Annotated in this window: 56 protein-coding genes and 1 tRNA gene (1 of these 57 running past the window's edge); 28 read left to right on the forward strand and 29 right to left on the reverse strand. The window is 32.9% G+C overall.

Annotated elements, in window-relative coordinates; translation table 11 throughout:
• Positions 1-255: 255 nt before the first annotated feature.
• From Q0876_RS12285 to Q0876_RS12300, 4 genes are all read right to left on the reverse strand, one after another.
• Entirely contained in the window at positions 256-564 is a 309-nt protein-coding gene (locus tag Q0876_RS12285) for a hypothetical protein (protein ID WP_299228298.1), read from the reverse strand.
• A 1-nt stretch (position 565) separates the two neighbouring features.
• The gene (locus Q0876_RS12290; protein ID WP_299228300.1) at positions 566-916 is read right to left on the reverse strand and encodes a hypothetical protein; all 351 of its coding nucleotides are present in this window, start codon (positions 914-916) and stop codon (positions 566-568) included.
• A 215-nt stretch (positions 917-1,131) separates the two neighbouring features.
• Positions 1,132-2,142, reverse strand: coding sequence for a hypothetical protein (locus tag Q0876_RS12295; protein WP_299228302.1), 1,011 nt, complete (start codon positions 2,140-2,142; stop codon positions 1,132-1,134).
• Positions 2,143-2,646: 504 nt separating this feature from the next.
• Entirely contained in the window at positions 2,647-3,411 is a 765-nt protein-coding gene (locus tag Q0876_RS12300) for a hypothetical protein (RefSeq protein ID WP_299228304.1), read from the reverse strand.
• Between the two features lie 527 nt (positions 3,412-3,938).
• On the opposite strand from Q0876_RS12300, the gene Q0876_RS12305 reads away from it, so the two are divergent.
• The 3 genes from Q0876_RS12305 to Q0876_RS12315 all read left to right on the forward strand — a co-directional run bounded on the left by Q0876_RS12305 (position 3,939) and on the right by Q0876_RS12315 (position 7,976).
• Complete coding sequence (locus tag Q0876_RS12305) at positions 3,939-4,466, forward strand: inorganic diphosphatase (protein ID WP_299228306.1); 528 nt, start codon at positions 3,939-3,941, stop codon at positions 4,464-4,466.
• Positions 4,467-4,584: 118 nt separating this feature from the next.
• Positions 4,585-6,888, forward strand: a complete 2,304-nt coding sequence (locus Q0876_RS12310; RefSeq protein WP_299228308.1) for a sodium-translocating pyrophosphatase — start codon at positions 4,585-4,587, stop codon at positions 6,886-6,888.
• A gap of 86 nt (positions 6,889-6,974) precedes the next feature.
• A complete protein-coding gene (locus Q0876_RS12315; protein WP_299228309.1) occupies positions 6,975-7,976 on the forward strand; it encodes an App1 family protein in 1,002 nt (333 codons plus the stop codon).
• Positions 7,977-7,981: 5 nt separating this feature from the next.
• Here Q0876_RS12315 and Q0876_RS12320 read toward each other — a convergent pair whose 3' ends face one another.
• From Q0876_RS12320 to Q0876_RS12345, 6 genes are all read right to left on the reverse strand, one after another.
• A complete protein-coding gene (locus Q0876_RS12320; RefSeq protein ID WP_299228311.1) occupies positions 7,982-8,722 on the reverse strand; it encodes a hypothetical protein in 741 nt (246 codons plus the stop codon).
• A gap of 3 nt (positions 8,723-8,725) precedes the next feature.
• Positions 8,726-10,342 carry a glutamate synthase-related protein gene (locus Q0876_RS12325; RefSeq protein ID WP_299228313.1) on the reverse strand — a complete coding sequence of 539 codons (1,617 nt, stop codon included), beginning with the start codon at positions 10,340-10,342 and terminating at the stop codon, positions 8,726-8,728.
• A 153-nt stretch (positions 10,343-10,495) separates the two neighbouring features.
• Positions 10,496-11,110 (reverse strand): deoxynucleoside kinase, encoded by a 615-nt coding sequence (locus Q0876_RS12330; RefSeq protein ID WP_299228315.1) that lies wholly within the window; start codon positions 11,108-11,110, stop codon positions 10,496-10,498.
• 2 nt (positions 11,111-11,112) lie between these two features.
• Complete coding sequence (locus Q0876_RS12335; RefSeq protein ID WP_299228317.1) at positions 11,113-11,895, reverse strand: hypothetical protein; 783 nt, start codon at positions 11,893-11,895, stop codon at positions 11,113-11,115.
• A 34-nt stretch (positions 11,896-11,929) separates the two neighbouring features.
• Entirely contained in the window at positions 11,930-12,607 is a 678-nt protein-coding gene (locus tag Q0876_RS12340) for a response regulator transcription factor (protein WP_299228319.1), read from the reverse strand.
• Positions 12,600-14,147 carry a sensor histidine kinase KdpD gene (locus tag Q0876_RS12345; RefSeq protein WP_299228321.1) on the reverse strand — a complete coding sequence of 516 codons (1,548 nt, stop codon included), beginning with the start codon at positions 14,145-14,147 and terminating at the stop codon, positions 12,600-12,602. Before Q0876_RS12345 ends, Q0876_RS12340 begins: the two co-directional genes overlap by 8 nt.
• 125 nt (positions 14,148-14,272) lie before the next feature.
• Between Q0876_RS12345 and Q0876_RS12350 the strand changes: the two genes are divergently transcribed.
• From Q0876_RS12350 to Q0876_RS12370, 5 genes are all read left to right on the forward strand, one after another.
• Positions 14,273-14,644: a hypothetical protein gene (locus Q0876_RS12350; protein WP_299228323.1), complete on the forward strand. Its 372-nt coding sequence runs from the start codon at positions 14,273-14,275 to the stop codon at positions 14,642-14,644.
• Positions 14,645-14,646: 2 nt separating this feature from the next.
• On the forward strand, positions 14,647-15,489 hold the full coding sequence (locus Q0876_RS12355) for a GLPGLI family protein (protein ID WP_299228325.1): 843 nt from the start codon (positions 14,647-14,649) through the stop codon (positions 15,487-15,489).
• A gap of 171 nt (positions 15,490-15,660) precedes the next feature.
• On the forward strand, positions 15,661-16,527 hold the full coding sequence (locus Q0876_RS12360) for a GLPGLI family protein (protein WP_299228327.1): 867 nt from the start codon (positions 15,661-15,663) through the stop codon (positions 16,525-16,527).
• Between the two features lie 50 nt (positions 16,528-16,577).
• Positions 16,578-17,459 carry a GLPGLI family protein gene (locus tag Q0876_RS12365; protein WP_299228329.1) on the forward strand — a complete coding sequence of 294 codons (882 nt, stop codon included), beginning with the start codon at positions 16,578-16,580 and terminating at the stop codon, positions 17,457-17,459.
• A gap of 48 nt (positions 17,460-17,507) precedes the next feature.
• Complete coding sequence (locus Q0876_RS12370) at positions 17,508-20,243, forward strand: TonB-dependent receptor (RefSeq protein ID WP_299228331.1); 2,736 nt, start codon at positions 17,508-17,510, stop codon at positions 20,241-20,243.
• A gap of 39 nt (positions 20,244-20,282) precedes the next feature.
• Here the strand turns inward: Q0876_RS12370 and Q0876_RS12375 are convergent, their stop codons facing one another.
• Positions 20,283-22,079 carry a hypothetical protein gene (locus tag Q0876_RS12375; protein ID WP_299228333.1) on the reverse strand — a complete coding sequence of 599 codons (1,797 nt, stop codon included), beginning with the start codon at positions 22,077-22,079 and terminating at the stop codon, positions 20,283-20,285.
• Positions 22,080-22,536: 457 nt separating this feature from the next.
• Here Q0876_RS12375 and Q0876_RS12380 point away from each other — a divergent pair, with 457 nt between their 5' ends.
• From Q0876_RS12380 to Q0876_RS12400, 5 genes are read left to right on the forward strand one after another with little or no spacing between them, the layout of a single operon-like run.
• Positions 22,537-23,982, forward strand: a complete 1,446-nt coding sequence (locus Q0876_RS12380; protein WP_299228335.1) for an arginine decarboxylase — start codon at positions 22,537-22,539, stop codon at positions 23,980-23,982.
• A 4-nt stretch (positions 23,983-23,986) separates the two neighbouring features.
• Positions 23,987-24,928: an agmatinase gene (gene speB, locus Q0876_RS12385; protein ID WP_299228337.1), complete on the forward strand. Its 942-nt coding sequence runs from the start codon at positions 23,987-23,989 to the stop codon at positions 24,926-24,928.
• Entirely contained in the window at positions 24,918-25,892 is a 975-nt protein-coding gene (locus tag Q0876_RS12390; RefSeq protein ID WP_299228339.1) for a deoxyhypusine synthase family protein, read from the forward strand. Before speB ends, Q0876_RS12390 begins: the two co-directional genes overlap by 11 nt.
• A gap of 2 nt (positions 25,893-25,894) precedes the next feature.
• Positions 25,895-26,218: a hypothetical protein gene (locus Q0876_RS12395; protein WP_299228341.1), complete on the forward strand. Its 324-nt coding sequence runs from the start codon at positions 25,895-25,897 to the stop codon at positions 26,216-26,218.
• Positions 26,218-26,991 carry an RMD1 family protein gene (locus Q0876_RS12400; protein WP_299228343.1) on the forward strand — a complete coding sequence of 258 codons (774 nt, stop codon included), beginning with the start codon at positions 26,218-26,220 and terminating at the stop codon, positions 26,989-26,991. Before Q0876_RS12395 ends, Q0876_RS12400 begins: the two co-directional genes overlap by 1 nt.
• 53 nt (positions 26,992-27,044) lie before the next feature.
• Here Q0876_RS12400 and Q0876_RS12405 read toward each other — a convergent pair whose 3' ends face one another.
• From Q0876_RS12405 to Q0876_RS12430, 6 genes are read right to left on the reverse strand one after another with little or no spacing between them, the layout of a single operon-like run.
• Complete coding sequence (locus Q0876_RS12405; RefSeq protein WP_299228345.1) at positions 27,045-28,415, reverse strand: mannosyltransferase; 1,371 nt, start codon at positions 28,413-28,415, stop codon at positions 27,045-27,047.
• On the reverse strand, positions 28,415-29,905 hold the full coding sequence (locus tag Q0876_RS12410; RefSeq protein WP_299228347.1) for a cellulose synthase family protein: 1,491 nt from the start codon (positions 29,903-29,905) through the stop codon (positions 28,415-28,417). The genes Q0876_RS12405 and Q0876_RS12410 overlap by 1 nt, the downstream gene beginning before the upstream one ends.
• On the reverse strand, positions 29,902-30,594 hold the full coding sequence (locus tag Q0876_RS12415) for a glycosyltransferase family 2 protein (RefSeq protein WP_299228349.1): 693 nt from the start codon (positions 30,592-30,594) through the stop codon (positions 29,902-29,904). The genes Q0876_RS12410 and Q0876_RS12415 overlap by 4 nt, the downstream gene beginning before the upstream one ends.
• Positions 30,591-31,067, reverse strand: coding sequence for a hypothetical protein (locus tag Q0876_RS12420; protein WP_299228351.1), 477 nt, complete (start codon positions 31,065-31,067; stop codon positions 30,591-30,593). Before Q0876_RS12420 ends, Q0876_RS12415 begins: the two co-directional genes overlap by 4 nt.
• An 8-nt stretch (positions 31,068-31,075) precedes the next feature.
• Positions 31,076-32,665 carry a 4Fe-4S dicluster domain-containing protein gene (locus Q0876_RS12425; protein WP_299228353.1) on the reverse strand — a complete coding sequence of 530 codons (1,590 nt, stop codon included), beginning with the start codon at positions 32,663-32,665 and terminating at the stop codon, positions 31,076-31,078.
• A gap of 2 nt (positions 32,666-32,667) precedes the next feature.
• Positions 32,668-33,972, reverse strand: a complete 1,305-nt coding sequence (locus Q0876_RS12430) for an FAD/NAD(P)-binding oxidoreductase (RefSeq protein WP_299228355.1) — start codon at positions 33,970-33,972, stop codon at positions 32,668-32,670.
• Positions 33,973-34,176: 204 nt separating this feature from the next.
• On the opposite strand from Q0876_RS12430, the gene Q0876_RS12435 reads away from it, so the two are divergent.
• From Q0876_RS12435 to Q0876_RS12455, 5 genes are all read left to right on the forward strand, one after another.
• Positions 34,177-34,884: a DUF547 domain-containing protein gene (locus tag Q0876_RS12435; protein WP_299228357.1), complete on the forward strand. Its 708-nt coding sequence runs from the start codon at positions 34,177-34,179 to the stop codon at positions 34,882-34,884.
• 18 nt (positions 34,885-34,902) lie between these two features.
• Positions 34,903-35,802, forward strand: a complete 900-nt coding sequence (locus tag Q0876_RS12440; RefSeq protein WP_299228359.1) for a hypothetical protein — start codon at positions 34,903-34,905, stop codon at positions 35,800-35,802.
• A gap of 36 nt (positions 35,803-35,838) precedes the next feature.
• Positions 35,839-36,837: a glycoside hydrolase TIM-barrel-like domain-containing protein gene (locus tag Q0876_RS12445; protein WP_299228360.1), complete on the forward strand. Its 999-nt coding sequence runs from the start codon at positions 35,839-35,841 to the stop codon at positions 36,835-36,837.
• Positions 36,838-36,900: 63 nt separating this feature from the next.
• Positions 36,901-38,160 (forward strand): POTRA domain-containing protein, encoded by a 1,260-nt coding sequence (locus Q0876_RS12450; RefSeq protein ID WP_299228362.1) that lies wholly within the window; start codon positions 36,901-36,903, stop codon positions 38,158-38,160.
• Positions 38,161-38,230: 70 nt separating this feature from the next.
• Positions 38,231-38,962 carry a metallophosphoesterase gene (locus Q0876_RS12455; protein WP_299228364.1) on the forward strand — a complete coding sequence of 244 codons (732 nt, stop codon included), beginning with the start codon at positions 38,231-38,233 and terminating at the stop codon, positions 38,960-38,962.
• Here Q0876_RS12455 and Q0876_RS12460 read toward each other — a convergent pair whose 3' ends face one another.
• The 11 genes from Q0876_RS12460 to Q0876_RS12510 all read right to left on the reverse strand — a co-directional run bounded on the left by Q0876_RS12460 (position 38,963) and on the right by Q0876_RS12510 (position 47,396).
• Positions 38,963-39,676, reverse strand: a complete 714-nt coding sequence (locus Q0876_RS12460) for a TIGR04283 family arsenosugar biosynthesis glycosyltransferase (protein WP_299228366.1) — start codon at positions 39,674-39,676, stop codon at positions 38,963-38,965.
• A gap of 27 nt (positions 39,677-39,703) precedes the next feature.
• A complete protein-coding gene (locus tag Q0876_RS12465) occupies positions 39,704-40,597 on the reverse strand; it encodes a DUF547 domain-containing protein (RefSeq protein WP_299228368.1) in 894 nt (297 codons plus the stop codon).
• A complete protein-coding gene (locus Q0876_RS12470) occupies positions 40,598-41,482 on the reverse strand; it encodes a sterol desaturase family protein (RefSeq protein ID WP_299228370.1) in 885 nt (294 codons plus the stop codon). It lies immediately after the preceding gene.
• 2 nt (positions 41,483-41,484) lie between these two features.
• Positions 41,485-42,297 (reverse strand): purine-nucleoside phosphorylase, encoded by an 813-nt coding sequence (locus Q0876_RS12475; protein WP_299228372.1) that lies wholly within the window; start codon positions 42,295-42,297, stop codon positions 41,485-41,487.
• A 72-nt stretch (positions 42,298-42,369) separates the two neighbouring features.
• Positions 42,370-42,978: a TIGR04282 family arsenosugar biosynthesis glycosyltransferase gene (locus Q0876_RS12480; RefSeq protein WP_299228374.1), complete on the reverse strand. Its 609-nt coding sequence runs from the start codon at positions 42,976-42,978 to the stop codon at positions 42,370-42,372.
• Positions 42,971-43,486, reverse strand: a complete 516-nt coding sequence (locus Q0876_RS12485; RefSeq protein WP_299228376.1) for a rhodanese-like domain-containing protein — start codon at positions 43,484-43,486, stop codon at positions 42,971-42,973. The genes Q0876_RS12480 and Q0876_RS12485 overlap by 8 nt, the downstream gene beginning before the upstream one ends.
• Positions 43,487-43,663: 177 nt before the next feature.
• Positions 43,664-44,632: an arsenosugar biosynthesis arsenite methyltransferase ArsM gene (gene arsM, locus Q0876_RS12490; RefSeq protein ID WP_299228378.1), complete on the reverse strand. Its 969-nt coding sequence runs from the start codon at positions 44,630-44,632 to the stop codon at positions 43,664-43,666.
• 95 nt (positions 44,633-44,727) lie between these two features.
• The gene (locus Q0876_RS12495; protein WP_299228380.1) at positions 44,728-45,408 is read right to left on the reverse strand and encodes a DUF2064 domain-containing protein; all 681 of its coding nucleotides are present in this window, start codon (positions 45,406-45,408) and stop codon (positions 44,728-44,730) included.
• Between the two features lie 3 nt (positions 45,409-45,411).
• Positions 45,412-46,476 carry an arsenosugar biosynthesis radical SAM (seleno)protein ArsS gene (gene arsS / locus Q0876_RS12500; protein ID WP_299228382.1) on the reverse strand — a complete coding sequence of 355 codons (1,065 nt, stop codon included), beginning with the start codon at positions 46,474-46,476 and terminating at the stop codon, positions 45,412-45,414.
• Positions 46,477-46,482: 6 nt separating this feature from the next.
• The gene (locus Q0876_RS12505) at positions 46,483-46,818 is read right to left on the reverse strand and encodes an arsenosugar biosynthesis-associated peroxidase-like protein (protein WP_299228384.1); all 336 of its coding nucleotides are present in this window, start codon (positions 46,816-46,818) and stop codon (positions 46,483-46,485) included.
• Positions 46,819-46,925: 107 nt separating this feature from the next.
• Positions 46,926-47,396 carry a nucleoside deaminase gene (locus Q0876_RS12510; RefSeq protein WP_299228386.1) on the reverse strand — a complete coding sequence of 157 codons (471 nt, stop codon included), beginning with the start codon at positions 47,394-47,396 and terminating at the stop codon, positions 46,926-46,928.
• Between the two features lie 171 nt (positions 47,397-47,567).
• Between Q0876_RS12510 and Q0876_RS12515 the strand changes: the two genes are divergently transcribed.
• The 3 genes from Q0876_RS12515 to Q0876_RS12525 all read left to right on the forward strand — a co-directional run bounded on the left by Q0876_RS12515 (position 47,568) and on the right by Q0876_RS12525 (position 49,927).
• Positions 47,568-48,326 (forward strand): DUF481 domain-containing protein, encoded by a 759-nt coding sequence (locus tag Q0876_RS12515; RefSeq protein ID WP_299228388.1) that lies wholly within the window; start codon positions 47,568-47,570, stop codon positions 48,324-48,326.
• Between the two features lie 371 nt (positions 48,327-48,697).
• A complete protein-coding gene (locus Q0876_RS12520; protein WP_299228389.1) occupies positions 48,698-49,654 on the forward strand; it encodes an acyl-CoA desaturase in 957 nt (318 codons plus the stop codon).
• Positions 49,655-49,735: 81 nt separating this feature from the next.
• Positions 49,736-49,927 carry a cold-shock protein gene (locus Q0876_RS12525; RefSeq protein WP_299228687.1) on the forward strand — a complete coding sequence of 64 codons (192 nt, stop codon included), beginning with the start codon at positions 49,736-49,738 and terminating at the stop codon, positions 49,925-49,927.
• A 226-nt stretch (positions 49,928-50,153) separates the two neighbouring features.
• On the opposite strand, the gene Q0876_RS12530 is transcribed toward Q0876_RS12525, so the two are convergent.
• Positions 50,154-50,229, reverse strand: a tRNA-Phe gene (locus tag Q0876_RS12530).
• A gap of 189 nt (positions 50,230-50,418) precedes the next feature.
• On the opposite strand from Q0876_RS12530, the gene Q0876_RS12535 reads away from it, so the two are divergent.
• The 7 genes from Q0876_RS12535 to Q0876_RS12565 form a co-directional block, all read left to right on the forward strand.
• Positions 50,419-51,147, forward strand: a complete 729-nt coding sequence (locus Q0876_RS12535) for a type III pantothenate kinase (RefSeq protein ID WP_299228390.1) — start codon at positions 50,419-50,421, stop codon at positions 51,145-51,147.
• On the forward strand, positions 51,147-52,451 hold the full coding sequence (locus Q0876_RS12540; protein WP_299228392.1) for a hypothetical protein: 1,305 nt from the start codon (positions 51,147-51,149) through the stop codon (positions 52,449-52,451). Before Q0876_RS12535 ends, Q0876_RS12540 begins: the two co-directional genes overlap by 1 nt.
• A gap of 16 nt (positions 52,452-52,467) precedes the next feature.
• Positions 52,468-53,850 carry a M48 family metallopeptidase gene (locus tag Q0876_RS12545; protein WP_299228394.1) on the forward strand — a complete coding sequence of 461 codons (1,383 nt, stop codon included), beginning with the start codon at positions 52,468-52,470 and terminating at the stop codon, positions 53,848-53,850.
• Positions 53,851-54,408: an LPS export ABC transporter periplasmic protein LptC gene (lptC, locus tag Q0876_RS12550; protein WP_299228396.1), complete on the forward strand. Its 558-nt coding sequence runs from the start codon at positions 53,851-53,853 to the stop codon at positions 54,406-54,408. It begins immediately after the preceding gene.
• A 59-nt stretch (positions 54,409-54,467) separates the two neighbouring features.
• Positions 54,468-54,656, forward strand: a complete 189-nt coding sequence (locus Q0876_RS12555; RefSeq protein WP_299228398.1) for a hypothetical protein — start codon at positions 54,468-54,470, stop codon at positions 54,654-54,656.
• A gap of 6 nt (positions 54,657-54,662) precedes the next feature.
• The gene (locus Q0876_RS12560; RefSeq protein WP_299228400.1) at positions 54,663-55,952 is read left to right on the forward strand and encodes a hemolysin family protein; all 1,290 of its coding nucleotides are present in this window, start codon (positions 54,663-54,665) and stop codon (positions 55,950-55,952) included.
• A 203-nt stretch (positions 55,953-56,155) separates the two neighbouring features.
• Positions 56,156-57,671 carry the 5' portion of a SurA N-terminal domain-containing protein gene (locus Q0876_RS12565; RefSeq protein ID WP_299228402.1) on the forward strand. The gene runs 632 nt beyond the window's last position, so 1,516 of the gene's 2,148 nt are visible here — the first part of the coding sequence; it begins with the start codon at positions 56,156-56,158; the stop codon falls past the right edge of the window.

The following is a 57,671-nucleotide window of genomic DNA, read 5'->3' on the forward strand; positions in this document are numbered from 1 at the left end:
ACTTTAGTTTGAGTTTCGGTAACTGAATTATTATTTTCTTGTTTGCAACTAAGAAGAAAACAAAATACAAAAATGAAAGTTGAATTTTTAAAGAGCATCTGTTTTCTGGTATTGCACCTAACGTGATTGTGTATGGTTAGTTATGTTGGCTAGGTCTAAGATAGTAAAAGGGAACGAACCATTAGGGAAATCCGCAGGATTTTCCGAGTGCAAGCAGAACAAGTAATTAATTATACACGTTGTTGTAATGCGTTTTTATTCAGTTATTTTTCTTTTATTTCCGCACGAAGCACAAAGTTTAGCTTTTTGTGTTCTATACGGTTTTCCACAATTTTCACAATCAGGTCCAATTTGTCCGAGTGAATGATGCATAATTGCATTTGGTTCAGTTTCTTTAAATCCAGTCAAATCATTATAATAGTCTAACAGCTCTTTGAAACGTTCTTGTCTGTCCTTTTTTAAAACTTTAAATCCTTTTGCGTAGAGTATAGAAGCAATTGCGTGTTCTTCTTTATCGAGCATTGGAACATCCATTTTACATCTCCAACAATATTTAATTTCCATTTCAGTCAGATTTCAGTTCACTCTTTTTAACTTCTAATCTTTCAGGATATTCTCCATTAAAATATGAAACAAATCGCTCCGTTAAGATTGCCTTATTTCCAGCTTTTGGAATTGAATCTGAATATTTAAAATATAACGTATCATTTTTCAATTCCACTATTCCCGAATAAATATCTCCTCTTCGTTCTAAACCTCGAGATTCAAATTCAAAGGTTTTATCTTTAAAAACTCTTAAATAAACCCAACCTAATGGCGCTTCTCTATCAGCTAAAAGTATTGTTTCTTTTTGCACTTTTTGGTTACAGGAAACAAAGGTTAAAACCGAAATTAATATGATGGCGATGTTCTTCATTCAAATGCATTACAACGGCTCTGTATATGAAAAGTAGCGCTGAAAATAAGCGGTTATTTTCGGATTATACACAAGCCGAATTTTTAAATTTTACTATTTATCTTTTTACTTGGAAATCGTCAAATTTATAAATTTGGCGACTTTCCAAAAATGCCCAAACCTTAGTGTTGTCAATGACTTTCGCTATTTTTTATATACATTGTTAGCCACAGTTATTACTTCACCATTTGTTTAATTGCATATATTAATTTAGCTGAAATTTCTTCCGCGTCTTGACTGCTATGCCAAAGTATTGAACGTTGTCTAATATCGAAAGGTAAATCTTCAATTTTTTGAGTCTCCGTATCCAATATCATAACAACTTTTTCCCAACCTAATTTAGCAGCAGCAAAACCTAATTCTATTAATACATTAGGATTTGGACTTAAAACATTTTCTCTATGATTGCTTGAAAAAACTAAATTAACATCGGCAACGAAAATATCAGACTGTTCTATTTTATTAAAAAGTGTGTTCGGAATATCTTGACTACCTGGAACACCTCGCATATCAGAATCAATAATTAAAGTCTTTCCATCTTTTTTTAATGACTTTACTGCGTTCGTAAGACCTTTTCTAATTAATTTTCTTTCTGTATCATTATCAGATTGCCAAGAATAGAATAAATGTATAGTATCTGCGTCTTTAAGCACTTTTTTAGCTTTAGGAAGTAACTCAATTTGATTAATTAAAAAATCTATTTTAGCTTTAGAATCATTTATTATTTCCAGCCAGCCGTTTGCATAACTTTCTGCTTTTCTCTCAATTGAATCTGGATGACTTGGATTATCTCCTTTAGTTCCAGAAAACTTTGCATTAACAAATCCGTTAAATTTAAATGTTCCGCCTTCTCCCCACTCAGAATCCTCGTGTACATCTTCTTTTTCTGTCACTACATTTCGCAAACTGGCAAATTCTTCCGCAAAATATTCAAGCAAATTTAATTTGTCTTCAATTGAAGAAACTTCTAAAACTTCTTTTAATTTCTCAAGTCCTTCTTTACAGAGTTTTTTGATTTTTGACTTAAACTGCCAACTTGATTTTGTTTCATTTACACCTTTTACATTATAGTCAATGAATGATTGGTCTTTATAGTGCGTTATTTTATGGTCATATTCTATTGTAAATTCCTTACTTTCTTGAAGTAAAGATTTAAAGATATCTTCAAAGAATATTTCCTCATCCATTGTTTTTTCTAATTGTGGCTAACTCAGGGTTAAACGTAGTTCTGGTTAGAGAATGAAAAGATAATAAATTCTTAAACAATAATTTAAGAAGGCAACTTCGAATAAATCTTAATTTATTGTTCGTCAATTAGTTTCGCTTTAGCGAAGCGTAAATTGTAGAATTTATTAGATTGAGAATTCGAGAAACAGAATCAAATTACTATTAACCGACGATGGCTTACGTTTTAGCTCGAAGCTCGTTAAAGGCGATAATTTAGCAAATAAGAATTGTAGTAATTTGGTTTAACCCTGAGATGGGATACATTTACTTTAAGATGCAATGACAGCGAAGCTGCGCATATTAAAGTTCGCCTTTGGCGAATGTATTCCATCGTGTTTGTGTATGGTTAGTTGCGTTTTTCAGCAACTAATTTAGTAAACAAAAACGAACGCGAGAAAATTCCGAAGGAATTTTCCAAGTAGGCAACGACCAAAGCAATTAATTATACACGGTGTTGGGCACAGTTATTTATAGTTTATAATTCGAGTTTGAATATAAGTCAGATTGCCGTTCTCAAAAGAGTTTTTGGTAATCCAATTTTCATATTCGTCCAGTTCATATTCGTATTTCGTATTTGAAATCAAGGAATCTTTATGATTGTATGTTTTCATTTCCGTTAGCGTTCCGCAATCATATTCATATTTCAGGGTTCTATTCCGTTCGGGTTTTAAGTGGTCAATGAAATTAGTTGTAGTGACTAATTCATCTTTAAATTCGCTAACTTCAAAGGTGTTTGTAATAGTATCCTTTGTTTCTATATCAATGAATAAATGAGATAATGTAGATTCTTTCATTTTTCCGAAAAAACTGTATTCATAATTCCCAACTTGTTTAGAGTAGAAGTCATCATATTCCGATTCAGAATACGAGCTTTTAAGTTTTGAATTTTCGTTAGTGTAAGAAACAATGATAGGTTTACTGTCTTTAGATAATCCAACAGTTTCTTTTATCAGATTTCTCTCTTTATCATACGTGAAATCAATATCTATATTCTCATCAGCGAAAATATTGTATTGATAACGACTTATTATTTTATCAAGATTGTTATATGTCTTTTTTGTTTTAACTAAAGTGTCCAAAATTCTATTTCCAGTCGAATCTTGTTTTACTTGTATCGTGTATTCGGTTAAATCGCTGACACTTTCTGTTAGTCCGTTATCGAGTAATTCTGGTTTATCACAACAACCAAATATGCAGATAGTCAGAAATAAAGTAAGTAGTCTTTTCATTTGGTTTTAATTGTGCCCAACTCAGGGTTAAACGTAGTTCTGGTTAGAGAATGAAAAGATAATAAATTCTTAAACAATAATTTAAGAAGGCAACTTCGAATAAATCTTAATTTATTGTTCGTCAATTAGTTTCGCTTTAGCGAAGCGTAAATTGTAGAATTTATTAGATTGAGAATTCGAGAAACAGAATCAAATTACTATTAACCGACGATGGCTTACGTTTTAGCTCGAAGCTCGTTAAAGGCGATAATTTAGCAAATAAGAATTGTAGTAATTTGGTTTAACCCTGAGATGGGATACATTTACTTTAAGATGCAATGACAGCGAAGCTGCGCATATTAAAGTTCGCCTTTGGCGAATGTATTCCATCTCGTTATATAAAGATAAATATACACGTTTTTGGGGTCTATATTCCCGAAAACAGGAATTTTATACACTTTTGTAAAATATAAAACATCAGTCAATTTAATTGCCAAACCCAAACATTACATTATCTTTGCAGGCCGAAATTGAGAAATAAAAACATTATGACACCAGCAGGAAAACTCACATTTGATGTACTTATTGAAATCCCTAAAGGCAGCAGAAATAAATACGAATACGATTTTGAATTGAATAAAATACGTTTCGATCGTATGCTATTCTCATCAATGATGTATCCAGGAGATTACGGTTTCATTCCTGAAACCTTAGCTCTAGATGGTGACCCCTTAGATGTTTTGGTCATGGGAACAGAACCAACATTTCCAATGTGTGTCATGGAGGTAAAACCTATTGGTGTATTCCATATGGCAGACGAGAAAGGGCCAGATGAGAAGTTAATATGTGTGCCAGTAACAGACCCAATCTGGAACAGCTATTCAGACATCACAGATCTAAATCCGCATAGAAAGAAAGAGATCACGCATTTCTTTCAAGTATATAAAGATCTGGAAAAGAAAAAAGTAGATGTTGGAGGTTGGGGCAATGCCGAAGAAGCTTACGATATTCTCAACAAATGTGTCGATAGATACGAAAATAGTCAACATAAAACCAATGGTGACTTTACCATATAGTTAAGATACGATAAACAATACCAAAAAAACCCTTCTGTAATAAACACGAAGGGTTTTTTAGTTTTAATGGATTTCACTACTTTTGCCCAGCTAAATAACAAATCAAATAAATTTTAATATGGAATCACTAATGATTTACATGCCAATAGCTTTGGCGCTTTTAGGATTAATTTACATGATTGTAAAGCAATCTTGGGTAATGAAACAAGATGCTGGAGATGGTAAAATGAAAGAAATTTCAGATCATATCTACGAAGGTGCATTGGCATTCTTAAATGCTGAATATAGATTACTTGCAATATTCGTGGTGATCGTTGCAGCTTTATTAGCTGTAGTGTCATTTGTAGTGCCAACCACGCATTGGCTAATTGTTGTTGCTTTTGTTTTCGGAGCTGTATTTTCTGCTTTTGCAGGTAATATCGGAATGAAGATCGCAACTAAAACAAATGTTAGAACAACTCAAGCGGCACGTACAAGTTTACCAAACGCACTTAAAATCTCTTTTGGAGGTGGAACAGTAATGGGTCTTGGCGTTGCTGGTTTAGCAGTGTTAGGTCTAACCATATTCTTTATTGTGTTTTTCAACTTCTTTATGGATGGTGTATGGACCAATACAATGGACATGACCATTGTTTTAGAAACATTAGCTGGTTTCTCTTTAGGTGCTGAGTCAATTGCTTTATTTGCTCGTGTTGGTGGAGGTATTTATACCAAAGCTGCCGATGTAGGAGCCGATCTAGTAGGTAAAGTTGAAGCAGGAATTCCAGAAGATGATCCTCGTAATCCTGCAACTATTGCAGATAATGTAGGTGATAATGTAGGTGATGTGGCAGGTATGGGAGCCGATCTATTTGGGTCTTATGTAGCTACAGTATTAGCAGCTATGGTATTGGGTAACTATATTATGGAAGCTAACGATGCCAGTATTTTTGAAGGCTTTAGCAATATTGGTCCAATCTTATTACCAATGGCTATAGCAGGAGCAGGAATCATCATTTCTGTAATCGGAACAATGCTAGTAAAAATAAAAAGTAACGACGCAAAAGAAGCTCAAGTTATGGGTGCTTTAAACGTTGGTAACTGGACGTCTATTATTTTAGTAGCTGTTTCTTGTTTTGGTCTAGTAACATGGATGTTACCAGAAACAATGCAAATGAACTTCTTTGAATCAAACGGAAATGTATTAAAAGAGATTTCATCAATGCGAGTATTCTATGCTACTTTGGTTGGTTTATTTGTAGGCGCTGTGATATCTTCTGTAACAGAATATTACACTGGATTGGGTAAGAAACCAATCTTAAAAATTGTACAACAGTCAAGTACTGGAGCAGGAACTAATATTATTGCTGGTCTAGCAACAGGAATGATCTCTACGTTCCCATCAGTATTACTATTTGCTGGAGCTATTTGGGCATCTTATGCATTTGCAGGATTCTATGGTGTAGCCTTAGCGGCATCTGCCATGATGGCAACGACTGCTATGCAATTAGCGATTGATGCTTTCGGACCAATTTCTGACAATGCAGGTGGTATTGCTGAAATGAGTGAGCAAGAACCAATTGTTAGAGAACGTACAGATATATTAGACTCAGTAGGTAACACTACTGCAGCAACAGGAAAAGGGTTTGCTATTGCTTCTGCAGCATTAACATCATTAGCACTATTTGCTGCTTATGTAACTTTTACAGGAATTGATGGAATAAACATTTTTAAAGCACCAGTATTGGCCATGTTATTTGTTGGAGGAATGGTGCCAGTAGTATTTTCTGCTTTAGCAATGAATGCCGTAGGAAAAGCTGCTATGGAGATGGTGCAAGAAGTACGTCGTCAATTTAGAGATATTCCTGGAATTATGGAAGGTACTGGAAAACCAGAATATGACAAATGTGTAGCAATCTCTACACAAGCATCTTTAAAAGAAATGATGCTACCTGGTTTATTAACTATTGGGTTTCCGTTAGCTATTGCATTTGTACCAATGTTATTTGGTATGAATCATCAAGCTATTGCAGAAATGTTAGGTGGTTACATGGCTGGTGTTACTGTTTCTGGAGTATTATGGGCTATCTTTCAAAACAATGCTGGAGGAGCTTGGGATAATGCTAAGAAATCATTTGAAGCAGGAGTAGAAATCAATGGCGAGATGACATATAAAGGATCTGATGCCCATAAAGCAGCTGTAACTGGAGATACGGTTGGAGATCCATTTAAAGATACTTCTGGACCATCAATGAACATCTTGATCAAATTGACATGTCTTATCGGTTTAGTAATTGCGCCAATATTAGGAGGTCATACTACTGAAGAAGGTCTAGCAAAAGAAAATGAGGTGATCAAAGAAATCCGTATTGAAAATGAACAAGATGTAACTCTGGATGAAGCCGCAATTAATTTGAATGATGTTGTTGCAGAAGTAGAATAGCACTCTGTTGTATATAAATATTAAAAAGCCACGTTAATCGTGGCTTTTTTTATTAATTTTAGTTTTTTAAAACTTTGAAACATTTGATGAACTGGTTCAAAAAAGATCCACTACAAATAATCACATTTAATAGTTATGGTACCGAGACTCATTTTTACATGCGTGGACGTGCTCTTGAAGACGAAACTATTAATTTAGAACAGAAAGGATTATTTGGGCTGTTTATCAATTCATGGAAGCGCTTTGAAACAGATGAGATAAAACATACTGCATTAAAAATTAGTTTGCCTAATGGTGTTATTTTGAAAACCGAGACTGATGATCATGGTTATTTTAAAGTTGATGAACAAGTTGATGGTCTAGGTGAATTGATCAATAATGAGGGTTGGCTTAATTTTGAGGTCTCATACGATGATGTAAATATCAAGCGCACTATTCAAAATTCTAATCGTTTTCCAGGAGAATTATTAGTCACATCATCACAAGCCAATTTTGGTGTGATTAGCGATATTGATGACACCATTATTCATACAGGTGTTGTGTCTACACTGAAATGGAAAGTACTGCTCAATAGTATTTTTAAAAGCGCAGCAAGTCGTATCCCATTAGAAGGTGCTGCAGATTTTTATCACAAATTGCATAGAGGTAAAACTGGAGAAAACGCCAATCCGATTTTTTATGTAAGCCATAGTCCATGGAATTTGTATCGTTATCTTGAGTTTTTCTTAAAACAGAATGCATTTCCCAAAGGACCTATTCTATTGCGAAGCTTTAAAGACATCTTTAAAAAGAAGTCAGGAGATCAGCCTCAAAAGCATAAAGAGATTGTCAATATTTTGAAAACTTATCCAAAATTAAAATTCATTTTAATAGGTGATAGTGGAGAGTATGATGCCGATATTTATATTGAAATTGCTAAAACATTTCCAAATCAAGTTGCAGCAATTTATTTAAGAAGTGTGAAGCATAAAAAGAAAATGCTACGTGTAAAAGCACTTTTTGAGGCCTACAGGCAAACACCTGTTCTACTAGTAGAAAGTAGTGCTCAAGCGATTACACATGCTAGAGCATACGGATTTATTAAATAAATAATCTATTGAATCTTATAGATGTCGATAGCTTCTTGACAAAAGCGAATAGCTGTAGCCTTTTTTATGTTTTTTAATGACAGTGCAAAGCCTTTCCAATCATCATTGTAATAGTTTCCATTACTCAAACTATATGGTTGCTTTACGATTACAGCATCATCACCATGATATCCACTAACATAAAAATAGAAGTCATTCATTAACGAATCTGGCATTGCCATGCCTAAACCAATAGATAGATCATCAGTAACATTAACGAAAGCACCAGTATCAAAATGATGAGGCCAAATTCTAATTGTCGATGCAAATTTATTTGATTCTAAAATTGTTTTTAATACTTTTTGAGCTAAATTTCTGTAGCCAATTAATTGGTTAAGCCTATTTTGATCGGTTAATCTAAACAGGGTTGAATTTTCAACTTTATCATAAGGAAGCTCATAATGTAAGTCATACCGATACGACTTTTCTAAGCCGCTATTTTTACTAATTTGAGTGATCCAATCTGTTATTTGCTTATGATTTTTTTCATTTAAAAAGTATTGTTCTTTTTCGCCATTATCGTGAGTCCAAACCAAAGAAAAATCATCATAGCTTAAACTAAGTTTACCTCCATTTAGGAATTTATGTGTTTCAAGTTTGTGAGCCATCCAACCTAAGTTAGTATGGCTGTCATCATCTTTTTTTTCTATAAAGCTTATAGCAGAAGTTGCTAAGTATTGAGCAACCAAATGCATTGTTTTTTCCATAGTTTATTGTGTTATTCCTGCGTAATTAATTCCTGTTAATTTATGCATATCCAGATCAAATGTTGAGAGGTCATCGTGATTAAACTTTGAGATGTCATCATAACCACATGCTCTTGCTACAACTTTAATAAGGCTATTTGTAGCACTAAAATAATTATGTAATTGCTTAGCTGATGATTCAATAATAAGTCTGCTTCTTAACGATTCTTTTTGTGTGGCTATACCAACAGGACAGTTGTTTGTACCACAAGCTCTCATCCCTAAGCAGCCAATGGCTTGAAGTGCAGCGTTAGAAACTGCTATAGCATCAGCGCCTAGCATCATGGCTTTGGCAAAATCTTCAGCAACTCTAAGACCACCAGTAATTACCAAGGTAATATTCGATGCGCCAACTTGGTCAAGATATTTGCGGGCTCTTGCCAATGCAGGAATGGTTGGTACGTTGATATGATCTCTTAATATTTTAGGCGCAGATCCAGTTCCGCCACCACGACCATCAAGAATAATATAATCTACACCTGCGTCTAAAGCAAATTGAATGTCAGCTTCAATATGGCTGGCAGCAATTTTAAATCCTATTGGAATACCTCCTGTACGCTCTCTTACTTTGTTTCCAAAATCTTTAAAGTCTTGCGCGGTGTGAAAGTTTGGATTTGCTGCTGGAGAGATAGCAGTCTCCCCTTCTTCTAGGTCTCTAACTTTAGCAATTTCTGCACTTACCTTATTTCCTGGTAAATGTCCTCCAGTTCCTGTTTTTGCACCTTGACCACCTTTAAAATGAAATGCTTGAACATGATCTAATTTGTCCCAAGAAAATCCAAATTGAGCTGAAGCTAATTCATAAAAATATTTTGAATTATTTTCCTGTTCTTCAGGAAGCATACCACCTTCACCAGAACAAATTCCTGTACCAGATAGTTCTGCACCTTTACTCAAAGCTATCTTTGCCTCGCGAGATAAAGCCCCAAAACTCATGTCACTTACAAAAAGTGGAATGTCTAATTCTAAAGGTTTTTTTGCATTTGGACCAATAATTACTTTAGTTGATACTTCATCATCATCCAATAAGGGTCTGGTTGCTAGTTGAGCTGGCAAAAATTGAATATCATCCCATTTTGGCAAGGTGTTTCTATCTACACCCATTGAAGCAGAAAACCCGTGGTGCCCAACGTTTTTAAGGCCATTTTTAGATAGTTCTTTAATGTAACCAGTGTAAGGTTCTGTATCTTCGGGATGCGTATCTGCGTAAGTTCCTAAATAAGCATCACGATCAAATGGTTGTGGGTGATTGGTTTCAAAATCGATAATCTCATTTTCATCAATTAACAATGAATCCTCTTCGATATATTCTTGAAATTTGTGAAGCTGTTCTTCATTGTTATATTCGCTTATGCCTGTATCATAACGATAATCCCAACCATGAACACCACAAATTAAATTTTGACCATCAATATAACCATCTGATAATAATGCACCTCTATGGTGACATCTTCCGTAGAGAACTGAAATACCAGAGTCGTATTTTATGATTACTAAGTCGGTGTTTTTAACAAGTGCATAAGCAGGTTGCTTATTTTTTAAGTCAGAAATTTTTGCAATTTCAATTTTATTGATTGCCATTAAAGTTGAATTTTAGAAGACTAAAGTTACAACTTTTTGGGAGTAAACTATTCGCGGATGTCTAATTCTAATACTAGAAATCTAGCTATTACATCATAATAGCACCATTTTTTTACGATTGAGTTATTAATTGAATTTTTAGGAGTGGCTAATTTAGAACAACCCATTGATTTGTGCATCAATCTTATTAATGATACCACCGAGATCTTCAGGGTTCGCAACAAAATCAAGATGGTCTACATCAATAATGAGCAAGTTACCTTTGTCGTAACCATGAATCCAAGCTTCATAACGTTCGTTAAGACGGCTTAAATAGTCAATACTAATTGAGTTTTCGTAATCACGACCACGTTTGTGGATTTGAGCGACTAGATTTTGAATAGAGCTTCTAAGATAGATAAGTAAATCAGGTCCTTCAACAAACGATTCCATCAAATCAAAAAGCGAACGATAATTCTCATAATCACGATTGGTCATTAAACCCATGGCATGTAAGTTGGGCGCAAAGATGTGTGCGTCTTCGTAAATAGTTCGGTCCTGAATAATATCTTTTCCGCTTTTACGAATTTGAGCCACTTGACGAAATCGACTGTTCAAGAAGTATACCTGTAGATTAAAGCTCCAGCGTTCCATTTGATTGTAAAAATCATCTAAATATGGATTGTCAACCACATCCTCTAACTGTGATTCCCATTTATAATGTTTAGCGAGTAATTTAGTGAGTGTGGTTTTGCCAGCACCAATATTTCCTGCAACTGCAACGTGCATATCTATTTGATTTTTAGTTGGTATTTATGGAGTTTTTCAAGATCGTAAATATACAAGGTTTCATTGGTCAATAAAAACTGATTTATTAACAATTTTGGTAAATTAATGACTCTAATTGTATTGTTGTTTTTAGCTTTAAAGTAGAGCTGCTCTTGTTTTTTGAGTACCAGATTTCCATTGCTTTTTGATATTTTAGTAAAGCCATCGTTTTCGATTTTCGATACCATACTTCCGAAGTAATTATATTGATAAAGATAGTTTTCGGTGAGTAGCCAACAAAAATTGTAATCGCTCTGTAGGTCTAATACTTGAGATTGTACAGGAACTGCAGCGAATCTAGTAGTGTTTGTTTTGTAGTCGTATAATTCTAATTGCTGAAGATCGACATTGAATACCCAAAGCGTATTATCAAACCCAGTAGAAATATGAGTTACATTTTTGTAAGGCTGAACCGTATTGAAATCAATTTTGAAAATTTCGGCTAATCGATTATCTAAGATTAATACAGTATTGAAATTTTGATAAAACAGGTTAATCTTTAGCGGGTTGAATGTGTTAGCCGTAGTGATCTCTCCCAATTGATAATTACTATAGTTTATAGATGTTCCATTACTACTTACTTTATAAATAATGTCATTTTGAAGGTAATAAAACGTTTCAAAATTATCAATGGCAACAACTTGATCTACATTTACATTTGTAGTGTCGAGTAACTTAGCATCAATAAATTCTTGACCTATTAAAATATTAGGGATTAAATAAAATAAGCAAACGAGGTATCGCATAGTGTTCTGAAAAGTACAAAAAATGAGCCAATATTTAGCAGATTAGTTTGTACCCGAACCCTCTAACGTTTAAAATTTGAATAGAATTGTCTTTATTCAGTTTTTTACGGAGTTTGGTTATAAATACATCCATACTTCTTGCAGAGAAAAAATCATCATTTCCCCATAATTTGTTCAAGATGAGAGAGCGATCTAGCACTTGATTTTTGTTTTTTATTAAATGAAAAAGTAAATGTGCTTCTCTGTGAGTTAATTGCTCAGAAGTGTTGTTGAAATTTAATCTTTGTTTTGGAAAGTCAAATGTATAGGCACCTATATGCAGTATTTCTGATGTTTTTTGTATTCTGGTTCGATTTAATAAATTATTAATTCGTACGATTAGCTCTTCCATACTAAATGGTTTTTTGAGATAATCATTTCCGCCTATTGTAAAACCTTCAACAACATCTTGCGTTTGCGATTTTGCAGTTAAAAAAATAATAGGAATTGTATCATCAAATGCTCTAATCTCTTTAGCAAGAGTAAAACCATCTTTTTTAGGCATCATAACATCTAAGACCAGAAGTTCTGGCGCATCGCTTTGATAAGTATGCATTGCCTTTTCTCCATCACTGCAAAGTAATACATTGAAATCTCTTGTCTCTAGACTTTCTTTAATGATTTGACCCAATGCAGGTTCATCTTCAGCAAGTAAAATTTTGGTTTTAGACATCTGGTAAAGAAATTTTAAAACGAGTATGATTTGTATTCAGATCCAAAGCGATATTACCATTATGCTTTTCTATAATTTTCTTAGTATAGTACAGGCCAATACCAAACCCTTTGACATCGTGAGTGTTTCCTTTTGGAACGCGATAGAATTTCTCAAATATTCGATCTTTATTCACTTTGGTTAGTGTATTGCCATTATCAGAGATTGATATTTCTATGTGTGAAGGCATTTTAGTTAAAGCTATTTCAATTTTATTTCCACCATATTTTAATGCATTGTCTATAATGTTATTGATTGCATTTTCAAAATGAAATACGTCTATATTACCTAGAACATTATCAGCAATAGATGATGTGATTGTTTTATTATTATTTTGGAGCTTATGCTTTTCTATAACAGCTGAAACGACTTCTGAAATATTATAAGTGTCTTTTTTGAGTTCTAAATTTTCGCTGTCTAAAGTTGCTGTTTCTAATAGCTTTTCTACCATTGTATTCAATTTATTCAGTTGCGCATTAGACATATCTAAGTAGGTCTTTGTTTTTTCTTTATCGTCTATGACGTTAAAGTTTTGTATGCTTTCAAGAGCCACACCAATGGTGGCAATAGGTGTTTTAAACTCGTGAGTGATGTTACTAATAAGATCATTTTTAACTTCTGCCAACTGTTTTTGATGCTTTATAATTTTCAGAAGATAGAAAAGACTACTTACAATCGCTAATACTAAAAAGGTCGAAATGAGAATTCCGCTTAACATTCTATATAGAATAGACTTGGTTGTATTGGTGAAGAAAATGGTTAAAAGTGTTTCTGAGGGTAAAAATGAAGATTTTGAATTCGTCTTTAAGTAATTCGTATCACGATTATTCTTATCTATTTCTATAATTCTACTACCATTTTGATCATGCTGAATATGGTGTTCTGACGTTTTATAATCTAAATAGAAGTTGACCAAGATATTTTTACGAGCCAATTCAATCTTTAAAAGGCTATCTACTTCTCGAAGATCTAATGAGTCATTTTTTATGGAAATCACAATTTTTGAAGTCAGCATTTTAATATCAGGAATATCAAAACTGGCACTATCTCCATCTTTACTAGATTTAATTTTATGGATTCGTTCTTTAAACTCTTTAGGAGAAATGGGTTTTTCTCCACTAGCGTCTTTTTGAATTATAGAGTCTGCTTTAAAGCCTCTTACAACGGTTACGCCGTCTATGGCTTCTATATCTAGTGAGTCGAGGTTGGTAAACTCCTTGCTATCTTCTTCAATTTGACTTAAAAAGTGTTGCAGTTCACTATTTTCACTAAACGCATTCTTTTGTTGATCGCCTTCAAGAAAAATACCTAAAGTAGTTCTAGTAGCCAATGCCGTATAATAATCATCAACAGCTTTGTCTAGACTTATTTGTACATCATTGATGAGTTGTTGCTTATGACTCTCATAATTTTTATAGTTCCAATAAGCTTGTATGCCAATGGTAGATAGGATTACAATGACAATAATATATAATATATATCTGTATTTGGAATTATTCATAGTTCAAAAGTAAATGTTAAAACGATCAAAAACTAATCGGTTAACACTAGTTAACACTAGTTAACTCAAAACTATAATGTAACCAATTACATTTGTTACGTATTAATTTTAAAATCATATTTATAATGAAATCTACACTACTAATTTTAGCTCTATTTATCACATCATTGGGCATTTCACAATCTGAAAATTTAGAGTCAAATACAGGAGAAAGCAAGCTAGAAATTAGCGATTTTGGTGTTTCTGTAACTGTTGATTCTGTTGAAGAAATAGAGTCTTCATTTAATATCAAGGATATTGAAGAATTGCTAAAAGAAACCGTCGATATTCAAAATATTTCATTTGAGATTATATGTAATGGTGAGCCAATGTCTAATGGAGAGAGAAGTTCAATATCTTATAAGGTTAATGGAAATAATAATGACATCAATAGCTTTATTAAGAGTGTTAAAAAGTTAAGAAAAGCAGCAATTAATTATTATAAAAACAAACCGTAATCATGAATATATTAATCAAGTTAACTATCGGAATCTTTGCTGTATGTGTAGCAAAAGTAGGTGCTCAAGAATTTCAAGGAGAAGCAACTTATAGGTCTAAACGACAAGTTAATATTGAAGTAGACAGTACAAAAGTGAGTTCAAGTACACATCAACAGATGATGGAACTACTCAAAAAGCAATTTCAAAAAACCTATACACTTACATTTAATAAAAATGAGTCGGTATATAAAGAAGAAGAAACCTTAAGTACGCCTCAGCTTGGAGGGAATTTGGGAGTAATGGTGATGGCTAACAGTGGGTCTGATATTTTGTATAAAAATACTAAGGCAAATAGATATACAAATCAAAATGATGTATTTGGAAAGATATTTTTAATCAAGGACTCTATTCAAAAAAGGGATTGGAAATTAGAAAGTGAGACTAAAAATATTGGAGAATATACTTGCTACAAGGCTACCATTACTAGAGAAGTTGAGGTGATGTCGAGTGGTATTAGTATTAATGGTGATAAAGACTTAAGTAAAGATGAACCAACTACTAGAACACAAGTCATTACAGCTTGGTATACAACGCAAATACCTGTAAATAATGGTCCTGAAAATTATCAAGGCTTACCAGGGCTTATCTTAGAGGTGAATGATGGCAGTCAAACCTTAATCTGTAGTAAAATTGTATTGAACCCTGAAAAAAGAATTGAGATAAAAGAACCTACTAAGGGAAAAGAAGTAGATCAAGAACAGTTTGACGTTATAATGGCCAAAAAACGAAAAGAAATGATGGAGCGTTATTCACCAAGAAATAATAGGGATGGAGAAACTTTTCAGATTAGAATTGGCGGTTAAGTGTTAACGTAAATTTAATTTAATATAGTTAAACCTTTCAAAGAGTAATAAGTCTTAAAGTAATTGGTAGACAGTAATTTTATAAATACGTACTGTTAATGTTTTGATAAAGAAAACACTTTTGTTTAATCATTATTTATTTTTGTTGAACAACAATAATCAATTACAACTATGAAAATGTTAATTAAAAGACTTTGTATTTTACTATGTATTACATTTCTATCTACCAATATCAGTGCACAAGAGTTTCAAGGTAAGGCTTATTACGTTTCAAAATCAACAATGGATTTAGGGCGTTGGGGCGCAAAACTTAGTGAGGCGCAAAAGAAGCAAATCCAAGCTCGTCTTAAAAATAGATTAGAAAAAACATATATTTTGACATTTAATAAGGAAGAATCATTCTTTAAAGAAGAAGAAAAGTTAGATGCAATTTCAGGAGCTACAGATTCTTGGGGTAAAAACTTTGCTGCAGGTGATCAATATAAAAATGTAAAAACTAATACTCAAATACAAAATCAAGACTTTTACGGGAAGCGATTTTTAGTTAAAGATGAATTACAACCTATAGAGTGGAAGATGATTAATGAAACAAAACAGATAGGTAATTATATGTGTTTCAAAGCTACTGCCTCGGTACCTACCAATGAGCTTTCATGGTATTCATTTTCTTGGGATAGATTGAGAAACAAGGAAAAGAAAGAAGTAGACTCTACTAATGTTGGAACAGATAAACTAGGAATGACAGATACTAAGATTGATGAAGTACTAGATATGACCGAAATTGAAGCTTGGTATACGCCTCAAATCCCTGTAGGTCATGGTCCTTCAGAGTATTGGGGACTTCCAGGGTTAATTTTAGAAGTAAGTGCAGGCAATACAACAATGTTATGTTCAAAAATAATTATGAATCCTGAAGAGAAATCAGATATAATAGCACCAAAGAAAGGAGAAGAAATTACTAAAAAAGCATATCAAGAAACAATAACTATGAAAATGCAAGAATTTAGAAATAATAGAGCAAGACGTAGACGGGGATAATAATTAATAAAAGGGTACATTTGATACAGTTTAACATCAGCAATAAAAAAATGAAGACAGTAATTACTAATTATACAATCCTAATACTTGCACTTCTGCTATCTGTAAATTTATCAAATGCCCAAGATTTTCAAGGTAAAGCATATTATGCTTCAAAGACCACTATGGATATGTCCCGTTTTACGGGTGGACGTCAAATGACTGAGCAACAAAAAAAGGACATGAAAGAGCGAATGCGAAAATGGCTTGAACGCACATACATATTAACCTTCAACAAAGAAGAATCTATGTATAAAGAAGATGAAGTACTCGAAGGTCCTGGTGGTCGAGGCCCAAGCATGTGGGGAAGTAGTTTTTCTCCTGGACCGCAATATAAAAATGTAAAAACAAAAACCTTTATTCAAGATCAGGAGTTTTTTGGCAAGAAGTTTTTAATAAAAGAAGAAATGCAGCCTATCGAGTGGGTCATGGGAACAGAAACCAAACAGATAGGGAAATATACATGCTTTAAAGCAACAGCAACAAGAGTATCAACAGAGATCAATTGGTCTAGGAGACGTGGAAGAGGTAATTCTGAAGCAGAAAAGCCTAAAGATTCAACCAAAACAGAAGTAACAAATACTGAAAATAAAACGACAAAAGAAAATTCTGAAGCACCAGAAATGGTAGAAATAGTTGCTTGGTACACACCAATGATTCCAATTAATCAAGGACCAGCTGATTTTTGGGGACTTCCAGGCTTAATTCTAGAAGTTAGTGCAGGGAATACTACCATACTGTGCTCTAAAATCATAATGAATCCTGAGGAAAAAACAGAAATCGATGTTCCTACAAAAGGAGAAGTTGTTACTAAAAAAGAATATAACGAAATCATAACCGAAAAAATGCAACAAATGCGAGATAGTCGCGGTCGTAGCAGAGGCAGAAGATAAGAAAAATGTTCTTTTGTCGAGAACCAATTACCAAAACCAAGAAATAATATGAAAAAACTATTATTCATCCTACTGATCCTAGTAGGCAGCAGTTCTTATGCTCAAATTAAAATGCAAGGAATTGTAAAAGATAGTATTGGCAATGTACTAGAACTTGCCAATGTTATTGCTATCAATCAAGACACAAAAGCACTTGAGTCTTATGCAATAACAAACGATAAAGGGAAGTATATCCTTTCACTAAGTAAGAATGGTACATATAAAATACAGGTGAGCTATATTGGTTTGAAAACTTTTGAAGAATTCATCTCTACCAAAGAAGTAGATATCAATAAGGATTTTGAATTGCAACCCGATAATGCTTTAGATGCGGTAGAATTAACCTATGAAATGCCAGTTACCATAAAAGGAGATACATTGATATATAATGCAGATTCATTCAAAAATGGTTCAGAACGAAAACTTGAAGACGTTCTTAAAAAGTTACCTGGAGTTGAAATTAACGAAGATGGTGAAATAGAAGTTGAGGGGCAAAAAGTGCAAAAGGTCATGGTAGATGGAAAAGACTTTTTTGATGGTGACACTAAATTGGCTACCAAGAATATTCCATCTAACGCTGTAGATAAAGTACAAGTTTTAAAAAATTATTCAGAGGTTGGTCAACTAAGAGGTGTTACCAATAACCAAGATAATGTGGCCATTAATATTAAATTGAAAGAAGGAAAATCAAATTTCTGGTTTGGAGATGTAACAGCAGGAGGAGGCACTTCAACAGATAATGAATTATATCTACTACAACCTAAGCTGTTTTATTACAGTCCGAAATACAGTTTAAATTTTATTGGAGATTTGAACAATACAGGTGAAGTTGCACTTAATGGAAGAGATCTTAGGAATTTCTCAGGAGGTTTTAGAGCACCGAGTAGAAGTAGCGGTACTAGTTTAAATTTAGGAAATAATAGTCTCGGATTTTTAGCGAATCAGAATAATAGAGCTTTAGATGTTCAGACTAAATTAGGCGCAATGAACTTTAGTTACTCACCAAACGAAGCATTAGATTGGAGTGGTTTTTTGATTTTTAATAGTAGTCGTGTAAGAACCTTGGAAAATAGTTCAATTACGTACACAGATACCGACTTAGGAATCCCAAATGAATTTACTTCAGATCGATCTGTACAACGAAGTGATATAGGTTTAGCTAAATTGAGTGCAACCTATAAACCAAATTTCAATAATCAATTAGATTATGATGTTTTAGCAAGGGTTTCTAAAGCGTCTGAAGATCAAAGCCTAATTTCAAATATAGTAGGTACAACTTCTCAATTTGAAGAGAATACACCTTATAGCATCAATCAGAACATTAATTATTATTACACATTGAACGAGACCAATATATTTGCTTTTGAAGCACAGCATCTTATTCAAGATGAAGATCCTTTTTATAATGCTTTTCTAGAGAATGATCCAACTAATAATGATGATGTTGCTAATCAAGATGCTTTTGACGATACGGCTGAAGGTTTAGGTTTTAATAGAGATCAGTTGGGTTACAATATCAACCAAGAACGTAATATTGAATCAAATCAAATAGATGCCAAATTAGATTATTGGAATATTTTGAACTCAAAAAGTAATATCAATTTTACATTAGGAGCTATTTACAGTCGCCAAATTTTTAATACCAATTTATTTCAGCTTTTAGGTAATGGGAATGTATTCAATCCAACGCCAATTATCAATAATGGAATAGATTCCAACAATACAGATTACAGATTTAGTGATGTATATCTAGGAACGCGATATACTATCAAGGCTGGAAAGTTTACCATTGCGCCAGCTTTCTCACTTCATGCTTATGGGAATAAAAACTATCAGCTAGGTGAAGAATTTGGAGAAAATTTCTTTAGAATACTTCCAGATCTAGATGTAAGATGGCAATTGAAAAACAGTGAAAGCCTGACCTTTAGATATAACATGCAAAATCAATTTACAGATGTGACCAATTTAGCACAAGGAATTGTTTTAAATAACTTTAATAACGTATTTATTGGTAATCCTGAATTAGAGAATGGACTTTCACACAATGTGAGTTTGTTTTTTAGAAGTTTTAATTTGTTCAATTTTACTAACATCATAGGAAGTATTAGCTATAGTAGCAGAATAGATCAAATACGAGGCATTGTAAACTTTCAAAATGTAATTAGAAACAGTACTGTGTTCAACTCATCTTTTGCTGATGAAACAGTTACAGCTTTTGGCCGATACCAACGTACACTTGGAAAATTCACAGGAACGTTACAAGCACGTTTCAATTATAGCAAGTTCAACCAATTTGTTCAAGATAGGCGTTCAGTAAATGAAAGTTATTCTCAAAATTACAGTGCTAGATTAAGAACTAATTTTAGAGAAGCACCAAATGTAAGTTTACGATATGATTATGGAATTCAAGATAACGACCAGGGTACGTCTCGCACACAGTTCATTACTAATGCACCATCAATTGAGTTTGATGCCTACATTTGGGATGCCTTAACCGCAAGAACCGATTTTTCATATACCAACCAATCTAATCCTAATGGTGAATCTAATTCATTTCAAAACTGGAATGCTTCTTTAGCTTACAGAAAAGATAGAGATGCCAAGTGGGAATACGAACTTAGAGCAACAAATTTACTTAATATCGATTCTGAAGTTACCAATAGCGCAGGCAATATATCAGTGAGTGGTACAGAATTCTTTATTCAGCCTCGCTTTGTTACTGCTCGAATTAGATATACATTATAAAAGAAAAGCCTTCCCATTTGAGAAGGCTTTTTAAATATATTAATAATCTCTTAAAATATGAGCAGTACCACTTATCGGTATTGGATCGCCACCATATTCAGATATTTCACCCGAAAAATTAACATCTATATACTCGCCTACAGCTCCAAATGAGGTTACGCTTATTGTACCCGAAAACATACTTTCTAAAGTTGTTCCACCAGTATCTTGATTGAAGAAATCTAGATACCCATTCGTATATGAGTTTGCACCACTAAATGGATTGATGTATAGATTAAAATAATCATCAAGATTGTTATCTTGTGAGTAATATGAAATTGTAAGATAATCACCATCCAAACCACCTTGTACATCAAAATAATAGGACACAGGCGATTCATCACCATATTGATATGTAATAAATTCTTCAACTGTATTACATGCAGATAAAGTTCCAATGTTTGTTACTGGAGGCGTAAATGTGTAAGCGATAGAATCTGTTTGTTGTATATTGATATAATCATATCCTTGAAGGTAAAAGGTGTCTTCATCATTACATCGTAAAAAACTAAACTCAAACTCGCCATTATCTACATAATCTGAGAATTCTGTATTAGCATAATTTAGCAGTACATAACCTTCTTCTATAGGGTTTCCATCACAAGCATTGAAATTTCCGAAAACAGTTTCAAAATTTAAACTTGAAGTATCTATTATATCTAAGGTTATAGAAGAATCTTCAGAATATGGGCCAATGACTGAAGAATAAATACTTTCTGATTCACAATCACCAACACCATTAGGATAAATATTAACCTCTAATGACTCACCACTTGGAATCAATCCACAAACTTCTCCACTACTATTCGTATAGCCACCACGTGTGCCATAAGTATTACTGGTAATAGTAACCCAAGCATGCGCAAGCTCGCTATTATCTTCATAAGTAACTGTAACACAAAGATTAACTGCCTCTGCCGGAATATCACAATTCCAGAATGAAAAATGTGAAACAGAACCAATATAAGTGTTACCTACTAAAGTGGCTTGGCCATCTTCTATCCAATAACCATGTGTTTCATCAAAATACCACAACGGAATTGTTGCAGGAGCATTTGAAACCAAACTTGGGTCTAACGGAACTTTGATTTCAGCTGTAGAGCCTTCAGCTAGATTTAGATCTTCACCACTACTTCCGTGTAATTCTACAGCTAGCATACCAAAGGTTTGTAACATACGTTCCTCATTTTGGGCATTCGCAGCATACAACATACCTGGCATCTGGTCTTGCATGTTTTCATCAGTAGGATCTAAATGATGTAAAATTACATTCACATTACCAGAATAAGTTGAACCATCCTCTTTAATGTAATCTCCTTTTAGTGCTACTGAAGCACCATTAGGTAAAGCTATCGTTTCTTGAGTACCACTAGCAGTTGTGCCAGCAATTGTTTCAGGCAACATCATAATTCGAATACTATTTGTACCACTGTTAGGTACTACAGCTCTTGAAGCATGAATATAACCATCTTTTTCTGCTTTCACATAGGCAAAACGTTGATTTACAGAAGCCTCATTAATTATAAAAACACCATTGTCATCAGTTGAAGTAAATGAATCTCCAATAGTAATCACAACATTGTTTAAAGGATTGTTGTTTGAGTCTACCACTGAACCCAAAAAACGTCTTGAGATCTCATTACCGAAATTTTCAGCAAAAGCAACTGGGTCTGGATCTTGGTTTTGATTTTGCAGATTACTGACGATACTATCTTCATCATTATCGCATGAAAAATAGGAGGCCGAACAAATTAAAATGAGGAAAATGGATTTTCGAAAGGTAAAAATTGATTTCATAGAGTTTAGATTTGTTAATAATATAACAGTTAGATAATAAGAATTACTACCAAAGTATATAATAATGACGAACGATAGGTCTGTTGGTTGCGTGCTTTTAATAAAAAAATAAAAAATAAAATAGAATTTAAAAAAATAAAATATATTTGCTATAGTTTTTAGCTGAACAAATTGAAATGTGTTTTTACGTTCGGGTTTTTGAAAATTAGGAAGTCATATTCAAAAACTGCTTATAGATTGAGTAACCGAATTTTAGAGCTAACTTCCGCTTACTACATTATAATGAGCCAACATTTGTATGGCTTTATTCCAACAACTCAACCTCAAATTCAGGTTTGAACCATTGTATTTTCTAGAGCTTAATATTAATCACTTTATTGGTTATTGACATTAAGTTTTTGTTGATTTAATACTGTGTTAATCTACACCAATTACATTTAACTTTTTAAACATAATAATGAATACAAAATATATTGATTTGGTAAATCAAACGTTTGATTTTCCTCAATCTGAATTTAATTTAAAACAAAAAACTTTAGAATTTCATGATGTTAGCCTCATGCAGTTAGTTGAACACTATGGAGCGCCGTTAAAGTTTACATACTTACCACAGATTTCAAATAATATTAATCGTGCAAAACAATGGTTTTTTGAAGCTATCGAGAAGCACAATTATAAAGGAAAGTATAATTATTGCTACTGTACAAAAAGTTCTCATTTTAAACATGTTTTAGATGAAGCATTAAAAAATAATATTCATATCGAAACATCATCTGCGTTTGACATCGATATTGTTGAATCCTTGAAATCAGAAGGAAAGATTACAAATGAAACATTTGTGATTAGTAATGGTTTTAAACGTGCGCAATACATAACAAATATTGCCAGATTAATCAATAATGGACATAAAAACGCCATTCCAATTATAGATAACTACGAAGAGATAGATTTGTTATCAACAGAGATCAAAGGCGCTTATAATATTGGAATTCGTATCGCTTCTGAAGAAGAACCAAAGTTTGAATTTTATACCTCTAGATTGGGAATAGGTTATAAGAATATTGTGCCTTTTTATAAAAATCAAATTCAGAACAACAGTAAGGTTGAACTTAAGATGCTCCATTTTTTTATTAATACAGGAATTCGAGATAATGCATATTATTGGAATGAGTTAACTAAATGCCTAAAAGTATACACGAGCTTAAAGAAGATTTGTCCTTCATTAGATAGTCTGAATATTGGAGGAGGGTTTCCTATTAAAAACTCATTAGCTTTTGATTTTGACTATGCATATATGGTCGATGAAATTGTAGGTCAAATCAAATTAGTATGTGAAGAAGAAGGTGTAGATGTGCCAAATATTTTTACAGAATTTGGAAGTTTTACAGTTGGAGAAAGTGGTGGTGCTATTTATGAGGTATTGTACCAAAAACAACAAAATGATCGTGAAAAATGGAATATGATCAATTCATCATTCATTACAACTTTACCAGATGCTTGGGCAATAAATAAACGCTTTATAATGCTGCCAATTAATCGCTGGAATGATAGCTATGAGCGTGTACTTTTAGGTGGATTAACTTGCGATAGTGATGATTATTACAATAGTGAGCAGCATATGAATGCTATTTATTTGCCAAAATATAATAAAGAGAAACCACTGTATATAGGCTTTTTTAACACAGGAGCTTATCAGGAAAATATTGGAGGTTATGGAGGTCTGCAGCACTGTTTGATACCAGCACCAAAACATATATTAATTGATAGGGATAATAATGGAAATATTACTACGAAACTATTTAGTGAGCAACAAAAAAGTGAAGATTTGCTCAAAATATTAGGATACGAAGATAAAAACAAAAAAGAAAAATCATTAGCAATATCTATAAACAACAACAATTAATAAAATGAACAAAAAAACTTACGCAGGAATAGAAGAACAATTTTCTAAATTAGATAGTTCTAAAATTGTACTAATTCCAGTGTCTTATGATGGTACAAGCACGTGGCAAAAAGGTGCAGATAAAGGTCCAGATGCATTTCTTAATGCGTCAGAAAACATGGAGTTATATGATATAGAAACAAAAACAGAAGTTTATAGACAAGGGGTTTATTTAGCAAATGCTATAACAGAAAGTAGCTCGCCAGAAGCTATGGTTGAAGCGGTTCATAAAACTGTAAAAGGGTATATCAAAAAAAATAAGTTCGTAACTGCTTTCGGTGGAGAACACTCTATTTCAATAGGAACTATTAGAGCGTTTAATGAATGCTTTGATAATATAACTGTATTGCAATTAGATGCGCACGCCGATTTGCGTGAATCGTATCAAGGAAGCAAATGTAATCACGCTTGTGCTTTATATGAAGCTAGTCAGACCACCAATTTAATTCAAGTGGGTATTCGCAGCATGGATGTTATTGAAACTACTGTAATGGATGAGGATAAAACGTATTTTGCTCATGAAATGACCGACGATGATAGCTGGATAGATTCTGCTATAGATCAAATGACTGAAAATGTCTATGTTACTGTAGATTTAGATGTTTTTGACCCTTCAATTATGCCATCTACAGGAACACCTGAGCCTGGCGGATTACTTTGGTATGAAACACTAGATTTTTTGCGTCAGGTTTTTGAAGAAAAAAATATTATTGGATTTGATATTGTTGAACTGTGCCCTAATCCAAAGGAAAAATCATCAGATTTTCTAGCAGCAAAACTATATTATAAAATGCTGACCTATAAATTTTTAAATGATGAGGTCGATGATGAATTTGATAATAATTTTAATGAATCTAAAATAGGTATTAATAAATTTTCTAAATTTAGTGATGACGATGACAACTAAAGGACCAATATCACAGTTTGTAAAAAAATACTATTTGCATTTCAATGCTGCTACATTGGTTGATGCAGCAATAGCATACGAAGATCAATTAAAATCTGGTTCAAAAATGTTGGTATCTTTAGCTGGCGCAATGAGTACTGCTGAATTGGGAAAGATTTTTGCCGAAATGATTCGTCAAGATAAAGTGCATATTGTATCTTGTACTGGAGCTAACTTAGAAGAAGATATTATGAATCTTGTTGCGCATTCACATTATAAACGTATCCCAAATTATCGTGATTTGACAGCTAGAGATGAATGGAGTTTGTTAGAACAAGGCTTAAATCGTGTAACAGATACTTGTATCCCAGAAGAAGAGGCCTTCAGACGTATACAAGAACATATTGTTAAGATTTGGAAAGATGCTGAAGCTAGAGGTGAGCGTTATTTGCCTCATGAATACATGTACAAATTGTTATTGTCTGGTGCTTTAGAAGCGCATTACGAAATTGATTTGAAAGATTCCTGGATGTATGCGGCTGCCGAAAAAAACTTACCAATTGTATGTCCTGGTTGGGAAGATAGCACAATGGGAAATATATTTGCCAGCTATGTGCTTAAAGGCGAATTAAAAGCGAGTACTATGAAATCTGGAATTGAGTACATGACCTTTTTAGCCGATTGGTATACTGAAAATTCTACTGAAGGGATTGGTTTTTTTCAAATTGGAGGTGGTATTGCTGGAGATTTCCCAATTTGTGTAGTGCCAATGCTCTATCAAGATATGGAGCGTAGAGATACTCCTTTTTGGAGTTATTTTTGCCAGATAAGTGATTCAACAACAAGCTATGGTTCTTATTCAGGAGCAGTGCCGAATGAAAAAATCACTTGGGGGAAATTAGATATTAACACACCAAAATTTATAATAGAAAGTGATGCAACTATAGTAGCACCTCTTATTTTTGCCTACCTATTAGACCTTTAATTATGAACAAAAAAGACAATCTTAAGCGCGTAATTGTTGATTTTAAAAAATTAACACCAGAAATTTTAGCCTTGTTAGTAGATAAATATCCCGACGGCTATGACGATGATCAAATCATCTCATTTAAAAATGCTAATAATGAAATTATTGAGGCTGTAGAGGTTACTACTACAGATACTAAATATTTGGTAAAGGTTAGTACTAAACTAGCGGTAACCATGGAAAATTATGATGAAGAGGACTATGAAGATTTTGATAATGATGATCCTGAAGCAGTTCAAGATCCCAATATGAGTTCAGACGAATTGTCTGATGACGATGACTGATGTTTAAAGTTATTGCTTATCAGGTTGCTAATGCTATTAATATCAAAAAAGCAAGGCAACAATTGGATTGGAAACTTTTATTTCAAGATAGCGATGAGTTGTTCTATGAATACAATGCTGATAAATTTGTATACTTATTCCAATATGGAATGGTAAGCTTCTTCAATTTAACTTCAGCTGAAATCAATCAGGTGTTAGTTGAGATTAAATCATTTTGTAATGCCTACATTGCAGAAAAGCTTTCAGAAGAAATTAATGTAAGTATTGAAGATTCTCTTAAGGTTGAATTCGATAAAATTATTTTACCAGAAATAAATGCAGAGATGATTCGTTTAGTGATGCTAAATGCGTCTCAGTCTGTTGCACTAACACGTTATTCAGAAATTACTGAGGCCTTACTTATTGAGACCAATGAACATACTAAATATTTAGAAGCAAAAGGTAAGTTAGACATTTCGGGACCCAAATTGAAACGTTTTATTGGCAAAACTTTAAATATCAAAAATAAGATTTCTGAAAACCTTTATATATTTGATGCACCAGACATTGTTTGGGAAGATGAAACCTTGAATAAACTTAACTTAGACTTAAAACAAACCTTTGACCTAAAAGATCGTTATCGTTTTATTCATGATCGGATTAATATTATCAAAGAGAATTTAGAGCTTTTTAAAGATATTATGGATCATAAAGAAAGTAGTAAACTGGAATGGATTATCATTATTCTAATTCTAGTTGAAGTTGTAGATATGTTTATTTTAAAACTTATCTAATCAAAGTAAGACTTCAATAATAGCTCTAATTAAAGTCAAGTAAAAAGGAAAGACTAACTAATTTTTGTTGGTTTTTCCTTTTTTATAAAAACTTCCCATACAAAAAAGGCATAGACCATAATGTATTCTATGGAAATTATCCATAAGTTTTCAGATTTATCGGCTTTGTTAATATTGAGGTATGCCAAATAGCTCAATATTATCATAAAGCTCCATACTATTGGGTATCTGTAGTTTGTATACACACATAGTATTACTAATGTAGCTAAATACCAGGGATGTATAGTGGTACTTAAAAAAAGGTAGATGGTAAAAACCAATAACATATTTGAGATAAGTACTCGAATATTGAAGTTCTTTTTACAAAGAGCTATTGCTACAACAAACAAAAAAACAATCAAGGGTAAAATTTTACCTATGATTTTAATTTCATTATAACCTCTAAACCAATATCCAATTTCACGAAAGAGATAGTAAATACTCGCATTGAATTCGAAATTCTGAAACCAAAGACCTACAGTTTTTGAGTAATTGTTTACAAAATCCAGAGAGAAGAAAGGAGCAAAGAGAATAAGTGTCGAAATACCAATAATGCTGTAAAACCCAATGAGACACATGATTCCCTTTCTTGTGGTTTCGCTTTTTTTAATGAAAAACCAAAACACCAATGGTAGAAACAAAAGCGGTATAAGTTTTACTGAAACTGATAAAGCAAATACAATTGCTGCCCATTTCCATTTGCCTAAGTGTAATAAATACAAACTCCATATAAGAAAGAAGATCATTACACCTTCAAAATGAAGATTACCCGTAAGCTCTATAATAATAAATGGATTTAGAAGATACCAAAAGATATTCTTAACAGGAATATTCAATTGTTTTAATAATCGCTTTCCGTAGAAAAAAATTCCTAGATCGGCTAAAATAATGATGAGTCTTAAACCAATTACTGTGCCTAAAATACTGTGCTTAGAAAATAAATTTGCGATTATAAAGCACAATTGATTTACTGGAGGATAGTTTGTAAAATGACTCCCATTGAGCTCACCCATCCCAGCATATAAGGCTTCGGCTTGTTTCACAGGTAAATCACCAGATTGTATGAAAGACTCAGGCGTATATAAATATGGATTGAATCCTTCTAGAATCATGCGACCATCCCAAATAAAACGATAAAAGTCTTGAGATAGATTTGGAATTGCCAAAATAAAGATTGCACGACTTAAAAACGCTATTACGGTTAAGAACCTGATGTTGTTTTTGGTGAATTTTAGAAGTATAACAAATACCAACCAAAGCAAACTATATAAGCTAACAAGCTTTATGTAATCGGTTCTAATTAAATCATAAGCGAAGCACCAATAGAGGAACAAGCTAACAAATGTGAGCAGTAAAGGAACTTTATTAAGCTTCCAAAACTGCATTACATCTTAGATGAAAGCGATTTAAAAAATACATAACCAAACCCTATAAATAACATTAAATGGAATGGGAATAATCCAAAATCACCTCCTTGATCACCAACAATAAATGCGCTGTAAAGACCAAACCCAAAGTAGAGCATCAAAAGGCCTTCAATAATCACATGAGGTGATAACTTCTTTCTAAGGTATTTGTTACCTTTCCATGAATCACGCAAGGTACTAATGTTGAATTTTGGTGTACGAACAAACTCACTGCGCTTTCCTACATGTCCTTCTAATACAGCTATTGAGTTATGAAGTGAAAAGCCCATTGCTATCGAGAAAAACGTAAAGAACATAGCGATGTAACCAAAAAATTTCTTAAAACCACTACCATAAATTTGTTTATACATAAACCAATAACAAATAAAGAAAATAACAGTACTCATTACGAAAAAGCTCATAAAGTAAAAGTAAAAACGTAAATGTGCGTATTCGTTTTTGATATATAGCATTGGGATACTCAAAACAGCAACTATGAATACATTCAAGAACATAGTGCTATTCAGTAAATGTAATAAACCGTGTACCTTAGTTTTTGTTGAGATATTTTTAGATTTTATAACGCGCCAAAGCATTTTTCTAAAGTTTTCTGCACCACCTTTATTCCACCTAAATTGCTGTGATCGCGCTGCACTTATTACTACTGGTAACTCAGCTGGAGTCTCTACATCTTCAAGATATTTGAATTTCCAGTTTTTGAGTTGTGCTCTATAACTTAAATCTAAATCTTCAGTTAAAGTATCTCCTTCCCAATTTCCAGCATCAATAATACACTCTTTTCTCCAAATGCCAGCAGTACCATTGAAGTTAATAAAATGTCCTTTACTGTTTCTTCCTACTTGTTCTAAGGTGAAATGCGCATCGAGAGCAAATGCTTGTATTTTGGTTAAAATGGAATAATTTCTATTAATGTGTCCCCAACGTGTTTGTACTACACCAATACGATGGTCTTTAAAATAAGGTATTGTGCGTTTTAGCCAATTCTTTTTCGGGAGAAAATCGGCATCAAAAATAGCGATATATTCCCCTTTTGCTATTTTCAGCCCTTCTTTTAAAGCACCAGCTTTGAATCCAGTTCTATCTGTTCTCGTAATGTGCTTAATATCTAAACCATTAGTTTGTAGCTTTTCTATTTGTTGTCGTGTAGATATAACGGTTTCGTCTGTAGAGTCATCTAGAACTTGAATTTCTAACTTGTCTTTCGGGTAATCGATCAATGCAATGTTATTAAGCAACCGCTCCATAACATACATTTCATTGAATACAGGTAGTTGTATGGTGACAAATGGAACTTCGTTTGGCTTAGATAAATCGAAAGTTTCACAAGGGTCATTTACTTTTTTAGATGATAAGTAGTTATAAAGTAAGTTGAGCTGTGCTAGCGCATACATGAAAATGAGCAATATAGCTATTGTGTAAATAACGATTATGATAGTTTCAAGAATCATTTTTTAAAACTGTATTTAAAAATCCAACCTAAGATTTTTACGCCTGCAAATATAGCACCTTTTAACGTACCTGAAACTTTTGAGACACCTATTCTATTCCTGTAATTTACAGGGACTTCTGTATAATTTAATTTTTGCCGCAAGACTTTTAATTGCATTTCAACTGTCCAACCATAAGTTTTATCCTCCATTTGTAGCAGTAAAAGCGTGTCATATTTAATTGCTCTAAAAGGCCCAAGGTCTGTGAATTTAGCATTAAAGATCATTTTCATTAATGTTGTTGCCAACCAATTTCCAAAAATTTGAGGGAAGGTCATTGATCCTTTTTCTCTTAATGTTTTTACTCTTGCGCCAACCACAAAATCAAGATTCTCATTTATAATTGGAGATACAATTTTATTCAAATCTTCAGGATAATCACTGTAATCACCATCTAAAAATACAATAATATCAGGTTTGTTTTGCTGTTTAGACACATAATCCATTCCTTTTAAACAAGCGTAACCATATCCTTTTCTAGATTCTAAAAGTACTGTAGCACCAGCATTTTTGGCATTAATTTCAGTATCATCGTTTGAATTATTACTAACAACAATTATTTCATCAACAATTTCTGGAATATCTTTTATAACATGTGCTATGGAAGCTCCTTCATTGTAAGCAGGAATGATGACTTTTATATGTGTCATTGGAGGTCTCTTAAACTATTTTCTTTTCTAAATGAACGAAAATCTGTCCATTCTTTAATCTTCTTTCCTTCAACATATTTAACCGCAGATATTAATTTCTCATTTTTATACATGAGGCAATATCCGTTTTTTTGATTGTTTTTTAACTGACATTTGTGATTTATTTTTTCTTGTGAATCATAAAATAACCACCATTTTATTTTTTTGTCATTGAGATAGTGACCTTCACTTTCCTTAGTGCCATCTGCTCTATATATTCGCCAATATTTTATTTTCTTACCTTCTTTATAATGACCTTCACTTTTGAGATTGCCATTTTTATGATAGAATTTCCAGTACCTTACTTTTTGAGTATTATTAATCCAGCCTTCAGAAGCTAGAGAGCCACTTTCAAAATAAGTACGTTGATATGTTTTCTGCGCATGAATACTAACGCTTAAAAGCACTGTAATGATTAAGAAGCTGTATTTCATTTTTGAAATTATTTCTGGTTCACTAAATCCATTAGATCAACGTCATTTCCTAATAAAATTTCTGTTGGGTTGATTCGACCTTTCATCGTATCATTCTCTAACTTTAAAACACCTCTAGGGCAAACAGCAGAACAAATACCACAACCTACACAACTTGAACGCACAATGTTTTCTCCTTTTTGGGCATAAGCGCGAACATCAATTCCCATTTCGCAGTATGTAGAACAGTTACCGCACGAAATGCATTGACCTCCATTTGTCGTGATTCTAAAACGAGAGAACATACGCTGTTGAAAGCCTAATATAGCTGCCATAGGGCAACCAAATCTACACCATACTCTGTTTCCAAAAATAGGATAGAACCCAGTACCAATAACACCAGAAAAAATAGCACCAATCAAAAAGCCATATGTAGATCTTAATGTTTCTGCTTTAAATAAGAAGAGTTTTGTTTCTGAACTGAATAGATGTATGCCAATAAGCGCAATTATAATTACAAAGTAGCCAATTGCGCCATATTTTGCATCTTTACCTAGCTCATTACGTTTGAAGATCATTGTTAGAACGAAGACTAAGGTCAAGAATCCAGCTACAGCATATAAAAAGACCGCTCTAGTTAGCCAATACTTGTTTGGATCGTAACCTAAATAAGTGTATATCACAGCAGTAGTCATTAAAACAACAAATACTAAGACACTGTGTATTACCCAGCGCTCAACTCGCCATGCTTTTTGACTTTTATCACTTAATTGTCTGAATGCATCTCCAGCAGTTTCTGCTAATCCGCCACAGCCGCAAACCCAAGAACAATACCAGCGTTTACCATATTTAAAGGTTAGAATTGGTGTGATGACAAAGATAGACAAGATACCAAAAATGAGCATAGCCATACCAATAGTTCCACCATTAATGAATGCATTAATACGATATTGCTCAAAATTGTAATAGTTAAGTGGCCATACATTTTTAAGATCATAATAAGGTAGATCAGAATTCATAACATACATGAACTCTGGAATTAAAAAAGCAAAAGCTAATTGAAAGAACATTACAGAAATGGTTCTAATCTGTTCATAGCGATTGTGTCTGTATTTAAGAATAAACTTATAACCAAAGGCTAAGATAGCTATGGTGTATAGTGTGCCATAAACAAACCATTGGCTTGCAGGCCTACCGCTTAAGAGTTTGCTTAATGGATCAAATAAAGCAATCAAACCTGTATTTGCTTCACCATTAGTACTAGCACCAAGTAAGCCTTCATAGAAATACAATACCACATAAAAAGAGGTTAATATAATTCCAGTTAACCAGCCTAATGTGCCTCGAGATGAAATTGACTTAAACCATACGCCATCGTTTCTGATTCCCTTTAATTTAGTCAAGTAAGCATCGTTAGCATAAATTACAGTGCCAATACTTATCATTACTAAAGAAAGAGTAAGCATGATAGATGCTTTAGGTAATTTAATATTGAAAAGTGCTAACACTAAAATAAACAGTCCTACTACACCTAATCCAACAGCTAGTTTTTGTTTTTTTGATAGGTCTTGAGCGTCTGGTTTTGCTAGAGACATGCTTGGGTTTAATTTGTTACTCATTATTATGCGGTTTGTAGTTGTTTATGATATGCGCTTAAAATACCTTCTTCAAAATGGGTGTAAAACTCTGGGTCAAAATTAGCTTCAGAAAGATGATTCATAACATAATCAACATCCCGTTTTTCTGTGAGCCATTTATCAAAAGTTTCGTGTCGCATACGTATTCCAAAAGTATTGATGCCCAAGAACGCATTAGTCTCTTTATGATACGCTATAGTGATGCATTTGGTGTCATCTTCATGTATCCAATGAAAATGGCGTTCATAGTCTTGTTTGTTACGTTCACTAAATACCCAGCCATAGGTTTGATATTCTATATCAAGAAATTTAGCCGAATTGAACCAATGTCCTGGTTTGTATTGAATGCGATTGCCACAAATAGTCTGTGCTAAGGTTTCACCCATCATTCTGCCAGTATACCAAACTGCTTCAATAGGTCTGCGGTTTCCAATGGCTTCATGCTGTTCGGCACAATCACCAATTGCATAGACATCAGGAATATTGGTTTCCAGATAACGATTTACTTTTACACCACGACCAGTTTCAATATTTGATGATTTAACAAAATCAATATTTGGTGATACACCAGCAGTCAAACCCACTACATTACAAGCTATCTCTTCACCTGTTTCTTCAATGATTACAGACTTAACCTTACCATTCTCATCACTTTTGATTTCTTTTAAGTTGGTAGACAAACGTAAATCGATATGGTGATTTTTTATATGACGGTTTATCATTTCGCTTTCGCCTTCAGGCAAAACACCATTCCAAAAACTAGACTCACGAACTAAAAATGTTACAGGTATATTTCTAGAGTTTAACATTTCAGCTAATTCAATTCCAATAAGTCCACCACCAACAATTACTGCACGTTTACAGACTTGGTTGTTTGGTGCATGTATTTCTAAGTTTTCTAAATCTTGTTTATGATACATTCCCATTACACCATCTAGATCTTGACCTGGCCATCCAAATTTGTTCGGTTTACTACCTGTTGCTATGATTAATTTGTCATAATTCAAAGTTTTACCATCGGTAAATTCTAAAGCCTTATTATCTGTGTCAATACGTTCAACATAGCCTTTTTTAAGCTCGATTCTGTTCTTTTTCCAGAATCCATGTTCATAAGGTTGTGTATGTTCAAATTTCATGTGTCCCATATAAATATACATGAGTGCTGTTCTTGAAAAGAAATACTCTGTTTCGGCAGATACGATTGTGATTTTTTTATCAGAAAGCTTTCTTATATGTCTTGCTAGTGTGACACCAGAGATTCCGTTTCCAATGATAACGATGTGCTCCATAATTTTTTGGTTGTTATGACGACTCTGTCGAAACTAAAGATAAGAACTTAATTGAGCATTCTAATTTATATCTGTTTTAAATTAAGTATTCTTTGTAAGGGTTTTAAAAAAAATGAGACACTGAATTTTTTTCAAACTCCTTGTAAGTATCATGTTTTTAAACGACTTAGCGATAGTGAATTTTTCAATTTAAGACATTTAATTATGAAATATAAACTATCTGTTCTATTACTTTTTGCAAGCTTAAGTTTTAGTTTTTCTCAAGAGACATCTTCATTTTTTAAAGCTGCTGATGCTTTCTTTAAAGCAAATGTTTCAAACGGGAAAGTAGCTTATGTGAATATCAGTAAAGATCCAAAAGCGTTAAATCAATTGGTAAATATGGCAGCATCCATTTCTGTATCAGAAAATGATGACAAGACCTATCAAGCTTTTTGGATCAATGCATATAATATTTTTGTTATAAAAGGAATAATTGAGAACTATCCAATTAAATCACCTTTAGATAAAACAGGCTTCTTTGATAAAACCCAACATAAAATTGCTGGAGAGTTGATAACATTAAATGATATTGAAAATAAGAAACTAAGAGCTCAGTTTGAAGATGCACGTTTTCATTTTGTACTTGTATGTGGCGCTATTGGCTGCCCGCCACTTATCAATAAGGCTTATCTACCTAAGACCTTAGAACGTCAATTACAGAAGCAGACAGAGATAGCACTTAATAATCCAGGCTTTATTAAAGTAAAGAAAAATAAAGTAGAGCTTTCTGAAATTTTTAAATGGTATAAAGAAGATTTTACAAAAAATGGAACAGAAATAGCATACATCAACCAATTCAGAGATGAAAAGATCTCTACAAAGGTCAAAGTATCTTACTATGCTTATAACTGGAATTTAAATAAACAATAACTATCAAATACAACTAAAATGAAAAAGATAATCGCATTAACTACAATGCTATGCTTCACATTATTTGGCTTTTCACAAGATGATACAGAAGAGCAAAAAAGTGTTATTCAAGAGTATACACCGTCAAAATTATTAGAAAAAGGACAGTGGGACATAAAATGGTTCAATAATCTATACACACAAACTGAGAGTACTTTCTCTGATGGTAAAGAACCGAGACAAACCTTTTTTACATCTACGATAGACGTATTCACTGGTATTTCAAATAGCAATAGGTTTAATGTTGGTTTACTAGTAGAGTTTCGCTCAAATGTTGTAAGCGATAGAAATGCTTTAGATGTATTTTCATTTGATGGTGAACGTGGTACGGCTCGATCTGGATTTACCTCTTTTGCTCCAGCTATTAAATTTAATCCATTAAAGAATGTAAGTAATTTTACCATTCAAACCGCATTTCATATCCCATTAATAGATCAAGAAACAGAAGACAGTGTCTTTTTAGATCAAAAAGGCTTTATTTTTCAAAATCGTTTCTTTTATGATTATACATTTCCAAGTGGTGATTGGCAGATCTTTACAGAATTAAATACGGAATACAATTTTGGTAAAAAAGCTGAGCAAGACGCCAATTTTGATACTGTAGAAGGAAGCTTTGCTAATAATAGTTTATTATTGACGCCTGGAGTGTTTTTAAGCTATTTCCCGAGTCAGAAATTTACAATTTTAGCCTTGGTACAACATCAACAACGTATTGATACTGGAAATGATTTCGAGCAAGATTTTACAGCCGTAGGAGGTGGTGCAAAATATCAATTGACTAAAGTTTTGAATATTGAAACCTTATATACCAATTTTGTTAGAGGAAATAACACAGGTCTCGGACAAACATTTAACATAGGCTTAAGAGCATTATTCTAGCCTTTAGTATTAAATTAGGAGTCTAAATTAAATCTCATGATCAGTTTTAGACTTCTTTTTTTATGCATTTTTATCACCTCATGTGCCGCTCAAAATGAAAAAATTAATGGGTTGAGCTTTGTAGCTTCATCAGACGTTATTAACGAAACCCATACCAGGCCTGTAGTAAATATTGGAGCCAATTACGCAGCAATAATGCCTTTTGGTTTCATAAGAAAATTAAATAATCCAAAAATAGTACATAATACTAGTGGACAATGGTTTGGAGAAACTAGAGCAGGAGCTAAGCAGTATATTAGTGAGCTCAGAAAGAAGAACATAAAAATAATGGTTAAACCTCAAATTTGGGTTTGGGGAGGAGCGTTTACAGGTTATATAAAAATGACCAATGAAGAGGACTGGAGAACCTTAGAAGACTCTTATTCTGAGTTTATATTAGAATATGCCAATTTAGCTCAGGAAACCAAAGCAGAACTATTATGTATTGGTACTGAACTAGAGAATTTTGTGAAAGCACGTCCAAAGTATTGGGCCAACCTCATTAAAAAAATTAAAGCTGTTTACAAAGGAAAACTCACCTATGCAGCCAATTGGGATGAGTTTAAGCATACGCCTTTTTGGGCTGATTTAGATTATATAGGAGTTGATGCTTACTTCCCAGTGAGTGATAATAAAACACCATCGGTTGAAGATTGTAAAACAGGATGGCAAAAGCATAAAACGATTATCAAATCCATTTCTGAAAGATTCAATAAACCTATTCTATTTACTGAATATGGTTATAGAAGTATGGATTACACAGGGAAAGAACCTTGGGAAAGTGATCATACAATTACATCGTTGAACTTTGAAGGTCAAACCAATGCTACTCAAGCTTTGTTTGAAGAATTTTGGGACGAAACTTGGTTTGCAGGTGGTTTTATTTGGAAATGGTTTCATAAGTATAAAGAAAGCGGAGGCAAAAATAATAATCAGTTCACACCTCAAAATAAACCTGTAGAAGCGATCATCAAAACATTTTATAAATCAGATTAAAATACTCATAATTTACCGTAAGGATATGTGATGTAAACGACAAAAGAAACTAATAATCATCACATGAAATACTTAGTCATTTTATTTTTTCTAGTTGCTTATATTTCAAATGCCCAAGAGTATAAAGTAGCCGATTTAAAGATCCAAGGAAATAAGAAACTCAAATCTTCATTCGTAAAAAAAATTTCTAAAACTAGAACAGGTGTAGTATTAGACTCTTCTATGATTGAAGCTGATATTAAGCTGCTTAAACGTTTGCCATCCATAGCACATGCCTATTATCAAGTGTTTCCTGCAGGAGAAAACACCTATAATGTATTTTATAATATTGAAGAGAATTTTACCATAATACCTTCAGCAAATGTCTATACTACTAATGATGATGAATTTGCGTATCGTTTAGGACTCTACGAGTTTAATCTCTTTGGTCAAAACATAACGTTTGGAGGTTTCTATCAAAAGGATATATACGATTCTTATGCTTTGAACTTTAGAGCACCATTTTTATTTTCTAGACGATTTGGTCTAGCAGTAAACTATCAAGATCTTACCACCCAAGAACCAGTGTTTTTTGATAATACCACTGCAGATTATAAATATAATAATGAGTCGTTTGAAGTTTTAGGGTTATTTCAACTTAATTTTACCAATCGTTTTGAATTAGGACTCAATTATTTTACTGAAGATTATGAGTACAAGTTTGGCGCAACAAACCCAAATGTACCTCAAGAACTTCGAGTTCATAAGCTATTATATAAACTCATTTATGAATACAATAACTTGAATTATGACTATCAATATGTCGAGGGATTTAGAAGTATTTTGAATTTTCAATATGTAACTTCTAGAAATGAAGCTCAGCTTCCAGATTTTTTGATTGGTTGGAATGACTTTCAGTTTTTTAAGCGTTTAGGTAAAAGGGGAAATTGGGCAAACCGATTGCGTTTAGGTTTAGCTACAAATAACGATACACCATTTGCACCATTTGCTGTTGATAATAATCTAAATATTCGTGGCGTTGGTAATACTATAGACAGAGGTACGGCAGCTATTGTACTCAATACCGAGTATAGACATACACTGTACGAAAAAGGATGGTTTTCTCTTCAAGGGAATGCTTTTTTAGATGCTGGTAGTTGGCGAAATCCTGGAGGTGATTTTGGTGATTTTGGTGATACTCAAAATCTGCGCGTATATCCTGGCCTTGGTTTACGCTTTATACATAAAAAAATCTTTAACGCCATCTTTAGAATCGACTATGGTTTTGGAGTCACAGACAATTCTACTCAAGGATTAGTGTTTGGAATTGGACAGTATTTTTAAGATTAAGTTAACCGTCTACAATTAAACTATATCTAACTAGTTTTTTAGTTTTGTATGAAAAAGTGAATTTATGAGCGTTTTTGTAATAGGAGATATTCATGGTGGTTTAAAAGCACTACAGCAGCTTTTAGAACGACTGCAATTATCTAAAGAAGATCAGCTTATTTTTTTAGGAGATTATGTTGATGGTTGGAGTGAATCTGCTCAAGTGATTCAGTATTTAATAGAATTATCAGAAACCAACGAATGTGTATTCATTAAAGGAAATCACGATGTATGGTGTGAAGATTGGCTACGTACTAGACAAGGTGAACCGGTTTGGTTAGCTCATGGCGGAAAGGAAACGATAGATAGTTACGAAGGCTTTTCTGAAGATAAAAAAAAGCAACATTTATATTTCTTCGAGGATATGCCACTGTATCACATTGATGACTACAACCGTTTGTTCATTCATGCTGGATTTACTTCAATACGTGGTGTAGATTATGAGAAAAATAAAACTAACTGTTATTTTGATCGTACATTATGGGAAATGGCCTTAACCTTGGATAAACGAATACAGAAAACCCCTGCTTTGTATCCTAATAGATTAAAACAATACTACGAAATATACATCGGTCATACACCTACTATTCGTTATAATAACGAAGAGCCAATGAATGCCATAAACGTATGGAATGTAGATACAGGTGCCGCTTTTACAGGTAAATTGTCTGCTATAGATATTGAAACGAAAGCTATATTTCAGAGTGATGTGCTTCTAGATCTATATCCTAACGAGCTAGGTAGAAATAAAAGATAATCAGCAAATATGTTTTTTATAATATGCAAGTAGCTCATCTGCTGTGGCACCAAACCACCTTTTTATATAAATGGTCCAAAAGTGATATTGTAGTTTCCAAATACCGTGTTTTTTGTAAAGTCTAGCTGAGGTATGTATTTTTTTATTAATAACTAAATATTCATTTCTAGCATAGAGTTCGTTGATTAGAATATTGTCTTCGTAAATTACATAACGCTCATCGTAACCACCTATATCTTCAAAGAGGGTTTTAGTTATAAATTGACTTTGGTCACCACCTCTACATGCTCGCCAACTAAATTGTGTAAGCCAACTAGCTAATCGTAACCACCAATGGTTACTGTCAAATTGCATTCTAAAACAACCAGCTTTGTGTCCTTTTTTTACCGCTTCAATAATAAATTTATCAAAATGCTTTGGAGGAAAAGAATCTGCGTGTAAAAAATAGTATATAGTACCTGTGGCATATTTTGTGCCTGTATTCATCTGTTTGGCACGTCCTTTTTCAGAAACGATGAAGATTACATTAGGCTTCTTATTAGACGTGTTTTTATCAATGAAATGCTCAACAATAGTTCTGGTTTTATCTGTACTTCCACCATCAACGATAATTATTTCTGAGACAGTTATAGTTGAAGAAGAATCAACAAGATGTTGAATTAACTGCTCTATAATTTGAGCTTCATTTAAAACAGGAATTATAATACTAATCATATAGTCATATACGAGAAACAGTGAAACCTAGTTTTCATTCAAATCCCAATTATAATCTTTATAACTTTTTTTAGCAGAATCAGAGATCTCTACATCAGTATAGCTATTTAAAAAATCAATAAGACTTCCATTTTCTTTGAAATCTTTAGCAAACCACTTAAATATTTTCGAAAGCTCAAGTGTATTTTGAGAGATGTTATTTTTTGTACCATCAGATAAAAATGATTTTGTAACCGTATTAAGTTGTGTTTCTAACTCAGAACCATTGTAGGCTGTGTTTTCAAGTTTTGGACACGAAAATGAAGCACAAACAATAGCAAAATGAATACGTGGTTCATTCATTTTACGCAAGATCTGGTGTTCTATTTCATTTAAATTATACCATTTAGAGCCAAGCTTCCATAAACGCTGATCCCAGGGGTCTTTTATGTCTTTGATACTTTTTACAGGATAATTTCTAATGATAAGATCTATAGTCATTGCATTATAAGCATTGATCCAAAATGCAAGTTTATCATTTTTAGACCACAGTTCATTTGGTAGATGTGTTCCTAACGATTTGATATAGACTCTCAAATTTTCAGGATTATTTTTTAAGCTCTTGTAATCAACATTACCTTTGGAAGAGACGTATGTTTTTAATACGCTATCGAATAGATTGTGATTGAATGTTGAGTCAATTTTAATTGTTATCTCTTCATCTTGAGTTTCATGACTAATGGCTTCTTCAACAACTAATTCTGGTTCATGATTAGGGTTCGAAACTATTGGAGGTTCTGGAGGTTCAGGAACTTGTGGTTGAGAGACAATTTTTTGAGTATCATTTTTAGCAGATACTTGAACAGCTTCTTTATGACTACTACAAGAAAATGTCAAAAATAGTATTGTGAAGATAAAGATAAGGGTTTGGACGATTTTCATTTATTTTTTGTTTAGAGGATATAACTCCTGACTTATAAAATCTTTTGGGAATTTTTCATCATCTTCAAAACCTAGTTCAATATATGTGCCATCGTAAGGCACATAGTTTGTTTTGAATAGATAATCCCAAAGACTTAATGTTAGTCCGTAGTTAACGCCAAACCTAACATGTTGTGGCAGTTCTTTTGCATGGTGCCAGATGTGCATTTTTGGATTATTGAATATATATTTTAAAATACCATAATCCCAACCTAGATTGGCATGATTGAGATGACCAACAGCAATAGCGAAAAAGTATACGATGGCTACATCTTGAGCATCAAAACCGCCAATGATAGCAATTGGAATGTAAAGTAACGATTTATATACTACAGGTTCCATCCAATGGTAACGTAAATGTGCTGCAAATCCCATTTCTTTTACGCTGTGATGTACCTTATGGAAATTCCACAAAAACGGAATTCGATGTAGCAAGCGATGGGTATTCCATTGTACAAAATCACTAACCAGAAAGAAAATCAAAAGGCCTACCCACTTTGGCATTTCATCAATATCAAACAATTGAAAGTTTGAGATAGATAAGCCAATAACGCCTAGAATATCATCAAAAAAAGCAGCAGCTGTGTTAGAAAGAGCCATAAGCACGATCAGATTCAGCAGAAAAAAGTTAAAGAACATATAAAATGTATCTAGCCAAAAATCTTTTCTGAATAATGCTTGATTTTTTCGCCAAGGAAATATAATTTCTAAACCCCAAACAACAATCGAAATAATAATAAGACCATAAAAATAATTATTCCATTGGTTCTGAAATAAGAGCTCTTGTTTGAGGTAATTCCAGTACCCAGAATAGGAGTTTTTTATGATCTCTATATAGTCTTCCACGTTTAAAGAGTTTCAATGAGTGCTTTAAAAAGTGTAATCATATTTGGTTCTGCTTTAGAAGCGTTTGCAATAATATCTGCAATATCTACAGGTTCTAAATGATCAGGATCACATTCATCAGTCAATACAGAAATTGCTGCAACTTTTAACTTTAGATGATTGGCAACAATAACTTCTGGTACGGTACTCATACCAACCGCATCAGCGCCTATGGTTTTTAGCATTCTGTACTCAGCTCTAGTTTCTAATTGAGGTCCAACAACACTAGCATAAACACCTCCATGTAATGTGATGTTATTGGTTTTAGCTATTGTTTTGAATTTTGAATTAATCTCTACATTGTAAGGAGCACTCATGTCTACAAAACGTTCGCCTAATGTCTCAACGCCTTTAAAGGCTAGTGGAGAACTGCCCTGGAGGTTGATGTGGTCTTCAATAAGCATCAATTCTCCTTTTTTAAAACCTAGATTAATAGCACCTGAAGCGTTTGAGACCAATAACGTGTTAATGCCTAACTGTTTCATGACACGGACAGGGTAGGTAACATCTTGTAATGAATAACCTTCGTAAACGTGAAATCGCCCTTGCATAACAATCACTTTTTTACCAGCTAACTTTCCGTAAATTAATTTGCCTTTATGAAATTCTACAGTAGCAGTTGGAAAATTTGGAATATGGTTGTAACTCACTTCTTGCAGTATTTCAATTTCATTAGTAAGTTGTCCTAATCCTGTGCCTAAGATGATTCCAATTTCTGGTGTTTCAAAACCTTTCGAGGTTAAATAATTGGCTGTTTCTTCAATGTATTTTTTCATGTATGGAGTGCTTGTTGTCTTTTTTGATTTTTTATTTCTATCAAATATACTTTAGATTTTAATGATGGTAAATTAATTATGCTTGAAGTAGTTTTCAAAAACCTTATATGGTTTTAGGTCTTCAACATGATCTATGTCGTTGAGTGGTTTTAGAACATACACACTTTTACCTTCTAATTTTGAAAGGGTTTGCTCATAAACAGTTTCTGTACCCCAATTTTCAATTTGAAAAACAGATGAATTAGGTTGTTTTAATCCTAAAAGATAATAACCACCATCTTTTGCTGGACCAATAACAGCATCGTTAGTTTGTAGCTTCAAGAATGCATTTTCTATCAATTCTTCATTCAAATCTAACAAATCACTACCAATAATGATTATGTTTTGGTAACCAGAATCAAAAAGCATTTTAAACGCATTATACATTCGTGCCCCTAAACCTGATCCTTTTTGTAGTTTTTTTTGAAAGTAATCGTTATCCCAAATATCGTGATTGTTTATGGTTTCAGAATAAAACACATAACGTTCAACATTTACTTTCTTGGTAATATTGGTAGTGTGTTGTAATAAATAATTATAGATATCTAGAGCAGCTTGGTTGCCTAAAACTTTAGCTAGTCGTGTTTTGCATTTTCCTAATTCTGGATTTCTAGTAAAAATAATTAAAGCATTTTTAGTCATTAGTTATAGAATCTTTAGGATATACTTTTTGACCTCTTTTAAGCCATTTACTCCATTCTTTAGAAAATGTATGAACGCTATCGGTCTCTTGCTCTTTTGAATTGTAAACGGAGTAGTTTTTATTTTTCCATTCAAAAATGCCGCCATATAAATTGGTCACATTCGTATAACCTGCTTTTTTCAATTTGTCTGCAATAACTTCAGATCTAATTCCTAAAGAACAGTATACAACAATAGTATCATCCTTATTAGGAATTTGTTGTTCAATAGCGTCTAATTCAAAACTATCATAGCCAACACAAATGGCATCTTTTAAATGGCTTACTTGATATTCTTGTGGCTCTCTAGCATCTAAAATAATAGGTTTCGTTTTTGTCTTGGCTAATTCTTTAACTGAAATATAAGGGATGTTATTTTGATTATATTCATTAAGTAGCTCATCAATATTTTCTTGAGCTTGAAGTTGAAATGTAACAAGTGCTATTATAAAAAGTAGTATTTTTTTCATTTTACCAGCTTTTAGTTATAAAAAAATTAAAATTTAAATGATGCTCCAAATTGCATTCTCCACCTTGAGTTTTTCTGTTGTTTCACTTCTAAAAACAATCTGTACAAAAAAACAGTACTACGTATATATTTGTTTTTTTATAAAAAGAGAGTAATTTTTAATAAATACGTGTTATTTTTAACAGCATCCACCACCATCATAGTGGTAAGTTGATTCGCTAATAAAAATATCCTCTCTGTCTAGATTGGCTAAAGCATTGGCTGTTTTATCACAAACAGCTAGAGGTTGATTCTTTAAAAGTACGTGCCCTTTTTTGTCATCAAAATAATCGTCTCTACCAAAATAGATGGCTGCTTTACCTGTAAATACACATGGTCCATCTTCTGGCATTGGATCTTTAATTGCAGCAACTTCAATAGACTCAATATAGATAAGTTCATTGGTTGGATAGTCTTCTGGGTTTAATATTCTGTAAGGTTTACGAGCTCTAATCTCTATAGTGCCAAAACCAACATCAGTCAAGGCTTTTACATACTCTGCTATTGGGAGACTACCACTCAAACATAGTGCACGTAATCTATCATCGTTACGCAAAGTGTCATTCATGGGTTGCTCGCATGTTGGATCGCTCATTACGAGTCTCCCATGAGGTTTTAATACACGATACATTTCTTCGATGGCTTTCTTTAAATCATCTGATTTGAAAATATTAAACAGACAGTTTTGCGCAGCAACATCTATAGAGTTGTCTTCAACAGGTAGGTTAAGCGCGTTCCCTTTTTTAAGGTCTACAAATTCACTCTTAAACCAATCATTTTCTGCTTCGGCTACTATGAAATTCTTGCGAGAGGCTTCAAGCATTTCATCAACAACATCAATACCAACTACACCTCCTTTTTGACGATTGAAGTATGAAAACTGAAGTAGCTCCATTCCACCACCAACACCAACGTATAATATTTTCGGGTTATTCGTTAAATCTCTTGCATTAACTGTGCTGCCACAACCATAATTCATTTCTTGCATTATTCTAGGGATTTTCAAACCTGGTAATTCCCATATAGGATTGGTGGTGCAACATAATCCAACATCTGGTGTTAAGGCAGCTTCTTTATATAAATCGTTTGTAGCATTTAGGTAACTCATTGTATATGTATTTTAAATTGGGTCAAAAACCCTAAGTGTATTAGAAATTAGTTAATGTCTTTTTTTGAAATAGGAGACAGTAAATAGTATGCGTATTAAGCTAACTTAAAAGGTGATCCTTTGTTGAAGAGTTTCGTTTGAATTTTGATTTCAATAATTAAAAGTAGTGGTTTTATAATCTCTTTTTTTATTGATAGGAATACGAGTAAAAATTGTTTGATGGATCTTGACAGACCTTTAAAACTGTTAATTATAAATTTTACATCAGAAAAAGTGTCAATATCTGAAAGGACTTCCAAATATGAAAATTTTATGTTTTGAATTGTTAGTAGTCTATTGATGCAACTATTTAATCGAGACGTTTGCCAAGGCAATTCTAAAAAAGAAGACATATCAAAACACGATTTTTTGAGTCCCATAAGATAGAAACCACCATCATTAGAAGGGCCTAAAACAATATCGTTTAACTCAAGTTGTTTTTCAGCCTTGTTTATATGTTCAGTTTTTAAGTGTGGAGTGTCATTACCAATTGTAATAATAGTTTCAAAACCTTTATCGTAAATAGATTGTATGGCATTGGTGAAACGTCTGCCAAATGTTGTGCCAATTTGGTTCTTTTCTGAATAATGAAAATAAGGTAAGCCAGTTTGCTCTACAATTTTAAGTGTTTGAGTATTCAGTGACTCAAATAAGGTTTCTGAATATCGAAACGGTTTTTGTTTCGCTTCAAAATGTGCAGAATTTGCAAAGATCAATATGGCAGTTTTACTATTCATAGATTAAGCAACAACACCTTGACAACTACTTCCTGCGCCAGCAGTACATCCATAGCAATGTTGTGAAATAACAATATTCCGCCCTTCTAAAAGCCCTTCATTATATTCTGAAATGTGTTTTATTTTACTGTTAATAGGAAGTTGAAGCATTTGATTAAAATCACAATCATACATATAACCGTCCCAACTTACAGATAATGTATTGGTACACATTACATTTTTAACAGCTTCAGGATTGTAAGCATCTACTAATTGATACATATAATCTTCATAGTTTTCTGAAGCAATCAAATAATCTAAAAATCGTGATATGGGTAAGTTTGTAATGGCAAATAAATTGTTAAACTGAATATTGAAATCTTCCATTAATGCTTTTTTGAAATCTTTTTCCATAGCCATTTGGTCTCCAGGTAAAAAGGCACCAGAAGGATTATATACCAAGTCTAGTTTCAAGTCACCATCTGGCATCCCATAACCTACTGCGTTAAGTTCTTGCAAAGCTTTGATAGATTTGTCAAAAACACCATCACCACGTTGTTTATCTGTTTTTCCTCTTGTCCAATGAGGCATAGAACTGACTACATGAACATTGTGTTTTTTAAAGAATTCTGGTAAGTCATAATATTTTTTATTAGCACGAATAATAGTCAAATTAGAACGTACAATAAAGTCTTTGATACCTACTTTAGCTGCTTCTTCAACAAACCATCTAAAATCTGGATTCATCTCTGGAGCTCCTCCTGTTAGGTCAAGTGTGTGTGCTCCAGAATTTTTGATCACCTCAAGACATTGCCTCATGGTTTCTCGTGTCATGATTTCTTTTCGGTCTGGACCTGCATCTACATGGCAGTGATCGCATACTTGATTACACATGTAACCAACATTAATCTGTAGAATCTCTAATGTTTTAGCTTTAAGCGGAAACTGATTAGTTTCCGCTATTTTGTTCTTAAAGGTAGGGAGTTCACCGTTTTGAAAAACACCGTTAGATAAAATTTCTAATTGTCGATTACTATTGGCTAAATCACTTCCTTTTTTATGTAGCGATTGGGTCTTTAATTTTGTCATCTATTATTAACCGTCTAATTTATTCACTTTGTTCATCATCTGAACACCATGCACTAAAGTAGCACCACTTTTAATGGCTGCTCCAACATGAATGGCTTCCATCATTTCTTCTTTTGTGACACCGCGTTGTAAACTGTCTTTTGTATACGCATCAATACAATAAGGACACTGTTCGGTATGAGCAACAGCTAAAGCAATCAATGATTTCTCTCGCGCAGTTAGTGCACCTTCTTCAAAAACTTTTCCGTAGTATTCAAAAAATTTATTACCAAGTTCTTCACTCCATTCAGTGATTTTTCCAAATTTTCTTAGATCTGCTGGATCGTAGTATGTTTTTTGCATTTAATTCAATTTAATGTTCTAACGAAAATATGAAATATCTAAGCTTTTGTCGAAGAAGGTCTTGATGAATTACAGAAAAGTAGCAGTAAATTTTTTAGTGTGTAATCTCAATAGTCAATTTTATCTGTTTTTTCACTCCAAACTTTAAATGGTTCTAACGCCAATTCACGAGCCAATTGTTTAAAAGGAATACTTCTTTCATTGTAAGGAAGCGGAATCTCTTTATAAATAAAGGCGTCATCAAATCCAATATTTGCAGCATCTATTTGGTTGCTTCCATAGAATACCTTATCAGGACGTGCCCAATAAATAGCACCTAAGCACATAGGGCAAGGCTCACAAGAAGTATATACTTCACAGCCATCTAATTGAAAAGAGCCTAAGTTTTTGCAAGCGTCTCGAATGGCTATAACTTCTGCATGAGCTGTTGGGTCGTTTGTTGAGGTGACCTTGTTGTTTCCTCTACCTACTATTTTTCCGTCTTTAACAATTACACAGCCAAATGGGCCACCTTCATTATTATTCATTCCTTTCAATGCAGCATCAACTGCTTCTTGCATAAATTTTTCTTTACTCATGAGTTGTATATTGTTTAAAGCACTAATATAATATGTTTTTTAATTGAAGCATATTAGATTCATAAATCTTAACTAACCTCTTAAAAATCTTTAATAAAAGTTTGCATTTCGTAATACATAAATAAGTATATTTCGGGCTTCTTAAAGTAGCGTAATTTATAGTGAAATAGAATGAAAACGGTTTTATATTATCTTTTTTTATTCCCAATCTTACTTTCTGCTCAAATCAACGAAAGCGACACACTTAAGTTGAAAGCAAACCTTTCTTTGACTGGATTTTGGCAATCAGGAAACGTGGAGACTCTAATTTTTAGAGCAAAATCTGATTTGAGTTATAAGCCTTGGAAGAAATGGGTTTTCAAAACTAAAAACTCTTATGTTTATCAAGAATTTGGCAAGGAAAAAGCTGATGAAGATATCCTAAGTCTCAATTTTTTATATTTTAATCCTGAGCGAAAATTCTATCCGTTGGTCTTAGGTTTTGTAAGTACCAATTTTAGGAGAGAAATAGATCTACGTTCTTTAGTGGGTGTTGGTGTTACTTATCAGGTTATAGACCATAAAGACCATTGGCTCAAGCTATCAGTTTCAAGCGAATATGAGCAAACAGATTTTGCTAAATCAGACTTTAATCGTTCGGCATATGATGGTGATCGATCAATTAATACCTTTCGTAGTACGCTATGGGTAAATGGTAAATATAAATTGTTTAAGAATAAATTGATCTTAAGCCACGAAAGTTACTTTCAACCATCTCTTGAACAAAGCGACAATTTTCGCTGGCAAGCCGATATTGGGATAGAACTACCCATCTGGAAGTTTTTAAATTTCAAAGTGAATTATCTCCATACCTTTGAAAGCGTAGTCATTGAAGACCAAGAGCAAGAAGATAGCTTTTTAACTTTTGGTTTTACACTGAAAAGTTATTGATCATCTAATTGAATTTTAATACTTTAACATTTAATTGATAAGGCTATCATAATTTTGACCTACCTTTGATTCAATTAGCTAGTTGAGCGGCCTTTCTTTATTTAATTTGAATTCCAATATTATTTAATTCTTTGCTTTCTTCAGTTTTTTAATAGTAGTATTAGATGTATTACACATAAGGATGTAATGCTAAGTACTATAACAATACAGCAATAATTTCTTAATATTAATAAGGTATCGACAATTTAAAATTTTCAAGAGACATACATTCCGACTTTAAAAAAACACTAAGGCGCAGGGTTAACTTCTATTTTAAGACTCATAACAAAAGTAGAAATGCTAATAAAAATATGGTGGTTAAAACTATTTTCATGTTATTATTATTTTTCACGCCATTAACAATTCTCGCTTCTGGAATAGTAGCATCAACATCACTTCTTTTTGTATTATATACCATTAGTGGTTTTGGAATGGCAGGAATTGGTATGTCTGTAATGCATGATGCCATTCATGGTTCTTATTCAAAACATAAAGAGGTAAACACTCTTCTTGGGTATACATTTAATCTCATAGGTGCTAATGCAACCGTATGGAAAATACAACATAATGTTTTACATCACACCTATACTAATATTAATGAGTTTGATGACGACCTTAACTCTCCTTTTTTTCTAAGGTTTTCACCACATGCTAAACACCATTGGTTAAATCAATTCCAACATATTTATATCTGGTTTTTTTATGCAATATCAACCGTCTTTTGGGTAACAATCAAAGATTTTGTACGATTGAAACGGTATAAAAATATTGGGTTTTTTAATAAGAAATATGAATATGAAAAAATATTTTTGAGCATCATTGCATGGAAATTATTATATTATTCATATGCATTAGTATTACCTATGCTGATGGTCAATCAACCTTGGTGGCTAATTTTGTTAGCATTCTTAAGTATGCATATCATAACTGGGCTTCTGGTGAGCATTGTTTTTCAGATTGCTCATATTATGCCAGAAAATGATTTTCCTGTTCCTGATAAAAGTGGCAATATAGAAGAGAGTTGGTACAGTCATCAATTTGCTACTACAAGTAACTTTTCGCCTAGGAACAAATTTATATTTTGGTTTACAGGTGGTTTGAATTATCAGGTAGAACATCATTTGTTACCAGATGTTTGTCATGTGCATTACAAAAAAATATCTAAGATCGTATCACAAACAGCGCAAGACTATGGGTTTCGGTATCATGTTAAGAAAACACTATACCAAGCTTTAGTAGATCATATACAGATGCTACGTTTACTAGGGAAAAAAGAAAAAATAACATGAAGATCAATTATTAATTAAGAACAAGAAATTATGATAAAAAAATTTATAAATAAATTAATGAACACTAATAAAGTAACAATTATGAAAGAAGGTACAGTAAAGTTTTTCAACAATGCCAAAGGATTTGGTTTTATTACAATTAAAGACTCAGAAGAAGAAATATTTGTTCACATGTCAAACCTTATCGATCAAATAAAAGAGAACGATAACGTAACGTTTGATGTTGAAAGAGGCGAAAAAGGCTTAAGTGCCATAAAAGTAAGTCTGGTTTAAATACGAGTCATAACTTAGAAGTTAGAAAACCATCTTTAAAAGATGGTTTTCTTGTTTTGTCTAAAATCATAAAGAAGAAATCATGGTGATAAAAGTGATAAACATAAGAACCATATATTTTAATTTATTAAAGGGCATATAATATTATAATTAATGTTTTTTGCTTTTCAGCAAATATAGATAAGCTAAAAACCAAAAAACCCGATTCATAGAATCGGGTTTTTAGTGGTGGTGCCTCCAGGAATCGAACCAGGGACACAAGGATTTTCAGTCCTTTGCTCTACCAACTGAGCTAAGGCACCAGTCGTTTGAAACGAGAGTGCAAATATATATGCATTTTTAGTATTACCAAAAAGAAATTTTAAAAATTTGATCAAATTTTTATTTGTATTAAAATCTGTACCAAATCACCTACAAGAATATGTTATTTTTTGGTTAAAGCTCACTTAGTCTTTTTTTCATTTTGTAAGTTTACAGCTTTCTGATGACTTATGAATTTAATTATTGATGTAGGAAATACCTTAGTGAAACTGGCTGTTTTTCAAGATAATACAATTCTGGAAAAGGTAACAGTAAACCATAAAGCGCTTTTGAATTCTACAAGACTTATGATTGAGAAGTATTCTAAGTTAACCAAAGGAATCATCTCTTCCGTTGGGAAACTACCTGCTTACGATGTTGAGAAATTAAGTGCTGAAATAGACTTAATGTTGTTGAACTCTTCAACTCAATTGCCATTTGAAAACCATTATAAAACACCAAAGACCCTAGGTGTAGACCGTATCGCTTTGGTTAGTGCTTCAGTACAACAGTTTACAGACAAAAATGTGCTTATCATAGACGCAGGAACTTGTATTACTTATGATTTTATAAATTCTAGAAATGAGTATCTAGGTGGTGCTATTTCTCCCGGAGTTCGATTGAGATATCGAACATTAAACAATTTAACTGCAAATTTACCGTTATTGGAAACCCAAATGCCAAAACATATTTTAGGGAACTCTACTGAAAACGCCATTCATTCTGGCGTTGTTTTTGGAGTTTTAAAAGAAATAGATGGTGTTATCAATGATTATAAAGCTAATTTTTCAGATTTAACAGTTATTTTAACAGGAGGTGATACCAAACTCTTGTCTAAACAATTAAAAAATGGCATATTTGCCAATTCAAATTTTCTTTTGGAAGGTTTGAACTTTATTCTAGAATATAATACAAACTAATGATTAAAAAACTGCTAATAGTTTTAGTTGCTTTTTTTGCTTCGCAAATCTATGCACAAGAAGGAACTGCCTCTCCATATTCTTTTTATGGTATAGGAACTTTAAAGTTTAAAGGAACGGTTGAAAATAGAAGTATGGGAGGTTTGAGTATCTTCACAGATAGTATTCACGTTAATCTTCGTAATCCTGCATCTTATGTAGGTCCAAACCTTAAAGTATTCAACAATGAAAATCGTCCGGTCAAGTTTTCTGTAGGTGCTAGTCATAATAGTTTTGATCTAGAATCTAATTCAGGAAGTGATAAAACCAGTAGCACAACCTTTGATTATCTGGCCATGAATTTACCATTGGGTAAATTTGGTGTTGGCTTTGGGCTTCTACCTTATACTTCTGTAGGTTATAAATTAGAAGACATCACCAATAATCAAATACAAAATAGATATAGAGGAGAAGGTGGTCTAAATAAAGTATTTGCAGGATTGGGTTACAAAATCACAGATAAGTTAAATGTTGGTGTCGACATAAATTATAATTTTGGAAATATTCAAAATAGTGCCATTGAATTCATTTATGATGGCGAAGGAAATTTAGTTCAATACCTCACCAGAGAAGATAACAGATCAGACTTAAGCGGGCTCAATTTTAATATAGGACTTAATTATATTTCAATGATTAATGATAAGCTTGAATTACAGGCAGGCTTAACCTATTCTCCAAAAAGTGATATCACTTCAAACAATGAGAGATCGTTTTCTACAATCATCATTAATCAAGCTAGCGGACAAGAATTTGTTGTCAATACTGTTGATGGAAACTTAGCTTCCAGAAATCTTGAAACCACAGATCTCACTTTACCCTCTAGATTTTCTTTTGGAGCAGGTATTGGTCAACCTAGAAAGTGGTTTTTAGGCGCCGAATATACCTTGCAAAACACAAGCGAGTTTGCCAATCCTATTGTTAGTATAGAGAATGCTACCTTTGTAAACTCAACTAATATAGCAATTGGAGGATTTTATATTCCAGATTATAATTCTTTCTCAGGTTACTTTAATAGAGTGACTTACAGAGCTGGTTTGCATTTTGAGCGTACTGGTTTGAAAATTAATAATGAGAATATAAACGAGTTTGGCATGTCTTTTGGAGTTGGATTACCAGTTGGAAATTTATTCTCTAATGCCAATCTAGGATTTGAGGTTGGAAGAAGAGGAACAACAAGCCAAAATTTAATACAAGAGAATTTTGTAAATTTCCATTTGAGTTTGTCGTTAAACGACAGATGGTTTGAGAAGAAAAAATATAACTAACATAAAATAACACATAATGAAAACGAGAATTATTTTAATTGTAGCTGCATTGTTTTTGGCAACCAATCTTGGGTATGCACAACAAGACGAACAGTGTATGATTGACTTATCACAAATGAACGAGTTGGTAAAGGTTAAAAAATACGATGAAGCTTATGAGCCATGGATGAAAGTAAGAAACAGATGTCCAAAGTTTAATCCTGCGATATATAAGTATGGAGAAAAAATCTTAGATCACAAAATCAAGAATTCTAGTGGTACAGATAAAGTTGCTTTTATAGAAGATTATATGCTACTTCTTGATAAAGGTAGAGAGTACTATCCTAGCAAATATGAATTAGGTGAAGTATTAGAAGAAAAAGCCATTTTAAAGTACGAGAACCAAAAAGCTCTTGGTCTTAGTGACATGCAAATTTATGATGCATTCCACAAAGTTTATACTGAAGATTTAAAGAACTTTACAAGTACTACAGGTCTATATGTTTATTTCACTAAAACAGTTGATATATTCAAAGCCAATCAATTTGAACTTCAAAAGGTTTTTGATAAGTATGATGATGTAAATGAGCAGTTAGAAAATCTAAATGAAAAATATGCTACATCATTAAATAAATTAATCACTAAAGAAGATGGTGGCGCAACACTAACAAAAAAGGAAGCTAAGTATAAAACGTATTATCAAGCTAAATTAGAGGCTAATGCTAAAATTGCTGGTAGTTTGGATACGTACCTTGGTCAGTTAGCTAACTGTGAAAATTTAATTCCTTTATACCAAAAAGATTTCCCTACATATAAAAATGATGCGGTTTGGTTAAAGAGAGCAGTAAGTAGAATGTATAATAAAGAATGTACTGATGATCCATTATATATTGATTTAGTAAAGGCTTATGATGCTACTGCACCATCGGCAGATACAAAGTATTTCGTTGCTACAATTTTATATAAGCAAGGAAAAACTAAAGAAGGAGATGACTATATCAAACAAGCTTACGAGCTAGAAGAAGACGGACTAAAGAAAGCACGTTTGGCAAAAAGAATTGCTAATGGTTTCAAGAAACGTGGAAGCTATGGTAGTGCTAGAACCTATTACAGAGAAGCATTGAAGTTGAACCCTTCAGATGGTACACCTCATTTGCAAATTGCATCTATGTATGCAAAAAGCGCTAATAGTTGCGGTGATACCAACTTTAATAAAAGAGCTGTATTCTGGTATGCTGCACAAGAAGCATTAAAAGCAGGTAAAGTAGATCCTAGCTTAAAATCTGCAGCCAATCAAGCAGCTAATTCATATAATGCTAATGCACCTACTAAAGCTGAGATCTTCTCTGAAGATAAAGCTGGTAAAAACATCAGCATTGGTTGTTGGATTGGAGGGAGTGTAACCGTTCCTAGCTTATAGATGAAAGCAACGTTTTTACATAAAAAAAGTATCATAGTCACAGTTTTTACTGTGGCTATGTTTTTTTCATGTAAGAATAACTTTAAAGACGTACAGCAAATAGGTGTGCTACAAAATCAACCGATTGGTGAAGCTAAGAACATTAATTTGAAGTATACCGATTCAGGCAATGTTGTCGCCAATCTATTAAGTCCTAAAATGTTAGATTATTCTAACAGGTCTTTTTCCTTTTCTGAGTTCCCTGATGGTGTACGTTTATTACTTTATGACGATAATAATGAAAAAAACATTGTTCTTGCTGATTATGCTATAGTATATAATGTTACAGATCTCATAGACTTGCAAGGCAATGTCATTTTGATCACACCTCAAAAGGATAGTTTATTTGCTGAACAACTCTATTATGACCAAAAACGAGAATGGTTGTTTACAAATAAGCCTGTACGCCTAAAATCGATTACGTCAAATAATGGTCGTGGTAATATTTTTGACTCAGATACAAAATTCAAAAATTATACTATTTTAGAAGGAAGTGGCGATATGGTCTTAAAAGACTAATACACTATATAAGTTTTGTAAAACATCTTATCTTTGTATAGTAACATTTAAAAACAAGAATGAAAATACTTCAGCTTTTTCAATACGTTTACATTTTCTTTGCAGCTATATTTTTATACGATGGTATCGTAAGCTGGAATGATGGAAGCAACAGATCCTATATCTCTTTCTTATTTGTTGTTTTGGCGATATTCATGTTCTTTTTTAGAAAACGATTCAGAAAAAAGTTTAACGATAGAAACAAATAACAACCTATGGGCTTTAGTATCCTAGTTATTATCGTGATGTTGTTGTTTTCAGCATTTTTCTCAGGAATGGAAATTGCCTATGTCTCTTCTAATAAAATACATATTGAAATAGAAAAGCGCCAAGACGATTTTTTAGCTAAAATACTTACACTCTTAACCGCTAAACCCTCTAAGTTCATTGCAACCATGCTTATTGGTAACAATATTGCTTTAGTGATTTATGGCTTTGTTATGGGAGATGTTCTCGTAGCGTGGTTTCAATCTATACTCCCAACTGATAATCAAATTTTAGGCTTTTTACTGAATGATTTCACATTACTTACCCAAACAGTAATTTCCACAATTGTGATATTGATTACTGCTGAGTTTTTACCTAAAGTGTTTTTTCAAATTTATGCAAACACCTTTCTTAAAGTATTTGCCTTTCCTGCTTATCTATTTTATCTACTATTTTGGTTTTTGTCATCTTTTATCATCTGGATATCAGATAAGATTTTGAAAAATTTTTTCAAAACCGATGGTGATAATGTACAATTAGCAATGACTAAAGTAGAACTAGGAAACTATATTAGTGAGCAAATGGAATCTGTTGATGCTCATGATGAAGTTGATAGTGAAATTCAAATTTTTCAAAATGCCCTTGAGTTTTCCGAAGTTAAAGCACGAGAGGTAATGGTACCGCGTACAGAAATTATTGCAGTTGATGTGAATGATTCTGTAAAGAACATTAGCTCCATGTTTATAGATTCTGGCTTATCAAAAATTTTGGTCTACCACGATTCAATTGACGATATCTTAGGTTATGTTCATTCTTTTGAATTATTCAAAAAACCTAAATCTATAAAAGCGATAACATTGCCAGTAGTATTTGTGCCAGCAACAATGTTTGTCAAAGACGTACTCAATATTTTAACTAAGAAACGAAAGAGTATAGCCGTTGTAATTGATGAGTATGGCGGAACAGCAGGTATAATGACCATTGAAGATATTGTAGAGGAACTTTTTGGTGAAATTGAAGATGAGCACGATACTGTTGAAATGATTGAAGAAAAACTTAGTGATAATACGTATCATTTTTCAGCACGATTAGAGGTTGATTATATCAATGAAACCTATAAGTTAGATCTTCCAGAAAGCGAAAATTATGAAACACTCGGAGGACTAATCGTACACGAAGCAGAAGAGATCCCACAGGAAAACGACGTTATCACGATCAACACATTCAGATTCAGAATACTTGAAGTATTATCAACTAAAATTGTACTTGTTGAACTTCAAGTTATAGCAGAAGATTGATGATTATAGATCAGTCCTGTTTGCGTCTATAGGTTTCTTATTTATTACAATAAAAGCTTCCCATTAATCGTAATAGTGAAGCACTTTGTCTTTAAGGATTTTAATGATAACAGTTTTCGATAATAAAAACGTAATTACACTTTTATTATTTAATAGAAAATGGTATTTTCGCCCACTTATTATTCGATAAATTATACAATAAAATGGCAGTTTTAAATAAAATTAGACAACGCTCTTTGTTTTTGATACTAATCATTGCATTAGCATTGTTTTCATTTGTACTTACCGACTTGTTCAAAAATAGCGATGCACTCTTTGGAGGGGCTCAAGATGTTGTAGCAACTGTAAACGGAACAAATATTGACAGAATTGATTTCAATAACAGAGTAGAGCAAATGTCACGTCAATTAGGACCAAACTCTACCTCTACTCAAGCAATGAATAGAGTATATGATCAAGAAGTTAGACGCGCAATTATGTTGTCTCAGTTTGAAGAATTAGGATTATCTGTTGAGCAAGATCAAATGAAAGATTTATTAAAACAGAGCTTTTCTGGTTATCCAGAGTTTCAAAATGAAGATGGCGTTTTTGATGAAAATAAACTTTCAGAATTTGTGAGTAATTTAAAAGCCTTAGGTGGTCAAAGTGCTCCAATTGCAGGTTTTCAAATGAACTACGATCAATGGATCACTACTGAAGAAAATATAGCCACAAGTGCTTTAGAAAGAGCTTATTACAATATGATAAAAGCTGGTGTAAATGCAACTTTAGGTGAAGCAGAAGTAGATTATATGTTAGAAAACGCCACTAGAGACCTTTCATTTGTACAAATACCATATACTTCTATTGCAGACAGTTTAGTTAATGTGACTAAAGGCGATATTAATGCTTATATCAAAGCACATAAAGACCAATATGAAGTTGAAGCAAGTAGAGATATTGCATTTGTAGAGTTTAAAGAAGTCGCTAGTGTTGAAGATGAAGAAAATATAAAAACAGAATTGACTGAGCTTTTAAATGATAAGCCTGAATTTAATGAAACTACTAAAATAACAGACACAATAATTGGTTTCAAAAATGTAGCTAATGTAGAAAGCTTTGTGAACTCAAATTCTGATTTAAATTACAATGATGCTTTTGTGTCTAAATCTGAGTTACCTAAACCAGCCGCAGATACTTTGTATAGTATGAATGTCGGAAGTGTTTTTGGGCCATACAAAGATAATGGTTACTTTAAATTATCTAAAGTTATAGCTGAAAAACAAAGACCAGATACCGCTAAAGTAAGACATATATTAATTCCTCATCTTGGTGCTACCAGAGTGGCTGCAGATGTTACTAAAACTGAAGCCGAAGCAAAGAAAACAGCAGACAGCATTCTTAATCTCATAAACAGAGGAACCAAGTTTACAGACTTGCTAGAACTATCGTCAGATAAAGTAAGTAATGAAAAAGAAGGGGTTATCGAGTTTACATATAGCCAATCTTATGCGCCAGAATTTAAAGCATTTTCATTTGATAATAACGAAGGTGATATAGAAGTGGTTAAAACATCTTTTGGATATCATATCATTGAAATTCTTGAGCACAAGAACACATCAAGAGTTATTAAAGTCGCTACTATTGCTCGTAAGATTGAGCCATCTGAAAAAACAGTTGATGCTACATTTACTGAAGCTTCTAAGTTTGAATTGGCGTTACAAAATGAAGATTATCAAG

The organism is uncultured Psychroserpens sp. (assembly GCF_947503375.1).
Classification (GTDB): Bacteria; Bacteroidota; Bacteroidia; order Flavobacteriales; family Flavobacteriaceae; genus Psychroserpens.

Bases quoted from the DNA above. Each gene is read 5' to 3' on its own strand.
- Q0876_RS12430 (WP_299228355.1), bottom strand. From the start codon at position 33,972: ATGGAGCACATCGTTATCATTGGAAACGGAATCTCTGGTGTCACACTA.
- Q0876_RS12535 (WP_299228390.1), top strand. From the start codon at position 50,419: ATGAATTTAATTATTGATGTAGGAAATACCTTAGTGAAACTGGCTGTT.
- Q0876_RS12380 (WP_299228335.1), top strand. From the start codon at position 22,537: ATGAATACAAAATATATTGATTTGGTAAATCAAACGTTTGATTTTCCT.
- Q0876_RS12545 (WP_299228394.1), top strand. From the start codon at position 52,468: ATGAAAACGAGAATTATTTTAATTGTAGCTGCATTGTTTTTGGCAACC.
- Q0876_RS12315 (WP_299228309.1), top strand. From the start codon at position 6,975: ATGAACTGGTTCAAAAAAGATCCACTACAAATAATCACATTTAATAGT.
- Q0876_RS12360 (WP_299228327.1), top strand. From the start codon at position 15,661: ATGAAAATGTTAATTAAAAGACTTTGTATTTTACTATGTATTACATTT.
- Q0876_RS12375 (WP_299228333.1), bottom strand. From the start codon at position 22,079: ATGAAATCAATTTTTACCTTTCGAAAATCCATTTTCCTCATTTTAATT.
- Q0876_RS12400 (WP_299228343.1), top strand. From the start codon at position 26,218: ATGTTTAAAGTTATTGCTTATCAGGTTGCTAATGCTATTAATATCAAA.
- Q0876_RS12455 (WP_299228364.1), top strand. From the start codon at position 38,231: ATGAGCGTTTTTGTAATAGGAGATATTCATGGTGGTTTAAAAGCACTA.
- Q0876_RS12330 (WP_299228315.1), bottom strand. From the start codon at position 11,110: ATGCACGTTGCAGTTGCAGGAAATATTGGTGCTGGCAAAACCACACTC.
- arsS (WP_299228382.1), bottom strand. From the start codon at position 46,476: ATGACAAAATTAAAGACCCAATCGCTACATAAAAAAGGAAGTGATTTA.
- Q0876_RS12485 (WP_299228376.1), bottom strand. From the start codon at position 43,486: ATGAAAAAAATACTACTTTTTATAATAGCACTTGTTACATTTCAACTT.
- Q0876_RS12560 (WP_299228400.1), top strand. From the start codon at position 54,663: ATGGGCTTTAGTATCCTAGTTATTATCGTGATGTTGTTGTTTTCAGCA.
- Q0876_RS12350 (WP_299228323.1), top strand. From the start codon at position 14,273: ATGAAATCTACACTACTAATTTTAGCTCTATTTATCACATCATTGGGC.
- Q0876_RS12305 (WP_299228306.1), top strand. From the start codon at position 3,939: ATGACACCAGCAGGAAAACTCACATTTGATGTACTTATTGAAATCCCT.
- Q0876_RS12415 (WP_299228349.1), bottom strand. From the start codon at position 30,594: ATGACACATATAAAAGTCATCATTCCTGCTTACAATGAAGGAGCTTCC.
- Q0876_RS12425 (WP_299228353.1), bottom strand. From the start codon at position 32,665: ATGAGTAACAAATTAAACCCAAGCATGTCTCTAGCAAAACCAGACGCT.
- Q0876_RS12290 (WP_299228300.1), bottom strand. From the start codon at position 916: ATGAAGAACATCGCCATCATATTAATTTCGGTTTTAACCTTTGTTTCC.
- Q0876_RS12390 (WP_299228339.1), top strand. From the start codon at position 24,918: ATGACAACTAAAGGACCAATATCACAGTTTGTAAAAAAATACTATTTG.
- Q0876_RS12435 (WP_299228357.1), top strand. From the start codon at position 34,177: ATGAAATATAAACTATCTGTTCTATTACTTTTTGCAAGCTTAAGTTTT.
- Q0876_RS12395 (WP_299228341.1), top strand. From the start codon at position 25,895: ATGAACAAAAAAGACAATCTTAAGCGCGTAATTGTTGATTTTAAAAAA.
- Q0876_RS12475 (WP_299228372.1), bottom strand. From the start codon at position 42,297: ATGAAAAAATACATTGAAGAAACAGCCAATTATTTAACCTCGAAAGGT.
- Q0876_RS12420 (WP_299228351.1), bottom strand. From the start codon at position 31,067: ATGAAATACAGCTTCTTAATCATTACAGTGCTTTTAAGCGTTAGTATT.
- Q0876_RS12540 (WP_299228392.1), top strand. From the start codon at position 51,147: ATGATTAAAAAACTGCTAATAGTTTTAGTTGCTTTTTTTGCTTCGCAA.
- Q0876_RS12325 (WP_299228313.1), bottom strand. From the start codon at position 10,342: ATGGCAATCAATAAAATTGAAATTGCAAAAATTTCTGACTTAAAAAAT.
- Q0876_RS12370 (WP_299228331.1), top strand. From the start codon at position 17,508: ATGAAAAAACTATTATTCATCCTACTGATCCTAGTAGGCAGCAGTTCT.
- Q0876_RS12340 (WP_299228319.1), bottom strand. From the start codon at position 12,607: ATGTCTAAAACCAAAATTTTACTTGCTGAAGATGAACCTGCATTGGGT.
- lptC (WP_299228396.1), top strand. From the start codon at position 53,851: ATGAAAGCAACGTTTTTACATAAAAAAAGTATCATAGTCACAGTTTTT.
- Q0876_RS12335 (WP_299228317.1), bottom strand. From the start codon at position 11,895: ATGCGATACCTCGTTTGCTTATTTTATTTAATCCCTAATATTTTAATA.
- Q0876_RS12465 (WP_299228368.1), bottom strand. From the start codon at position 40,597: ATGAAAATCGTCCAAACCCTTATCTTTATCTTCACAATACTATTTTTG.
- arsM (WP_299228378.1), bottom strand. From the start codon at position 44,632: ATGAGTTACCTAAATGCTACAAACGATTTATATAAAGAAGCTGCCTTA.
- Q0876_RS12480 (WP_299228374.1), bottom strand. From the start codon at position 42,978: ATGACTAAAAATGCTTTAATTATTTTTACTAGAAATCCAGAATTAGGA.
- Q0876_RS12365 (WP_299228329.1), top strand. From the start codon at position 16,578: ATGAAGACAGTAATTACTAATTATACAATCCTAATACTTGCACTTCTG.
- Q0876_RS12495 (WP_299228380.1), bottom strand. From the start codon at position 45,408: ATGAATAGTAAAACTGCCATATTGATCTTTGCAAATTCTGCACATTTT.
- Q0876_RS12310 (WP_299228308.1), top strand. From the start codon at position 4,585: ATGGAATCACTAATGATTTACATGCCAATAGCTTTGGCGCTTTTAGGA.
- Q0876_RS12300 (WP_299228304.1), bottom strand. From the start codon at position 3,411: ATGAAAAGACTACTTACTTTATTTCTGACTATCTGCATATTTGGTTGT.
- Q0876_RS12520 (WP_299228389.1), top strand. From the start codon at position 48,698: ATGTTATTATTATTTTTCACGCCATTAACAATTCTCGCTTCTGGAATA.
- Q0876_RS12345 (WP_299228321.1), bottom strand. From the start codon at position 14,147: ATGAATAATTCCAAATACAGATATATATTATATATTATTGTCATTGTA.
- Q0876_RS12410 (WP_299228347.1), bottom strand. From the start codon at position 29,905: ATGATTCTTGAAACTATCATAATCGTTATTTACACAATAGCTATATTG.
- Q0876_RS12460 (WP_299228366.1), bottom strand. From the start codon at position 39,676: ATGATTAGTATTATAATTCCTGTTTTAAATGAAGCTCAAATTATAGAG.
- Q0876_RS12295 (WP_299228302.1), bottom strand. From the start codon at position 2,142: ATGGATGAGGAAATATTCTTTGAAGATATCTTTAAATCTTTACTTCAA.
- Q0876_RS12355 (WP_299228325.1), top strand. From the start codon at position 14,647: ATGAATATATTAATCAAGTTAACTATCGGAATCTTTGCTGTATGTGTA.
- Q0876_RS12515 (WP_299228388.1), top strand. From the start codon at position 47,568: ATGAAAACGGTTTTATATTATCTTTTTTTATTCCCAATCTTACTTTCT.
- Q0876_RS12285 (WP_299228298.1), bottom strand. From the start codon at position 564: ATGGAAATTAAATATTGTTGGAGATGTAAAATGGATGTTCCAATGCTC.
- Q0876_RS12320 (WP_299228311.1), bottom strand. From the start codon at position 8,722: ATGGAAAAAACAATGCATTTGGTTGCTCAATACTTAGCAACTTCTGCT.
- Q0876_RS12555 (WP_299228398.1), top strand. From the start codon at position 54,468: ATGAAAATACTTCAGCTTTTTCAATACGTTTACATTTTCTTTGCAGCT.
- Q0876_RS12440 (WP_299228359.1), top strand. From the start codon at position 34,903: ATGAAAAAGATAATCGCATTAACTACAATGCTATGCTTCACATTATTT.
- Q0876_RS12450 (WP_299228362.1), top strand. From the start codon at position 36,901: ATGAAATACTTAGTCATTTTATTTTTTCTAGTTGCTTATATTTCAAAT.
- speB (WP_299228337.1), top strand. From the start codon at position 23,987: ATGAACAAAAAAACTTACGCAGGAATAGAAGAACAATTTTCTAAATTA.
- Q0876_RS12525 (WP_299228687.1), top strand. From the start codon at position 49,736: ATGAAAGAAGGTACAGTAAAGTTTTTCAACAATGCCAAAGGATTTGGT.
- Q0876_RS12405 (WP_299228345.1), bottom strand. From the start codon at position 28,415: ATGCAGTTTTGGAAGCTTAATAAAGTTCCTTTACTGCTCACATTTGTT.
- Q0876_RS12510 (WP_299228386.1), bottom strand. From the start codon at position 47,396: ATGAGTAAAGAAAAATTTATGCAAGAAGCAGTTGATGCTGCATTGAAA.
- Q0876_RS12445 (WP_299228360.1), top strand. From the start codon at position 35,839: ATGATCAGTTTTAGACTTCTTTTTTTATGCATTTTTATCACCTCATGT.
- Q0876_RS12505 (WP_299228384.1), bottom strand. From the start codon at position 46,818: ATGCAAAAAACATACTACGATCCAGCAGATCTAAGAAAATTTGGAAAA.